Source organism: Alkalilacustris brevis (assembly GCF_003350345.1).
Taxonomy (GTDB): domain Bacteria; phylum Pseudomonadota; class Alphaproteobacteria; order Rhodobacterales; family Rhodobacteraceae; genus Alkalilacustris; species Alkalilacustris brevis.
In genome coordinates this window covers 1-55,289 of sequence record NZ_QNVJ01000103.1, presented here as the reverse complement: position 1 = coordinate 55,289, position 55,289 = coordinate 1, and the positions used below count along the sequence as shown (strand labels likewise).

At 67.1% G+C, this 55,289-nt stretch carries 48 protein-coding genes and 1 riboswitch; of the genes, 24 read left to right on the top strand and 24 right to left on the bottom strand.

What is annotated here, in order from left to right:
- The first annotated feature begins 343 nt into the window (after window positions 1-343).
- From DQ229_RS16200 to DQ229_RS16180, 5 genes are all read left to right on the top strand, one after another.
- Window positions 344-712, top strand: a complete 369-nt coding sequence (locus DQ229_RS16200; protein WP_114967314.1) for a response regulator transcription factor — start codon at window positions 344-346, stop codon at window positions 710-712.
- Entirely contained in the window at window positions 709-1,050 is a 342-nt protein-coding gene (locus tag DQ229_RS16195) for a hypothetical protein (protein WP_114967313.1), read from the top strand. Before DQ229_RS16200 ends, DQ229_RS16195 begins: the two co-directional genes overlap by 4 nt.
- Window positions 1,050-3,797, top strand: coding sequence for an ATP-binding protein (locus DQ229_RS16190; protein ID WP_114967312.1), 2,748 nt, complete (start codon window positions 1,050-1,052; stop codon window positions 3,795-3,797). Before DQ229_RS16195 ends, DQ229_RS16190 begins: the two co-directional genes overlap by 1 nt.
- Window positions 3,798-3,939: 142 nt before the next feature.
- Window positions 3,940-5,166 carry a FliM/FliN family flagellar motor switch protein gene (locus tag DQ229_RS16185; RefSeq protein ID WP_114967311.1) on the top strand — a complete coding sequence of 409 codons (1,227 nt, stop codon included), beginning with the start codon at window positions 3,940-3,942 and terminating at the stop codon, window positions 5,164-5,166.
- A 224-nt stretch (window positions 5,167-5,390) separates the two neighbouring features.
- Complete coding sequence (locus DQ229_RS16180) at window positions 5,391-6,761, top strand: class II 3-deoxy-7-phosphoheptulonate synthase (RefSeq protein ID WP_114967310.1); 1,371 nt, start codon at window positions 5,391-5,393, stop codon at window positions 6,759-6,761.
- 494 nt (window positions 6,762-7,255) lie between these two features.
- Here the strand turns inward: DQ229_RS16180 and DQ229_RS16175 are convergent, their stop codons facing one another.
- The 3 genes from DQ229_RS16175 to DQ229_RS16165 form a co-directional block, all read right to left on the bottom strand.
- A complete protein-coding gene (locus DQ229_RS16175) occupies window positions 7,256-8,542 on the bottom strand; it encodes an MFS transporter (RefSeq protein WP_114967309.1) in 1,287 nt (428 codons plus the stop codon).
- A 45-nt stretch (window positions 8,543-8,587) separates the two neighbouring features.
- The gene (gene queA / locus DQ229_RS16170; protein WP_114967308.1) at window positions 8,588-9,673 is read right to left on the bottom strand and encodes a tRNA preQ1(34) S-adenosylmethionine ribosyltransferase-isomerase QueA; all 1,086 of its coding nucleotides are present in this window, start codon (window positions 9,671-9,673) and stop codon (window positions 8,588-8,590) included.
- Between the two features lie 152 nt (window positions 9,674-9,825).
- On the bottom strand, window positions 9,826-11,265 hold the full coding sequence (locus DQ229_RS16165; protein WP_114967307.1) for a mannose-1-phosphate guanylyltransferase/mannose-6-phosphate isomerase: 1,440 nt from the start codon (window positions 11,263-11,265) through the stop codon (window positions 9,826-9,828).
- A 298-nt stretch (window positions 11,266-11,563) separates the two neighbouring features.
- Between DQ229_RS16165 and DQ229_RS16160 the strand changes: the two genes are divergently transcribed.
- The gene (locus DQ229_RS16160) at window positions 11,564-12,307 is read left to right on the top strand and encodes a heparin lyase I family protein (RefSeq protein ID WP_162300902.1); all 744 of its coding nucleotides are present in this window, start codon (window positions 11,564-11,566) and stop codon (window positions 12,305-12,307) included.
- A gap of 76 nt (window positions 12,308-12,383) precedes the next feature.
- Here DQ229_RS16160 and DQ229_RS16155 read toward each other — a convergent pair whose 3' ends face one another.
- From DQ229_RS16155 to mnmA, 4 genes are all read right to left on the bottom strand, one after another.
- Window positions 12,384-12,647 carry a ribbon-helix-helix domain-containing protein gene (locus tag DQ229_RS16155; protein WP_114967305.1) on the bottom strand — a complete coding sequence of 88 codons (264 nt, stop codon included), beginning with the start codon at window positions 12,645-12,647 and terminating at the stop codon, window positions 12,384-12,386.
- Window positions 12,644-12,826 carry a DUF4169 family protein gene (locus DQ229_RS16150; protein WP_114967304.1) on the bottom strand — a complete coding sequence of 61 codons (183 nt, stop codon included), beginning with the start codon at window positions 12,824-12,826 and terminating at the stop codon, window positions 12,644-12,646. The genes DQ229_RS16155 and DQ229_RS16150 overlap by 4 nt, the downstream gene beginning before the upstream one ends.
- 4 nt (window positions 12,827-12,830) lie before the next feature.
- A complete protein-coding gene (fumC, locus tag DQ229_RS16145) occupies window positions 12,831-14,225 on the bottom strand; it encodes a class II fumarate hydratase (protein ID WP_114967303.1) in 1,395 nt (464 codons plus the stop codon).
- A 164-nt stretch (window positions 14,226-14,389) separates the two neighbouring features.
- Window positions 14,390-15,523: a tRNA 2-thiouridine(34) synthase MnmA gene (gene mnmA / locus DQ229_RS16140; protein WP_114967302.1), complete on the bottom strand. Its 1,134-nt coding sequence runs from the start codon at window positions 15,521-15,523 to the stop codon at window positions 14,390-14,392.
- Window positions 15,524-15,715: 192 nt separating this feature from the next.
- Between mnmA and sciP the strand changes: the two genes are divergently transcribed.
- From sciP to DQ229_RS16105, 7 genes are all read left to right on the top strand, one after another.
- Complete coding sequence (sciP, locus tag DQ229_RS16135; RefSeq protein ID WP_114967301.1) at window positions 15,716-15,985, top strand: CtrA inhibitor SciP; 270 nt, start codon at window positions 15,716-15,718, stop codon at window positions 15,983-15,985.
- A gap of 102 nt (window positions 15,986-16,087) precedes the next feature.
- The gene (gene ctrA, locus DQ229_RS16130; RefSeq protein WP_114967300.1) at window positions 16,088-16,801 is read left to right on the top strand and encodes a response regulator transcription factor CtrA; all 714 of its coding nucleotides are present in this window, start codon (window positions 16,088-16,090) and stop codon (window positions 16,799-16,801) included.
- Window positions 16,802-17,092: 291 nt separating this feature from the next.
- Window positions 17,093-19,555, top strand: a complete 2,463-nt coding sequence (locus tag DQ229_RS16125; RefSeq protein ID WP_114967299.1) for a Lon protease family protein — start codon at window positions 17,093-17,095, stop codon at window positions 19,553-19,555.
- Window positions 19,552-20,379, top strand: a complete 828-nt coding sequence (locus DQ229_RS16120) for a response regulator (RefSeq protein ID WP_114967298.1) — start codon at window positions 19,552-19,554, stop codon at window positions 20,377-20,379. The genes DQ229_RS16125 and DQ229_RS16120 overlap by 4 nt, the downstream gene beginning before the upstream one ends.
- A gap of 329 nt (window positions 20,380-20,708) precedes the next feature.
- Window positions 20,709-21,470 carry an RNA methyltransferase gene (locus DQ229_RS16115; protein ID WP_114967297.1) on the top strand — a complete coding sequence of 254 codons (762 nt, stop codon included), beginning with the start codon at window positions 20,709-20,711 and terminating at the stop codon, window positions 21,468-21,470.
- A 220-nt stretch (window positions 21,471-21,690) separates the two neighbouring features.
- Window positions 21,691-22,878 carry a heme A synthase gene (ctaA, locus tag DQ229_RS16110; RefSeq protein WP_114967296.1) on the top strand — a complete coding sequence of 396 codons (1,188 nt, stop codon included), beginning with the start codon at window positions 21,691-21,693 and terminating at the stop codon, window positions 22,876-22,878.
- The gene (locus tag DQ229_RS16105; RefSeq protein WP_114967295.1) at window positions 22,875-24,347 is read left to right on the top strand and encodes a carboxypeptidase M32; all 1,473 of its coding nucleotides are present in this window, start codon (window positions 22,875-22,877) and stop codon (window positions 24,345-24,347) included. Before ctaA ends, DQ229_RS16105 begins: the two co-directional genes overlap by 4 nt.
- Before the next feature lie 186 nt (window positions 24,348-24,533).
- On the opposite strand, the gene DQ229_RS16100 is transcribed toward DQ229_RS16105, so the two are convergent.
- From DQ229_RS16100 to DQ229_RS16080, 5 genes are all read right to left on the bottom strand, one after another.
- The gene (locus tag DQ229_RS16100) at window positions 24,534-25,841 is read right to left on the bottom strand and encodes an NAD(P)/FAD-dependent oxidoreductase (RefSeq protein ID WP_114967294.1); all 1,308 of its coding nucleotides are present in this window, start codon (window positions 25,839-25,841) and stop codon (window positions 24,534-24,536) included.
- Window positions 25,838-27,193, bottom strand: coding sequence for a glutamine synthetase family protein (locus tag DQ229_RS16095; protein WP_114967293.1), 1,356 nt, complete (start codon window positions 27,191-27,193; stop codon window positions 25,838-25,840). The genes DQ229_RS16100 and DQ229_RS16095 overlap by 4 nt, the downstream gene beginning before the upstream one ends.
- Before the next feature lie 29 nt (window positions 27,194-27,222).
- Window positions 27,223-27,909 carry a type 1 glutamine amidotransferase gene (locus tag DQ229_RS16090; RefSeq protein WP_114967292.1) on the bottom strand — a complete coding sequence of 229 codons (687 nt, stop codon included), beginning with the start codon at window positions 27,907-27,909 and terminating at the stop codon, window positions 27,223-27,225.
- A gap of 447 nt (window positions 27,910-28,356) precedes the next feature.
- On the bottom strand, window positions 28,357-29,661 hold the full coding sequence (gene preA, locus DQ229_RS16085; protein ID WP_114967291.1) for an NAD-dependent dihydropyrimidine dehydrogenase subunit PreA: 1,305 nt from the start codon (window positions 29,659-29,661) through the stop codon (window positions 28,357-28,359).
- A gap of 554 nt (window positions 29,662-30,215) precedes the next feature.
- Complete coding sequence (locus DQ229_RS16080) at window positions 30,216-31,547, bottom strand: NAD(P)-dependent oxidoreductase (protein ID WP_114967290.1); 1,332 nt, start codon at window positions 31,545-31,547, stop codon at window positions 30,216-30,218.
- A 323-nt stretch (window positions 31,548-31,870) separates the two neighbouring features.
- Here DQ229_RS16080 and DQ229_RS16075 point away from each other — a divergent pair, with 323 nt between their 5' ends.
- Window positions 31,871-32,950, top strand: a complete 1,080-nt coding sequence (locus tag DQ229_RS16075) for a site-2 protease family protein (RefSeq protein WP_114967315.1) — start codon at window positions 31,871-31,873, stop codon at window positions 32,948-32,950.
- Between the two features lie 323 nt (window positions 32,951-33,273).
- On the opposite strand, the gene DQ229_RS16070 is transcribed toward DQ229_RS16075, so the two are convergent.
- From DQ229_RS16070 to DQ229_RS16060, 3 genes are read right to left on the bottom strand one after another with little or no spacing between them, the layout of a single operon-like run.
- Entirely contained in the window at window positions 33,274-34,329 is a 1,056-nt protein-coding gene (locus tag DQ229_RS16070) for a 2-oxoacid:ferredoxin oxidoreductase subunit beta (RefSeq protein ID WP_114967289.1), read from the bottom strand.
- Entirely contained in the window at window positions 34,326-36,170 is a 1,845-nt protein-coding gene (locus DQ229_RS16065; protein WP_114967288.1) for a 2-oxoacid:acceptor oxidoreductase subunit alpha, read from the bottom strand. Before DQ229_RS16065 ends, DQ229_RS16070 begins: the two co-directional genes overlap by 4 nt.
- On the bottom strand, window positions 36,155-37,969 hold the full coding sequence (locus tag DQ229_RS16060) for an FAD-dependent oxidoreductase (protein ID WP_114967287.1): 1,815 nt from the start codon (window positions 37,967-37,969) through the stop codon (window positions 36,155-36,157). The genes DQ229_RS16065 and DQ229_RS16060 overlap by 16 nt, the downstream gene beginning before the upstream one ends.
- A 282-nt stretch (window positions 37,970-38,251) precedes the next feature.
- Window positions 38,252-38,353, top strand: a riboswitch (TPP riboswitch).
- Window positions 38,354-38,413: 60 nt separating this feature from the next.
- Between DQ229_RS16060 and thiD the strand changes: the two genes are divergently transcribed.
- From thiD to DQ229_RS16010, 10 genes are all read left to right on the top strand, one after another.
- Window positions 38,414-39,223 carry a bifunctional hydroxymethylpyrimidine kinase/phosphomethylpyrimidine kinase gene (thiD, locus tag DQ229_RS16055; protein WP_114967286.1) on the top strand — a complete coding sequence of 270 codons (810 nt, stop codon included), beginning with the start codon at window positions 38,414-38,416 and terminating at the stop codon, window positions 39,221-39,223.
- Entirely contained in the window at window positions 39,216-40,187 is a 972-nt protein-coding gene (locus tag DQ229_RS16050) for an FAD-dependent oxidoreductase (RefSeq protein WP_114967285.1), read from the top strand. Before thiD ends, DQ229_RS16050 begins: the two co-directional genes overlap by 8 nt.
- Window positions 40,177-40,374 (top strand): sulfur carrier protein ThiS, encoded by a 198-nt coding sequence (gene thiS, locus DQ229_RS16045; protein ID WP_114967284.1) that lies wholly within the window; start codon window positions 40,177-40,179, stop codon window positions 40,372-40,374. Before DQ229_RS16050 ends, thiS begins: the two co-directional genes overlap by 11 nt.
- A gap of 100 nt (window positions 40,375-40,474) precedes the next feature.
- Window positions 40,475-41,236 (top strand): thiazole synthase, encoded by a 762-nt coding sequence (locus tag DQ229_RS16040; RefSeq protein ID WP_114967283.1) that lies wholly within the window; start codon window positions 40,475-40,477, stop codon window positions 41,234-41,236.
- Window positions 41,233-41,829, top strand: coding sequence for a thiamine phosphate synthase (locus DQ229_RS16035; protein WP_114967282.1), 597 nt, complete (start codon window positions 41,233-41,235; stop codon window positions 41,827-41,829). The genes DQ229_RS16040 and DQ229_RS16035 overlap by 4 nt, the downstream gene beginning before the upstream one ends.
- Window positions 41,826-42,827, top strand: a complete 1,002-nt coding sequence (locus DQ229_RS16030; protein WP_202909598.1) for a HesA/MoeB/ThiF family protein — start codon at window positions 41,826-41,828, stop codon at window positions 42,825-42,827. Before DQ229_RS16035 ends, DQ229_RS16030 begins: the two co-directional genes overlap by 4 nt.
- Window positions 42,827-43,792, top strand: a complete 966-nt coding sequence (locus tag DQ229_RS16025; RefSeq protein WP_114967280.1) for an ABC transporter substrate-binding protein — start codon at window positions 42,827-42,829, stop codon at window positions 43,790-43,792. Before DQ229_RS16030 ends, DQ229_RS16025 begins: the two co-directional genes overlap by 1 nt.
- Window positions 43,789-44,478: a thiaminase II gene (gene tenA, locus DQ229_RS16020; protein ID WP_114967279.1), complete on the top strand. Its 690-nt coding sequence runs from the start codon at window positions 43,789-43,791 to the stop codon at window positions 44,476-44,478. The genes DQ229_RS16025 and tenA overlap by 4 nt, the downstream gene beginning before the upstream one ends.
- Window positions 44,475-45,209, top strand: a complete 735-nt coding sequence (locus DQ229_RS16015) for an ABC transporter ATP-binding protein (protein WP_114967278.1) — start codon at window positions 44,475-44,477, stop codon at window positions 45,207-45,209. Before tenA ends, DQ229_RS16015 begins: the two co-directional genes overlap by 4 nt.
- Window positions 45,206-45,970: an ABC transporter permease gene (locus DQ229_RS16010; RefSeq protein ID WP_114967277.1), complete on the top strand. Its 765-nt coding sequence runs from the start codon at window positions 45,206-45,208 to the stop codon at window positions 45,968-45,970. Before DQ229_RS16015 ends, DQ229_RS16010 begins: the two co-directional genes overlap by 4 nt.
- A gap of 145 nt (window positions 45,971-46,115) precedes the next feature.
- Here the strand turns inward: DQ229_RS16010 and DQ229_RS16005 are convergent, their stop codons facing one another.
- The 9 genes from DQ229_RS16005 to DQ229_RS15965 form a co-directional block, all read right to left on the bottom strand.
- Window positions 46,116-47,420, bottom strand: coding sequence for a branched-chain amino acid ABC transporter permease (locus DQ229_RS16005; protein WP_114967276.1), 1,305 nt, complete (start codon window positions 47,418-47,420; stop codon window positions 46,116-46,118).
- Window positions 47,417-48,427 (bottom strand): branched-chain amino acid ABC transporter permease, encoded by a 1,011-nt coding sequence (locus DQ229_RS16000; protein ID WP_114967275.1) that lies wholly within the window; start codon window positions 48,425-48,427, stop codon window positions 47,417-47,419. The genes DQ229_RS16005 and DQ229_RS16000 overlap by 4 nt, the downstream gene beginning before the upstream one ends.
- Before the next feature lie 108 nt (window positions 48,428-48,535).
- Window positions 48,536-49,234, bottom strand: a complete 699-nt coding sequence (locus DQ229_RS15995; protein ID WP_238381167.1) for an ABC transporter ATP-binding protein — start codon at window positions 49,232-49,234, stop codon at window positions 48,536-48,538.
- Window positions 49,235-49,299: 65 nt separating this feature from the next.
- The gene (locus tag DQ229_RS15990) at window positions 49,300-50,091 is read right to left on the bottom strand and encodes an ABC transporter ATP-binding protein (RefSeq protein ID WP_114967273.1); all 792 of its coding nucleotides are present in this window, start codon (window positions 50,089-50,091) and stop codon (window positions 49,300-49,302) included.
- A gap of 92 nt (window positions 50,092-50,183) precedes the next feature.
- Window positions 50,184-51,371, bottom strand: a complete 1,188-nt coding sequence (locus tag DQ229_RS15985) for an ABC transporter substrate-binding protein (protein WP_114967272.1) — start codon at window positions 51,369-51,371, stop codon at window positions 50,184-50,186.
- A 161-nt stretch (window positions 51,372-51,532) separates the two neighbouring features.
- On the bottom strand, window positions 51,533-52,537 hold the full coding sequence (locus tag DQ229_RS15980) for a GlxA family transcriptional regulator (protein WP_114967271.1): 1,005 nt from the start codon (window positions 52,535-52,537) through the stop codon (window positions 51,533-51,535).
- A gap of 80 nt (window positions 52,538-52,617) precedes the next feature.
- On the bottom strand, window positions 52,618-53,559 hold the full coding sequence (locus DQ229_RS15975) for an AEC family transporter (protein ID WP_114967270.1): 942 nt from the start codon (window positions 53,557-53,559) through the stop codon (window positions 52,618-52,620).
- Window positions 53,552-54,352: an MBL fold metallo-hydrolase gene (locus DQ229_RS15970; protein WP_114967269.1), complete on the bottom strand. Its 801-nt coding sequence runs from the start codon at window positions 54,350-54,352 to the stop codon at window positions 53,552-53,554. The genes DQ229_RS15975 and DQ229_RS15970 overlap by 8 nt, the downstream gene beginning before the upstream one ends.
- Window positions 54,352-55,161 carry a TatD family hydrolase gene (locus DQ229_RS15965; RefSeq protein WP_114967268.1) on the bottom strand — a complete coding sequence of 270 codons (810 nt, stop codon included), beginning with the start codon at window positions 55,159-55,161 and terminating at the stop codon, window positions 54,352-54,354. The genes DQ229_RS15970 and DQ229_RS15965 overlap by 1 nt, the downstream gene beginning before the upstream one ends.
- Window positions 55,162-55,289: the final 128 nt, after the last annotated feature.

The following is a 55,289-nucleotide window of genomic DNA, read 5'->3' as shown; positions in this document are numbered from 1 at the left end:
AAACCGGGCAGTTCTCGGCGAGGAAACTGTTCCTGTCCCACCATCCGAACGGGGCGAAGAGGGCCGGGCGCGGCCCGGGCTGGTCACCCGGGCGGAACCTGTGGCGGGCGTGGTGTGGAACAGTTTCCCGGTGCCGAGTTTGGAAATGGTTTGGCGCGACACTTTTTCAGCAGCCTGATAGGCGCGACCCGCCGCGGGCCCGCGGCTTGCTGTGGCCTGTGCCTGTGGCTCTTGATCGTGGCCTTGGCCGCGGGTTTTGACCGTGTGTTTTGACACGGCGGCAGAAAGCCGCGATAGTCAGCCCAACAACAAGAGGCGCACACCGCGTGGGGGAGGCCGGCGGATGGGCAAGCGTGTCCTGGTCATCGAGGATGAACCTAACATCGTCGAGGCGATCAGCTTCATCCTGTCGCGCGACGGCTGGGAGGTGGCAAGCCATTCCGACGGGGCCGACGCGCTGGCGGTGATCGGCGCGGCCAAGCCCGATCTGCTGATCCTCGACGTGATGCTGCCCGGCAGGAGCGGCTTCGATATCCTGCGCGCCCTGCGCGCGTCGGGCGAGAATGCCGATCTTCCGGTGCTGTTGCTGACCGCCAAGGGCCAGACGCGCGATCGCGAACTGGCTGCGCAGTTCGGCGCAAACCGCTTCATGACCAAACCATTTTCGAATCGCGAGGTTCTGGAAACCGTTCGCGAACTGGCAGGGCCGTGAAGGCCCCGCGGCAGGCTGTTTTCGTGGGGCGGGGCACCTATCGCCGCCGGCGGCTGATCGATTTTGCCAAGCTGTTGCCGTTTCTCGGGGTGGCGCTGATCGCCATGCCGGTGGTCTGGGGCCCCGAGCCGCTTGCCACGGTTGCGCCCGACCTGCCTGCCGCACCCACCTCTGACAGTCCGCCGCAAAGCGGGGGCGAGGTGGTGCGCGACAGCGTTTTTCTGTTCGCCGTGTGGTTCGGGCTGGTAGCTGCGGCCTTTCTGGTCGCGCTGAACCTGCGCGATGCGCCCGAGGGCGAGGCAGGCGCCCCCAGCCCGCAGGAGGACGAGGCGCCCTGATGCTGACCTTCAACATCCTTCTGGTGGCCTGCGTCGCCTATGCGGCCTTTCTGTTCCTCGTGGCCTTCGCGGTCGAGAAGCGCGCCGAACGCGGGCGCATCGGCTGGCTGCGCTCGCCGGTGGTCTACACGCTGTCGCTTTCGGTCTACTGCACCGCCTGGACCTTTTACGGCGCGGTCGGTTACGCCGCGCGCTCGGGTCTGGAATTCATGACCATCTATCTGGGCCCGACGCTGGTTTTTGTGGGCTGGTGGTGGATCCTGCGCAAGCTGGTGCGCATCGGACGCGCGCAGCGCATCACCTCGATCGCCGATCTGATTTCATCGCGCTATGGCAAGTCGAACCTGCTGGCGGTGATCGTGACGCTTCTGGCGGTGTTCGGCACAACCCCCTATATCGCGCTGCAGTTGCAGTCGATCTCGCTCTCGTTCGCGGTGTTTGCCGCCGATACCCGCAACGGCTGGGAAATGCCTGACCTGGCGGAAACCGCGCTTTGGGTCGCGGCGGGGCTGACGCTGTTCACCATTCTTTTCGGCACCCGCAACCTGGATGCCAACGAGCGCCATAACGGCGTGGTCATGGCCATTGCCGTCGAGGCGGTGGTCAAGCTGGTGGCGCTGATGGCGGTGGGGGCCTTTGTCGTCTGGGGGGTGGCCGGGGGCGTTGGCGACGTGCTCGAACGCATCAGCGCGCAGGCCCGCCCGGAATGGACCATCCAGCCGGGCCGCTGGGCGGGGCTGACCTTCCTGGCTGCCGTGGCGATTCTGGTGCTGCCCCGGATGTTCCAGGTGACGGTGGTCGAGAATGTCGATGAACGCCACCTTGTCACGGCCTCCTGGGCGTTTCCGCTCTATCTCTTTCTGATGAGCCTTTTCGTGCTGCCCATCGCGGCCATCGGCCTTGAAATTCTGCCGCCGGGGCTGAACCCTGACCTGTTCATGCTGACGCTGCCGCTCAGTCTGGGGCAGGAGGGGCTGGCGATGCTGGCTTTCCTGGGCGGGTTCTCGGCGGCCACCTCTATGGTGATCGTGGCGGCGATCGCGCTTTCGACGATGGTGTCGAACCATATCGTCGTGCCCTTGTGGCTGGCGCAACGCGGAGGCGCCGCGGGGGATGTGCGCTCGCTGGTGCTGAATGCGCGGCGGGTGTCGATCGCGGCGGTGCTGGCGCTGGGGTATGTCTATTACCGCGTCACCGGCGGCTCGGCGGCGCTGGCGTCGATCGGGCTGATCGCCTTTGTCGGCATGGCGCAGGTGCTGCCGGCGATGCTGGGTGGGTTGTTCTGGCGCGGGGCCACGCGGGTGGGCGCGGCGGCGGGCCTGAGCCTGGGCTTCGCGATCTGGCTTTATGCGCTGTTCCTGCCCAGTTTCGGCGCCGGGGTCATCATGCCCACCTCGCTGATCGAGGCAGGTCCGTTCGGCATCGGCTGGCTGCGCCCGCAGGCGATGTTCGGCGTCACCGGCATGGACCCGCTGCTGCACGCGCTGTTCTGGTCGCTTGCGTTGAACGCGCTGGCGTTCTGCGCGGGCTCGCTGCTGAGTTTCCCCGGCCCACTGGAGCGGGTGCAGAGCGCGCAGTTCGTCAATGTGTTCGACCTGCCCTCGGGCGCGCGAAGCTGGAGCCAGGGCACCGCCGAGGCCGAGGATTTGCTGGTCATGGCGCAGCGCATCCTTGGCGCAAGCGAGGCGCAGGCCTTCTTCCACGAGGCCGCGCGCGCCCAGGGCAAGGCAGGCTATCTGCCTGACGTGACCCCTGATTTCATGGAGAAACTGGAGCGGCGACTGGGCGGCTCGGTCGGGGCGGCGACGGCCCATGCAATGATCGCGCAGATCGTGGGGGGCAGTTTCGTTTCGGTCGAGGAACTTCTGGCGGTGGCCAATGAGACCGCGCAGATCGTCGAGTATTCGAACCAGCTGGAGGCTAAATCCGAGGAACTGGAACGCACCGCGCGCAAACTGCGCGAGGCCAATGACATGCTGACCAAGCTGAGCGTGCAGAAGGATGCCTTCCTCAGCCAGATCAGCCACGAGCTGCGCACGCCGATGACCTCGATCCGGGCGTTCTCGGAAATCCTCAAGGAAGGCGCCGATCTCAGCCCCGAGGAGTTGCACAAATACGCCGGCATCATCCAGGACGAGGCCATCCGCCTGACCCGGCTGCTCGATGATCTGCTCGACCTGAGCGTGCTCGAGAACGGGCAGGTGCAGCTGCATGTGCAGGACGGCAACCTGCGCACCCTGATCGACCAGGCGGTGGTGTCGTCGAACTCGATCGCGCCTGAGCGCCGTTTCGTGATCGACCGCGACCATGCCGCCGAGAATATCGACCTGCACACCGATACCGGGCGGCTTTCGCAGGTGTTCATCAACATCCTGTCCAATGCGCGCAAATACTGTGATGCCAAGGCCCCGCGCATGGATATCCGCGTCACCGACCGGGGCGAGACGGTGCAGGTCGATTTCACCGACAACGGATCGGGCATACCAGGCAAGAGCCAGGCGCTGATCTTCGAGAAATTCGCCCGCCTGACCGATCAGATGCAGGCCGGCGGCGCCGGGCTGGGGCTGGCGATCTGCCGCGAGATCATGAACAACCTCGGCGGCGAGATCAGCTATGTGCCGGGGCAGGGCGGGGCCGCCTTCCGGGTGACGTTCCCCAAGGTGCTGCCGGCAGCGGGCCTGCCTGCGCAATCGGATGGTGACGCGCAGGAGCCAGCGCAGGCCGGGCGCGGCGGGGCATCGGCGTGAGGGCCCGCTGAACGAGCCTCGGGGCAGGGCTCACGCTCTTGCGGGTGCCTGATGGTGCTTTCCTGCAACCTGATAAAGAGATTGGCAACGCCTGCCGGGATAGCCTGCCGCAAATGACGGGCCAGGCGGGAGGCTGCAGACAATGGCACAGATGGCGCGCACCGATAGCGTCTTGCGGCGCAAGGCCGGGCGTCGGGAGCAGGGGGAAGCGGAGGCGCAGGCATCCCTTGCACAGGGGGCGCATACCGTGCCGCGCGCCCTGCGCCGTGCCCTTGCCCGCGCCGGGCAGAACGAGATCGGCCTGCTGCTCACGGTCGATGACATCACCGAACATGCCGAACTTTCGCTGGCCGAACTGCTCGATCTGCCCGAGGCCGGTGCGCTGCTTGCGGTGCTTGAGGGTCCGGGCGATGACCTGGGGCTGATGGCCTGGTCGCCGCAGCTGGTCGAGGGGGTGGTGCAACAGCAGACCACCGGCGCGGTGCACCCGGTTCTGGCTCAGCCCCGCCGCCCGACACGCACCGATGCGGCCATGTCGGCGGGCCTGGTCGACCGGTCCATGCGCGAGTTCGAGCGCCTGCTGTCGCGGGGCGAGGAACTCGGTTGGGCGGGCGGGTATCGGTATGCCTCGTTCCTGGAAGAGCCGCGCACGCTCGGGCTGTTGCTGGAAGACATCGCCTATCGCAGCTTCGTGATCGAGGTCACGCTGGGCGAGGGGCAGCGCAGCGGCAAGGTGCTGCTTGCGCTGCCGCGCTCGCGCCAGGGCGCTGCCGGCCGCCCCGCCGCCATTGGCGACAGCGGCCACCCGGCCGCGGGGGCAGGCGCGGGCGATGCTCCGGGCGACCCGGCGCGGGACTGGCAAGCGGCAATGGAACAGGTGGTGATGGCCAGCCCGGCGCGGCTTTGTGCGGTGCTGGCCCGGCCCCGTGTGGCCCTGTCACGGGTGATAAACTGGCGCCCCGGCGATGTGTTCGCCCTGCCGCTGGCCCGGATCGACCGTGTGTCGCTGCACGCGGCGGGCGGGCGGCAGGTGGCCCTGGGCCGCCTTGGCCAGAGCCGGGGATTTCGCGCCCTCCGGCTGGGCGATCTCGCGCAGGGCGGCGAGGGGGGGCTGCCGGGCGGCGGGGCCAGGGAGGTTGCGCCTGCGCAGGTGGCAGCAGAACCGGGGGCAATGTCGGGCTCTTGCGCCACGCACGTCGCCGATCCGCTCGGAGTGCCTGCTCAGGCGCCGTTGCCTGCGGGGGGCATTGCGGCGGGCATCGCACCGGCGGACACGGCAGCCGCGCCCTCGGCGGCCGTGCCCTCCGGTGGCGACGGGCCGGCAGCCTCCGTTCCGCGCCTGGCCCCCCTTCCGGCTGGCGAGGGCTGAACCACGCCCGGCGGCAACGCCGGGCAGCGCCTGCCTGCCCCCCCCGGCAGGCGCTGCCCTCGGGCCACTACTTCTCAGGCCGTGTTCTGCAAAGGTCTTCATGATCTTCACATTGCGCCCGCCCTGCCGGGGCAATCGCGATTTGCAAGCCCGCCCCCGCTTGCCTATAAGCGACGCGATGCCGCCTATGGCGCGGCTGAGGATCGCCAACCCGGAGAAGCAAGATGACCCAAGGCTGGAGCAAGTCGGACTGGAGAGCCAAGCCCAGGATCCAGATGCCCGATTATCCCGACGCCGCGGCGCTGGCCGCTGTCGAGGCACAGCTTGCGAAGTATCCGCCGCTGGTCTTTGCCGGCGAGGTGCGACGCCTCAAGCGCCAGCTGGGCGCCGCCGCGCGGGGCGAGGCGTTCCTGCTGCAGGGCGGCGACTGCGCCGAAAGTTTCGGCGAATTCAGCGCCGACAACATCCGCGACACGTTCCGCCTGCTGCTGCAGATGGCGGTGGTGCTGACCTTCGGCGCCAAGGTGCCGGTGGTCAAGGTCGGCCGGATCGCCGGGCAGTTTGCCAAGCCGCGCTCGGCCCCGACCGAGAAGGTGGGCGATGTGGAACTGCCCAGCTACAAGGGCGACATCATCAACGGGTTCGAGTTCACGCCCGAGGCGCGCACGCCCGACCCGGCGCGCATGTTGCAGGCCTATACCCAGGCGGCGGCCTCGCTGAACCTGCTGCGGGCGTTCTCTACCGGCGGGTTTGCCGATATCCACCGCGTGCACGCCTGGACGCTGGGCTTTGCCGAGGGTGACAAGGCCGAGCGCTACCGCGCGCTGACAGACCGGATCTCGGACGCGCTGGCCTTCATGGAGGCCGCCGGCGTGACCGGCCAGACCGCGCCCGAGCTTTCCTCGGTGGAGTTCTACACCAGCCACGAGGCGCTGTTGCTGGAATACGAAGAGGCGCTGTGCCGCGTCGATTCCACCACCGGGCTGCCGGTGGCGGGCACCGGGCACATGATCTGGATCGGCGACCGCACCCGCCAGCCAGATGGCGCGCATGTCGAATTCTGCCGCGGCGTGCAGAACCCGATCGGCCTGAAATGCGGCCCTTCGATCGACACTGACGATCTCAAGCGGCTGATGGCCACGCTCAACCCCGAGAACGAGCCGGGGCGGCTGACCCTGGTCGCGCGGTTCGGGGCAGGCAACGCGGGCGACCACCTGCCGCGCCTGATCAACACCGTGCGCGAGGAAGGGGCCGAGGTGCTCTGGGTCTGCGACCCGATGCACGGCAACACGGTCAAGTCGCCCTCGGGCTTCAAGACCCGGCCTTTCGATGCGGTGCTGCGCGAGGTGCGCGAATTCTTCGCCGTCCACAAGGCCGAGGGCACGATCCCCGGCGGCGTGCATTTCGAGATGACGGGCCAGGATGTCACCGAATGCACCGGCGGCGTGAGGGCTGTTACCGACGAGGACCTGTCCGACCGCTACCACACCGCCTGCGACCCGCGCCTGAATGCCAGCCAGTCGCTGGAGCTGGCCTTTCTCGTGGCGGAGGAACTGTCGGACCGGCGCACGGCCCTGGCGGCGCAGACCGGCTGAGCCTCGGGTCAACCGGAAGAAAATGAGAGGGGCGGCGCGCGATGCGCCGCCTTTTTCAATTGGGTGATGCGGCGCGGGTATGAGAACGGCAATCCGGCCAACGGATCATGCCCCCGCCGCAGGCGCCATCCTTCCGACTTTGAGGGTCGCTTTGCGGATGGAGCCGGCCTTTGGCAGACCGAACGTAGCCACGCAGCGTCGGGCCGCGGTGCGGCGATGCAACGGATAAGGAGCCGCACTTTATGCCTGCCAAGTCCGCGCAAGGTCAGTGTGTTGCGCCTGTGTCGGCCAAATCGCCGTGCCGAGGGGCGGCCCGGCGATGCGCGGCGGGCTGACGCCCTTGATTCCGCGCAAGACATGACGGCAACGGAGCTCCAGGTTGACGTCGATCAGAATGGCGCAGCCCCCAACTGCAATGTTCTTTTGCAAACGACCGGATGCGCCCCCATCAAAACGGGTAGGATTGCCATGTAACCCCGCGGCCCCTCAGCCCCTCAGCCCTGTCCGCCTTCGCGTCCGTCTGCCGGCTGGTCGGGGTCCGCGGTGGACTCGCCCTCCTGCGCGGCCTCATAGGCGGCTTCCATCGCCAGCGCCGAGGCCGCGGGGGTAAAGACCGTGTAGGCCCCGGTGTCCGCCGTGCTGGGGGCGGCTCGCCGCGTCATGCGATAAAACGCATAGGCCGAAACCAGCACCGTCAGAAACGTGATATAGAGGAAAAAGCCCGAAGGCCCGACGATGCCCATGATCCAGCCGGTGATCAGCGGCCCGGCGATCGCGCCCAGCCCGTTGATGAACAAAAGCCCCCCCGAGGCCGAGGCCATGTCTTCGCGGTCAAGGTAGTCGCTGGTATAGGCCAGCAGCAGCGAATAGAGCGGATTGGCAATCCCGCCGATCAGCAGCCCGGCCACCAGCAGGGCATAGAACCCCAGCGGGAACACCGTTGCCACAAGCGCGACGGCGCCGCAGATCCCGGCCGAAATGGCGATCAGCTTGCGCCGGTCCATCCGATCCGAGATCCAGCCGATCGGATACTGGAACACCAGCCCGCCGGTAAAGATCATCGCGATGAACATCGATATCTCGAACACCAACAGCCCCGCCATCGTGCCCCAGACCGCCGCCATGCCAAAGAGCGCGGCATAGACCCCGCCCATCAGGAACATGCCTATGCAGCCCAGCGGCGAGACCTCGAAAAGCTTGCGAAAGCTCATCGGCTTGGTGGTGTCGAACACCGGCGCGGGCGAGATCGACAGAAGGATCGGCGTGAAGGCCAGCGACACCAGCACCGAGGGGATGATGAACAGCGTGAACCCTGCCGGGTCGGCCACGTTCATCAGCCCCTGCGCGGTGATGATGCCCAGCATCTGCACGATCATGTAAAGCGAAAGCGTCTTGCCGCGGGTCTCATTCGTGGCGGCATTGTTGAGCCAGCTTTCTGCAGTGACATAGACCCCGGAAAAGCAAAAGCCGATCAGTATGCGCATCAGCGTCCAGGCGACCCAGTCGGGCACCGCCGCATAAAGCACCAGCAGCGCCGAGATCAGCGAGCCCAGCGCGGCGAACACCCGCACATGCCCCACCCGCCGAATCAGTTCCGGCGCCAGCCGCGAGCCGCCCAGGAACCCCACGAAATAGGCCGACATGATCACCGAGAGCTGAAAGGTGGTGAACCCCTCGATCGAGCCGCGAATACCCAGCAGCGTGCCCTGCACACCATTGCCCACCATCAGCAGGCCAATCCCCAGCAGAAGCGCCCAGGAGGTTCCCAGTACCTGTAACATCAAATCACCTGTAGCCCGTGTGCGCGCAAAGCCTGTTCCGGAAGGTTAGGCACTGTCGCGGCTGTTTGCGACCCCTGCGGTCCGGTCCGGCACCAGCAGCGACGAATCCCCGTAGGAAAAGAAGCGATAGCCCTGCGCAATGGCATGGCGATAGATCGCCATGATCCGGTTGCGCCCCATCAGCGCCGAGACCAGCATCAGCAGTGTCGAGCGCGGCAGGTGAAAATTCGTCATCAGCGCGTCGGTCACGCGGAAGCGGTAGCCGGGGTAGATGAAGATGTCGGTCTCGCCCTGCCAGGGGGCGACATGGCCGGTTTCCGGATCGGCCGCGCTTTCGATCAGGCGCAGGGCGGTGGTGCCCACCGGGATGACCCGCCCGCCGGCTGCGCGGGTGGCGTTGATCTCGGCGGCGGCCTGCGTGCTGACCTCGCCCCATTCGGCGTGCATCCGGTGGGTGGTCACATCCTCGACCTTGACGGGCAGAAAGGTGCCCGCGCCGACATGCAGCGTCACCTCGGTGAGGGCGATGCCGCGCGCGGTCATCTCCTGCAGCAGCGCCTCGTCGAAATGCAACGAGGCCGTGGGCGCGGCCACCGCGCCGGGTAAGCGGGCGAACACCGTCTGGTAATCCTCGCGGTCGCGTTCGTCGGCGGGGCGGCGCGCGGCGATATAGGGGGGCAGGGGCATCGCGCCGGCCTGCGCCAGCGCGGCATCGAAATCCCCGCCCGCAAGGTTGAAGCGCAGCGTCGCCCGATCGGCACCACGGGCGACCACCTCGGCGCTCAGCCCGGCGGCAAACTCCAGCCGGTCGCCGGGGCGCAGCTTCTTCAGCGGCCGCGCCAGCGCCGCCCAGGTGCCGCCCTCGGGTTCGGGTTCGGTAAGGGTAAGTTCGACCTGCGCGCCGGTCGCGCCAGGGCGCTTCCGCACCCCGCTCAGCCGCGCGGGGATCACGCGGGTGTTGTTGAGCACCAGCCGGTCGCCTGGGCGCAGGATCGCGGGCAGATCGCGCACATGGGCATCGCGGATCGCATCGCCTTCGGCCACCAGCAGCCGCGCCGCGGGCCGGGGCCGCACCGGGCGGGTGGCGATCAGCCGCTCAGGCAGGTCGAAATCGAAATCATCGAGCTTCATGTCGGCGCGCCTGTCTTGCCGGAGGGTCTGTCATGCCGGGGCGGGTTCTGCGGCCCCGCTGCATGGATGGCCGCCCATTGGGTGATTGCGCCGCCCGCGTCAAGGGGCGTCAAGGGGGCGATGCCTGCCCTGTGCGCCGACGAGGCGGGCTGTCACGATGTGTTGCGCGCATAGGCGTCATCATAGCGGATGATGTCGTCTTCACCCAGGTAGCTGCCGGTCTGCACCTCGATCAGCACCATGTCGATCTTGCCGGGATTTTCCAGCCGGTGCCGCGCGCCAAGCGGCACATAGATCGAGTCGTTCTCGCCGAGCAGATGCACCTTCTCGTCGATGGTGACGCGGGCGGTGCCGGTCACGACGACCCAGTGCTCGGCCCGGTGGTGATGGCTTTGCAGGCTGAGCGCGGCGCCGGGGTGCACCACGATGCGCTTAACCTGAAAGTGGTTGCCGCTGGCGATGGCCTCGAACCAGCCCCAGGGCCGGTGATCGACGGGCAGTTGCGTGGCCTGTGGGCGGCCCCTGGCCGCCAGCGTGGCGACGGCGGCCTTGACCTCCTGGCTGCGGCGGCGGTCGGCCACCAGCACGGCATCGGGCATGGCGATGGCGATGATGTGGTCCAGCCCGATGCCCACCAGCTCCTGTTCGGGGGATTCGGCGCGCAAGAGGCTTTCGCGACACTCCAGCGCGGTGACCGGCCCGGCCTGCGCCACGCCGTCCGCATCGGGCGGTGTTTCGCGCCAGACGGCCTGCCAGTCGCCCAGGTCGGACCAGCCGCCCTGGAACGGCACGACCGAAAGGTTGCCCGCGCGTTCCATCACCGCGTAATCGATTGAAATGTTCTCGACCTCTGCCCAGGGGCCGGGCGCGAGGCGCAGAAAGCCCAGATCGGGCCGCGCCTCTTCCACCGCGCGCCGCACGGGGGTGATCAGCGCGGGCGCATGGGCCTCGAACGCCGCGATGATGGCGCGGGCGGAAAACAGGAAGATGCCCGCGTTCCACAGGAAATGCCCGGCGGCAAGCATCGCTTCGGCGCGCGCGGCATCGGGCTTTTCGATGAACCGGGCCAGCGGGCGCGCGGCCCATGGCGCGGCGCCGTTCTCCTCAGGCTCAAGATAGCCATAGCCGGTCTCGGGCCGGTCGGGCCGAATGCCGAAGGTGACAAGTCGGCCCGCGCGCGCCGCATCGGCCCCGGTGGCGACGGCCTCGCGAAAACCGGCGGCGTCCGGCACCACATGATCCGACGGCATGACCAGCATCAGCGCATCCGGCTCCTGCGCCGAAAGCCACAGCGCGGCGGCCAGCACTGCGGGGGCGGTGTTGCGGCCCTCGGGTTCGATCAGCACGGCGCCTGGGTCGATGCCCAGGGTGGTAAGCTGCTCGGTCACGATGAAGCGGAAATCGGAATTGGTGAGGACCAGCGGCGGCGCAAAGCCCGCGCCCGCGACACGCTGCGCGCTGGCCTGAAAGAGCGTCGTCTCGCCGATGAGCGGCATGAACTGCTTGGGGTAGCTGCGCCGCGAAAGAGGCCAGAGCCGCGTGCCTGATCCACCGCAAAGAATGACCGGATGAATCACGGGCACATTGGGCATCGGAAACCTCTTTTCTGGACCAGACCGCGCCGCCCCGAGAAAGACCGGCAGGACCTACCTAATGCAACTCGGGAAGGAGGTGGTAGGCATTTTCAGAACAGAACCGGCAAAACCGAAATCGACATCATTTCATGAACCTCCGCATCGCTCCGCCTGAGAAGTGCCTGAGACGCGGCGCCTGCCAGAGGCCGCCGGCACCGCACCCTTCGGGCAGATGCCAACGCTCGTTCTGCTTGGGGCGTGCAATGGCCCATGGTATCTTGTTACCTTTCGGGACGGGCTTGCGGGAGGTGAAATCATGCGAGCGATCTTTCTGGCAGTGGCGTTCGCGCTCGTGGCGCCGCTGCCCTCACAGGCGCAGGAGGGGCTGGGCGGCCTCGACTTTACGGGCAAGCGCGAACACAGGCCCGTCGTGCAGCAGCAATTTCGGCATCCGAGCGGCGCCGAGGTGACCTGTTTCTCGCTGCCGGGCAATTCCTGCAACCGTGACGACTGCCGCTTTGACCGCGAGCGCGCGCAGCTTCTCCAGAGAACCCAGGACAATCGCGAGGGCGAGACCTACCGCTACACCGTGTCGTTCTTCCTGCCCTCGGATTTCGCCGATGTCAGCCCCGCGAACCTCATCCTGTGGGAGGTCAAGCCAAGCGGCGATGGAAAGCCCTCGGTCTCGTTCGGGGTTATCGACGGGCACTTGCAGTTCGACCTGTCGAACCCCGCGATGGTGCAGGGCGACAAGATGGCGCCGGAGCGGCCGCTGATCATGCAACGGCTCGGGGCCATTCCCCGGGGGCGATGGACGGATATGGTGATCGATGTCAGGTGGTCGCGCGGGGCGGATGGCATTTTGCGCGCCTATCACAACGGGCGGCTGGTGGTCGATCACCGCGGGCCGAACATCGATTCAAACAGCGCCCGCCAGCAGGTGATGTACGGTGTCTACCGCAGCTTCATCAGCCGCTATCTTGCCGCGACGGACCGGGCGCAAACGCCACTTCAGCAGGCCTGTTTCGCCAATGTGACACGCCAGCGCATCAGTTTGTGACCGCGTGGTGCACCGGGCAGCGGCCCTTTTGCCAGCCTGCCCAGCGATTCGCGCCCCGTGGCTCAGACCCTGTGAGTCACGATTGCCCGGAAGCATTCTGATCAGGGGCGTCCCCGCCCTGCGGCCCATCGCGATAGTGACGCAGGACATGGATACGGATTGCCGAGGCCAGCCCGACATCCAGCCCGCGCGCGGCGTCGATCTCGGCGGCCAGCGCGTTGATGGGCATGTCGCGCGCCGCTGCAATCTCGCGAAAGGCGCGCCAGAATTCCTCTTCCAACGAAACGCTGGTGCGGTGGCCCCGCAAGGTGAGTGATCGCTTGAGGGGCCGGCCGCTCATGAGTCGTCGTCCAGCTTGTGATCGTCGAGATGGCGCGCGAGCTTTGCGGCCTCTTGCGCGCTGGTCTCTCGGCTGGCGCGGCTTTGCCCGTGCCGGGCTGCGTTGGCATCGGCCTGCGCGCGCCGGTCGAGGCGCGCGCGTTGTTTTCGGGCCTGCCGCAGGTTGACCGGCTTGCCCATCGCCTCAGCCCTTCGGGCCGATCATCTGTTCGGGGCGGACCACGCGGTCGAAGGTTTCCTCATCGACAAAGCCCAGCTTGACCGCCTCTTCGCGCAGGGTGGTGCCGTTCTTGTGGGCGGTCTTGGCCACGGTGGTGGCGTTGTCATAGCCGATGGTGGGCGCAAGCGCCGTGACCAGCATCAGCGACTCGCGCATCAGCTTTTCGATCCGGGTGGTGTTGGCCTCGATGCCGCTTACACAATTATCGGTAAAGGCCACCGCCGCGTCGCCCAGAAGCTGCATGGATTGCAGCACGTTATAGGCCATCATCGGCTTGTAGACGTTGAGTTCGAAATGCCCCTGGCTGCCGGCAAAGCCCACCGCCGCGTCATTGCCCATCACATGGGCGCAGACCTGGGTGAGTGCCTCGCATTGCGTCGGGTTCACCTTGCCCGGCATGATGCTCGATCCGGGTTCGTTTTCCGGCAGGATCAACTCGCCCAGGCCCGAGCGCGGCCCCGAGCCCAGAAGCCGGATGTCATTGGCGATCTTGAACAGCGATGCGGCCACCGTGCGCAGCGCGCCCGACATCTCGACCATGGCATCATGGGCGGCCAGCGCCTCGAACTTGTTGGGCGCGGTCACGAAAGGCAGCCCGGTGATCGCGGCCATCTTTGCCGCCACCGCCTCGCCCCAGCCCTTGGTGGTGTTCAGGCCGGTGCCCACGGCGGTGCCGCCTTGCGCAAGCTCATGGATCGCGGGCAACGCGGCCTTGACGCGCCGGATGCCCATGGCGACCTGATGCGCATAGCCTGAAAACTCCTGCCCCAGCGTCAGTGGCGTGGCGTCTTGCGTATGTGTGCGGCCGATCTTGATGATGTCAGCGAAGGCCTGCGATTTCGCCTCGAGCGCGGCGTGCAGCTTCTGTAGCCCGGGCAGCACCACGTCGCGTGCGGTCATGGCGGTGGCAATATGCATGGCAGTGGGGAAGGTGTCGTTCGACGACTGGCCCATGTTGCAGTGATCGTTCGGATGCACCGGATCCTTGGAGCCGATCACGCCGCCCAGCATCTCGATGGCGCGGTTGGCGATCACCTCGTTGGCGTTCATGTTCGATTGCGTGCCCGAGCCGGTCTGCCAGACCACCAGCGGAAAGTGATCGTCAAGCTTGCCTTCCAGCACCTCCTGCGCGGCCGCGGCGATCGCGTTGCCGCGCTTGTCGTCCAGCGCGCCGCTTTCCATGTTGGCCTCGGCGCAGGCCTTCTTGATGACGCCGAGCGCGCGCACGATGGCGACGGGCTGGCGCTCCCAGCCGATGGGAAAGTTCAGGATCGACCGCTGGGTCTGGGCGCCCCAGTAACGATCTGCGGGAACCTCTAGCGGCCCGAAACTGTCGGATTCGGTGCGGGTTTCGGTCATGTTCGCTCTCCTCGTGACGTTGCCCGCCGCTATATTGCGCAGCGATGAAAATGGCAATCGGCCTGCACATGCGGCGGGCATCGGGGTAAAGCGGAAACATCCGGTCGAGAGGTGTGCGGCCGCGTCGCGCGCGCAGCCTGCACCTGTGGCGCGGGCCGCGCCGATCAGCGGTGAATCCAGCCGCCGCCGAACACCCGGCTGCCCCCGGTTTCATAGAACACGCAGGCCTGGCCGGGGCTTACGCCTTCTTCGGGGCTCAGCAACTCGACCTCGGCTGTGTCGGGGCCGGTGGGGCGCAGCACCGCCTCGCGCGGCGGCCGGGTCGAGCGCACCTTGACCGAAATCTGCCACTGGGCCCGCGATTGCAGCGGCGCATCGCCCAGCCAGTTGATCTCGCGCACCGGCACGGTCCGGGTGGCCAGCGCCGTTTTCGGGCCGACAACCACCTGCCGCGCGTCAGGGTCGAGGCGGACCACATAAAGCGGATCGCTCAAGCCGCCAATGCCCAGGCCGCGGCGCTGGCCGATCGTGTAGTGAATCACGCCGCGGTGGCTGCCCAGCACCCGGCCTTCCATATCGACGATCTCGCCGGGGTCGGCCGCACCGGGGCGCAGCTTTTCGATCACGGCGGCATAATTGCCGTTTGGCACGAAGCAGATGTCCTGGCTGTCGGGCTTGTCGGCCACGCTCAGCCCGTGGCGGGCGGCCAGCGCGCGGGTCTCGGCCTTGGTCGCCAGATGCCCAAGCGGAAAGCGCAGGTAGTCGAGCTGCTCGGCCGTGGTCGAGAACAGGAAATACGACTGGTCGCGCACCGGATCGGCGGCCATGTGCAATTCAGGCCCCTGCGCCCCGGCCTTGCGCTGGATGTAATGGCCCGTGGCCATGCAGTCGGCGTCGAGATCGCGCGCGGTTTCCAGCAGGTCGCGAAACTTCACCCGCTCGTTGCAGCGGATGCAGGGCACCGGGGTGGCGCCTGCCAGATAGGCATCGGCGAACTCGTCGATCACCGCCTCGCGAAAGGTGTTCTCGTAATCCAGCACGTAATGCGGAAAGCCCATTTCCTCGGCCACGCGGCGCGCGTCGTGAATGTCGCGCCCCGCGCAGCACGCGCCTTTCTTGGCCAGCGCCGCGCCGTGATCGTAAAGCTGCAAGGTCACGCCGACCACGTCATAGCCTTCACGCGCCAGCTCGGCCGCGACGACCGAACTGTCTACGCCGCCCGACATGGCCACCACCACGCGGGTTTCCGCGGGCGGCTTGGCAAAGCCCAGAGAATTGATCGGATAGTCGCGGGCCATGTCTGCCTCATATGGGGTGCCGGATCGGGGCGGGTGAAGGGGCCGCGGCAAAGTGCATCCTGTGCCCTGGCCGCAGCTTGCCGGATTTGCGCGGAATATAGGAAAATCCGCCATACTCTCAAGGGCGCGATCTTACCACTCGTTAAACCTGCCACGAAAGACTGCCTCGCGAAAGGTTGCGGGGTGAGTGCGATGTATCTCAAGCGAATTGACGGGAAGCGGGCGGTCACATTGCCCGATGGCAGCGTGATGACGCGGGCGGACCTGCCGCCGCCCGATACGCGGCGCTGGGTGGCCAGCCGCAAGGCCAGGGTGGTGCGCGCCGTGCATTACGGGCTGATCGGCACCGAGGAGGCGTTACAGCGCTACAGCCTCTCCGCCGAGGAATTCGCAAGCTGGATCAAACAGATGGCACGGCATGGCGAGGCCGGGCTGAAGGTCACGAAACGGCGCAGGGCCTGACAACTCGGGGTTGATTTCCTGTTCCGTTCTGCAACAGTAACCCGCGGTTAACCATTGTTCCCCAGTTTTGTGTGAAACCTGACCTGAACCCGGGAGTAACGGATGCGCATCTTGCTGGTGGAGGATGACCCGACAACATCGCGCAGCATCGAACTGATGCTGACCCATGCCAATCTCAATGTCTATTGCACCGACATGGGGGAAGAGGGCGTGGATCTGGCCAAGCTCTATGATTACGACCTGATCCTGCTCGACCTGCATCTGCCCGACATGGGCGGGATGGATGTGCTGCGCCAGCTGCGCCTTGCCCGGGTGGAAACGCCGGTGCTGATCCTCACCGGCGAGGATGACACCGACGCCAAGATCCGCTCCTTCGGGTTCGGCGCCGACGACTATCTGACCAAACCCTTCCACCGCGAAGAACTGGTGGCGCGCATTCACGCCATCATCCGCCGCAGCCAGGGCCATGCGCAATCCATGATTCGCACCGGCAAGGTGACGGTGAACCTTGATGCCAAGACGGTCGATGTGGGCGGCAAGGCCGTGCACCTGACCGGTAAGGAATACCAGATGCTCGAACTGCTGAGCCTGCGCAAGGGCACGACCCTGACCAAGGAAATGTTCCTCAATCACCTGTATGGCGGCATGGATGAGCCGGAACTCAAGATCATCGATGTGTTCATCTGCAAGCTGCGCAAGAAACTGGCCGAGGCCACGGGCGGCGAGAACTATATCGAAACCGTCTGGGGGCGCGGCTATGTGCTGCGCGATCCGATTCCGGCCAGCGATCAGCCCGTTGTCGCCCTGGGGGCCTGACCGCGGTCGCGCGCCGCCGCGCCAAATTCCCGGGCGAGGCCGCGAAACCCGACAGGGCGCTCGGTACGGGCACCGGCCCATTTCGGTGCGGCTGCGCCGCACCGAAGCCTCCGGCGGGGATATTTTGCCACAGTGATTTTGCGGGCGCGCGGCCATCCCTTCACTGTGAAAAAAATATCCCCGCCGGAGGCATCCGGCCCCACCGGGGCCGGACCTGACGCACGGGCTTTCCTGTCGCGCGATGCGTGATAACCTGCGCTGCGGCAGCAGTCGAACAAGCGGAGGCATATCATGGCGCAAAGCGGAACATCCGGGCAGGCGACCGAATTGCCCGCCGACGCGTTGCGCGCGGTCTGCGATCCGGGCATTTTCGATTTCGCCACCACCGCCACGCTCGATCCGCTGCCCGCGCTGATCGGACAGGAGCGCGCGACCGAGGCCATCGCCCTTGCCGCCGGGATGCGGCACAAGCGGTTCAACCTGTTCGTTGCCGGGCCGCAGGGCACCGGCCGGCATTCAGCCGTGCTGCGGATGCTCGAGGAAGAGGCCGCGACCCGCCCGGCGCCCGGCGACTGGGTGCATGTCTACAATTTCGAGAATGCCGACCGCCCCCGCGCCATGGCGCTGCCGCGCGGCACCGCACTGGGCCTGCGCGATGCGATGCAGGTGCTGGTCGATGACCTGGCCAACGACATTCCCGCGCTGTTCGACTCCGAGGAATACCAGAACCGCCGCACCGCCATCGAGCAGGAGTTCGGCGGCCATCACGAGGTGGCCTTCTCCGAGCTCAACGAAAAGGCCCGCAGGCGCGGCGTGGCGATCCTGCGCACGCCGATGGGGTTCGCCATCGCCGCGGTCAAGGATGGCGAGGTGATCAAGCCCGACGCCTTCTCGAAACTGCCCGAGGACGAGCGCAAGCAGATCGAGGCGCGCGTCGCCGAAACCCAGGGCGAGCTTGAGGAATTTCTCAAGTCGGTGCCGCAGATGGAAAAGTCCCATCGCCGCGCCGTGGGCAAGCTCAATGCCGAGATGGCCGAACAGGCCGTCGATGCCGCGCTGACCGAGGTGTTGCGCAAGTTCGGCCGGATTGACGCGGTGCGCGACTATCTGGCCGAGCTGCGCGCCGATCTGATCAGCAACGCCACGCTGTTTCTCAAGGCCGGCCGCCAGGAAGATGACGGCCCTTTCCCGGTGCCCGCCGCCAAGGTCCATGACGACCCTGCCTTTCACCGTTATGCGGTCAATGTCATGGTCGGCCACGCCCCCGACGAGGAGGGCGGCGCCCCCGTCGTGACCGAGGCGTTGCCAACGCTCGGCAACCTGACCGGCCGGGTCGAGCATATGTCGAGCATGGGCGCATTGGTGACCGATTTCACCCTGATCCGTCCCGGCGCGCTGCACCGCGCCAATGGCGGGTTTCTGGTGCTTGACGCCGAACGGGTGCTGACCGAGCCCTTCGCCTGGGAGGCGCTCAAGCGCTGCCTGGAAACTGGCGAGATCAAGATCATCTCGCCCGCGCAGCGCTACAGCCTGCTGTCGACCACCACGCTCGAACCCGACCCGATCCCGCTCGATGCCCGCGTGGTGCTGGTGGGCGACCGCCGGCTGCACATGCTGCTTTCCACGCTTGATCCCGAATTCGGTGAGCTGTTCAAGATTACCGCCGATTTCGACGATGACATGGCACGCGATGATGAGGCGCTGACGCTCTTCGCGCGCATGGTCGCCACCGTGGCCGGGCGCGAGGGGCTCTTGCCCGCAACGCCTGAGGGGGTGGCCGCGCTGGTCGATTTCTCCACGCGCGAGGCCGATGACCAGCAGAAGCTTTCGCTGCGCATCAGCGCGATCTGGGACATCCTGCGCGAGGCCGATCACCTGGCCCGCCGCGCCGAGGCCAAGGCGATCGAGGCCGAACAGGTCGCCGCCGCCATCCGCGCGGCCCGGCGCCGCGCCAGCCGGGTGCGCGACCGCATCCAGGAGATGATCGCCCGCGACACGATCATGATCTCGACCCGCGGCGCCGAGCTGGGGCAGGTCAACGGGCTGACCGTGACCGGCATGCGCGAACACCGCTTCGGCGCGCCGGTGCGGATCACCGCGCGGGTGCGCATGGGCGCCGGCAAGGTCGTCGATATCGAACGCGAGGTGAAGCTTGGCGGGCCGATCCATTCCAAGGGGGTGCTGATCCTCTCGGGCTACCTGTCCACGCATTACGCGCCCGAGATGCCGCTGTCGCTCTGGGCCAGCCTGGTGTTCGAGCAAAGCTATGGTGGCGTGGATGGCGACAGCGCCTCGGTGGCCGAGCTTTGCGCGCTCCTTTCGGCGCTGGCAGGCGTGCCGCTGTCGCAATCGCTGGCGGTGACCGGATCGGTCAACCAGCAGGGCGAGGTGCAGCCCGTCGGCGGCGTCAACGAAAAGATCGAGGGTTTCTTCGATGTCTGCAAGGCGCAGGGGCTGACCGGGCGGCAGGGCGTGCTGCTGCCGCGCCGCAATGCCGCCAACCTGATGCTGCGCGAGGATGTGGTCGAGGCCGTGCGCGCGGGCAAGTTCGCCATCCACGCCATTTCCAGCGTCGATCAGGCAATCGAGCTGCTCACCGGGCTGCCCGCGGGGCGGCGCGCGGCCAATGGCCAGTTTCCCGATGGCAGCGTCAACGCCAATGTCGAGGCCCGGCTCGAGGATTTCGCGCTGGCCCGACGCGATTTCGCCGGGTCCGGGCGGGATGGCGACGGCAATGGGAATGCCACGGAATGAGCGAGCTTCTGCGCATCCGCAATGTGCTGATCGTCGCCGGCTGCTACGCCGATGCCGAAGCCGCGATCCCGCTTGCGGTTCAGCTTGCCCGGCTCGCGCAGGCCGAGATCACCGGCGTTCTGGCCGAAGATCCGGCGGCGCATGACCTGCCGGGCGGGGCTTTCCTGCTGGCGCCGCGGGGCACGGGGGCGGGCGCAGCCTTCCCCGCCAGCCGGATGCGCGCCGCCTTCCAGGCCGACGCCCGCGCCTTCGAGGCCCGGCTGCGGCGCGCGGCGGTGCAGGAGGCGCTGGGCTGGCGTTTCCGGCGCGAGGCCGGCGCGCTGCCCGAGGTGCTGGCAAGACTGGCCACCCGCGAGGATGTGGCATTGCTGGGCTATCGCCGCACGATGCGGCTGCGCGGCCCGGTGGTGGCGCTGGGCAACTCCGACGCGGCGGGCACTGGCAGCGGGGCTGCGGCCGACCCGGCGTTTTCGCTGGCGTCGGCGCTCGCCCGTGCGATGAACCTGCCGCTGATGGTGATCGACCCGTCCGGGGCGCCTGAACATGCCGGCGCCCATGATTTGCCGCCATTGCCGGGGCGCGGGGCCGGGCCGGTGCCTGCGCGCCTTTCAGTGCCCGACTCTGCGGCGGCGCTGCGCGCGCTCGACCGGCTTGCGCCAACCCTGGTTGTGCTGGACTCCCGGCTCGCCGGGTTCCACCGCGGCGCCGAGTTGCGTGCCCTGATCGAGACCGCGCGCTGCCCGATCCTGCTGATTTCGCCCAGGGGCGACAGCCTGGATACCCAGCCTGGCCGTGGTGCACCCGCCCACCCCGCGCGGGGCTGAGGGCAACCGCGGCCCAAGGCGCGCGCGTGCCCTTCACTGTGGTGAAAATATCCTCGCCGAAGGCATCCGCCAGTGGATGCGGGCGATGCCATCCGGTTCGGTGCGATGCGCTTTGCGGCATCGGGCGGCCCCGGTCCATCTGTCGCGCTGCGCTGTGTGCAATTGCGGTGGCGCCGCCGGGTTGCCCGCGCTAACTAGTGCCTGCCGTGACCGGTCGGAGTCGCCGCCCCGCCGCATGTCGGGCGAGGGTCAGAACCGGACTGATCCGGCACGACATCGGCGGGTGACGCGGCCGCGTCGACCCGCGCCCGGAGAATGACGGAGCCGCAATGCACGCAGACGATGACGCAGCCGCCGGGGCCGAGGGTCCGGCCTTCATCCTGGTCGAGCCCCAGATGGGCGAGAATATCGGCGCCGCCGCCCGCGCGATGTGGAATTTCGGCCTCGACCGGCTGCGCGTTGTTGCCCCGCGCGATGGTTGGCCCAACCCGCGTGCCGTGGCGATGGCCAGCGGCGCGGGGCGGTTGCTCGACCATGCCGGCCCGTTCGCCGATCTGCCCGCCGCAATTGCCGATTGCCATGTGGTCTATGCCACCACTGCGCGCGGGCGCGGCATGACCAAGCCCGTGCTCACCCCCGAGGAGGCGATGGCCCAGGCGCGCGCCCATACGGCTGCCGGACGCCGGGTGGGTGTCCTTTTCGGCCCCGAGCGCGCGGGGCTGGCGAGCGCCGATGTGGCGCGCGCCGATGCCATCGTCTCGGTGCCGGTGAACCCGGAGTTTCCCTCGCTCAACCTGGCGCAATGCGTATTGCTGACCGCCTATGAGTGGCGCCGCCAGGACAAGGCCGCCGCCCCAGTCGCCCGCACCCCCGAGGCCGACCCCGCCACCGCCGCCGAGATCGGCCATCTGGGCGACCGCTTTGAGGCTACGCTCGACGCCGCTTGCTTCTTCTTTCCGCCCGAGAAGGCCGGGCATATGCGGCTGAACTTGCGCAACATGCTGGGCCGGTTGCCGCTGACGCGGGCGGATGTGCAGCTTCTGCACGGCGCGTTGCGCCAGCTTGCCCGCCCGCCGCGCGGGGATGTCTGACGTGGGCCTTGTAAGCCGTCGCCACCATTGCGACCCGGTAGGGGGCTGCCCTATAGCGTGTTGCGTTGAATTGGACTCATTCAGCTCCGACCAGGCTGCATGCGGCCGCCCGGGCGGGCGGGCGCATGCCCGGGCGGCCGCATGCGGCCCGGGCGGGGAGAAACCGATCAGGCGCAACACGCCCCAAATTTTTCGTCCGTCGGGATGGGAGTGACGCGAGATGTCAGGCAATACAGACAAATCAGGCAAGCGCAGCATCTTTGAAGAGGTTGATCCGGGCAAGGCCGGCCAGCCCCCTCAGCCCCGCCAGACCGGTCTGATCGAAGGCCGCCGCCAGGGCGCGCGCGGGGCGATCCGGCTGTGGCTGATCGTGCTTTTCGCGCTGGTCATGGTGATGATCGCGGTGGGCGGGCTGACCCGGCTGACCGATTCGGGCCTGTCGATCACCGAATGGCGCCCGATCACCGGCGCCATCCCCCCCATGGGCGAGGCCGCCTGGTTGGCTGAGTTCGAGAAATACCGCCAGATCCCACAGTATGAGCTGATGAATTTCGGCATGTCGCTGGAAGAGTTCAAGGTCATCTACTGGTGGGAATGGGGACACCGGCAGCTTGGCCGGCTGATCGGGCTGGTCTGGGGCGTGGGCTTTCTGTGGTTCTGGCTCTCGGGCCGCATCCCGGCGGGCTGGACGGGGCGGCTGTTGCTCCTGGGCGGCCTAGGCGGGCTGCAGGGCGCGATCGGCTGGTGGATGGTGGCCTCGGGCCTGACCGAGGGGATGATCGCCGTGGCCTCCTACCGGCTGGCGGTGCATCTGGGGCTGGCCTTCGTGATCCTGGGGCTGATCGCGTGGCACGTGTTCGAACTGGGCCGCAGCGCAGGCGATCTGTTGCAGGCGCGGCGCGCGCGCGAAGGCCGGCTCTTTTCCGGCGCCACGGGGCTGATGCATTTCGCCATGCTCCAGATCCTGCTGGGCGCATTGGTCGCCGGGATCGACGCGGGCCGGGGCTATACCGACTGGCCGCTGATGCATGGCGTATTCTTCCCGCCCGAAAGCTTCGATATCGCGCCGCTCTGGCGCAACTTCTTCGAAAACCCCGCGCTGGTGCAGTTCATGCACCGCATGGCCGGGTATTTCCTGCTGCTTTTCGCCGTGGTGGTCTGGCTGCGCGGACGCCGCAGCGCCCATGGCGCCACGCGCCGGGCGTTTCACTGGATGATGGCGGCAATGACAGGCCAGATCGTGCTGGGCATCGTCACGGTGATGCATGGCGCGCCCTGGGAACTGGCGATTTCGCATCAGGTGCTGGCGGTGGTGCTTTGGGTGCTGATCATCCGCGCGCGTTTCCTTGCGCAGTATCCGCGGGCTGAATCGTTGCGGGGTTCGGTAGCGAATAGGGGGCGGGCATGAACGCTTTCAGCGAATTGATGGTGTTCCAGCGCGAGACCTGCGCGCTGGAACAGGTGATGGGCCGGCTGGGCTGGGACCAGGAGACCATGATGCCGCGCGGCGCGGCGGCCCAGCGCAGCGAGGAAATGGCCGCGATGGCCTCTGTGCTGCACGCGCGCCGCACTGACCCGCGGTTGGGCGACTGGCTGGAAAAGGCCGAGGCCCCCGACGCCGCCGGCGCAGCGGCGCTGCGGCTGATCGCACGCGACTTCGCCCGCGCCACCCGCGTGCCCGCGCGGCTGGCTGGCGAGCTGGCGCGCGTGACCTCGATCAGCCAGGGGCTCTGGGCCGAGGCGCGCGAACGCGACGATCTCGCAAGCTTCCTGCCCACGCTGGCGCAGGTCGTGGCGCTCAAGCGCGAAGAGGCCGCAGCACTCGCAGATGGCGGCGATCCCTACGACGCGCTGCTTGATGAATACGAACCCGGCGCCTCGAGCGCCGAGATCGCGGCGATGTTCGACCGGATGCGCCCCCGCCTGGTGGCACTGCGCGAGGCGGTTCTGGGCCGCGCCCGCACGCCGCCGCCGCTCAAGGGGCTGTTCGACCGCGACGCGCAATTGCGCCTGACCCGCAAGCTGGCGGAAACCTTCGGCTATGATTTCGGCACGGGGCGGCTCGATCTGGCGGTGCATCCGTTCTCGTCTGGTTCGGGCGCGGATGTGCGCATCACCACCCGCATCGCCGAGGATGACCCGTTCAACTGCCTCTATTCCACGATCCACGAGGTCGGCCACGCCGTCTATGAACAACAGATCGACCCGGCCTACCGGCTGACGCCACTGGGGCAGGGGGTGTCGATGGGCGTGCATGAAAGCCAGAGCCGCATTTTCGAGAACCAGCTTGGCCGTTCGCGCGCCTTCTGCGGCTGGTTGCATGGGGTCATGGCGGCGGAGTTCGGCGATATGGGGCTGGACGGGCCGGAAGCCTTTTACGCCACCGTCAACCGCGTGACCGCCGGCTACATCCGAACTGAGGCCGACGAGGTGCATTACAACCTGCACATCATGCTGCGCTTCGACCTGGAGCGCGCGCTGATCGCTGGCGATCTGGCGGTGCCCGATCTGGAAGAGGCTTGGAACACCCGCTTCGCCGCCGATTTCGGCTCGCCGGTGGACCGGTCCGCGCATGGGCTCTTGCAGGATGTGCACTGGCCGGTCGGGCTGTTTGGCTATTTCCCCACCTACACGCTGGGCAATGTCCATGCCGGCTGCCTGCACGCGGCGCTGCGCCGCGACCTGCCCGATCTTGATGCGGGGCTGGCCGAGGGCGATCTGCGGCCGGCGCTGGAATGGCTGCGCGAGAAGGTGCAGCGCCATGGCGGGCTGCACGAGGCGCGCGCGCTGATCGAACAGGCCACTGGCGCGCCCCCGAATGAGGCACCGCTGCTGGAGTATCTGGAGCGGAAATTCGGCGCGCTTTACGGGGTTTGAGGCCTCTGGGGCAGGCCGCGCGCCCCTGGCCTGCGGGGGCCTCCGGCGGGGATATTTTTCTCACAGTGAAGGGCCGGGCGTGGCGGGGCGCGCGGTGTGCCTGCAACTGCCGGGGGGCGGAAACTGGCCTTGCGTGGCGCGCGCGCCCGTGTCCGGGGGGCGCTTCGGCTGGGTGCCGGCAGCGGGTTACAGCCCCAGCCTGTCACGCAGGGCGAACCAGGTCATCGCCAGCGCCAGCAGCGGACTGCGCAGCGCCGGGCCACCCGGAAAGCGGGTGGCGGGCAAATCGGCCAGGATGTCGAACCGCCCCGCCCGGCCCGCGATGGCCTCGGCCATCAGCTTGCCGGCCAGCGTGGCCAGCGCCACCCCATGGCCTGAATAGCCCGAGGCCGAGAGCACATTGGGCGCGGGCCGGGCGAGACAGGGCAGGCGGCTCATGGTGATGGCAAGCGTGCCGCCCCAGGCGTGGGTGATCGGCACATCGGCCAGTTGCGGGAAGACCTGAAGCATCGGCTTGCGCACTGTGGCCCTGATGTCGTGCGGGAAGCGGTAGCCATAGCTTTCGCCGCCGCCGAACAGCAGACGCCCGTCGTCGGAAAGGCGGAAGTAGTTTACGACGAATTTTGAATCGGCCACCGCGACGGGCTGTGTAAGCACCTCGGCCGCGCGGGGGCCGAGCGGTTCGGTGGCGATGATGAAATTGTTGATCGGCATGACGCGTGCGGCGATCGGCGGCGCGATCCCTTCGAGATAGCCGTTGCAGGCCAGCACCAGGTGATCGGCCCGGACCGCGCCTGCGGCGGTGAAGGCCACCGGCTGCGGGCCGGTATCGAGGCGCGTGACATGGCTGCCTTCGCATATCCGCACGCCCGCCCCTGCGGCGGCCCCTGCCAGCCCCAGCGCGAATTGCAGCGGGTGGATATGGCCCGCGCCATGATCGAGGGCGCCGCCCTGATAGGCCTCGCTGCGCACGATGTCGCGCAAGGCGGCGCGGTCGAGCGGCGCGATCTGGTCATAGCCATAGTCGCGGTTGAGTTTCTCGACCATCTCATGGGTGTGGCGCAGATCGCGCGCGGACCAGTCGGCATGGACGATGCCAGGGTGAAAGCGGCAGGGCATGTCGTGGCGGGTGATCAGTGCGCGCACCAGGGCCTTGGCCGCTTCGCCCAGATCCCATAGCTGGCGGGCGCGGGCCGTGCCGAAGCGGGCCTCGAGCGTGCCCTGGTCGATGCGCTGCCCCGAGCCGACCTGCCCGCCATTGCGCCCCGAGGCGCCGAAGCCCACGCGGTGGGCTTCGAGCAGGATCACCGAAAGCCCCTGCTGCGCCAGGTGCAGCGCCGCCGACAGCCCCGTATAGCCGCCGCCGATCACGCAGACATCGGCGCGCGCCTCGCCTTCCAGCGGGGGGAAGGGGGCAAGGGGCGCGGCGGTTTCGGCATACCAGCTTGGCGGGTAGGCGCCGGGCCGATCATTGGCGAAGAGCAGGCTTTTCATACGTTCAGCAGAAGATGCTCGCGCTCCCACGGGCTGATGACCTGGAGGAACTCGGTATATTCCAGCCGTTTCACCGCCTCGTAGATGCGGCAGAATTCCTCGCCCAGCACCTCGCGCACGGCGGCGTTCTCCTCGAACAGGTCGAGCGCGCCGCCCAGGGTTTCGGGCAGGTCGTCATCGCCGCGATAGGCGTCGCCCACGCATTCGGCGCGTGGCTCGCGCTGCTCTTTCAGGCCCAGGTAGCCACAGGCGAGCGAGGCGGCGAGGCCCAGATACGGGTTGCAGTCCATCCCGGCGAGGCGGTTCTCGACCCGGCGCGATTCGGGCAGCGAGATCGGCACCCGCAGCCCGGTGGTGCGGTTGTCATGGCCCCATTCCAGGTTGATCGGCGCGGCAAAGTCGCGGACATAGCGGCGGTAGCTGTTCACATAGGGGGCGAGAATGGCGATCACTGCCGGCATATGGGTCTGCAGCCCGGCGATGAAATGCCCGAATGCCGGGGTGCTGTTGCCATCTGCATCGGAAAAGATGTTCTGCCCGGTTTCGCTGTCGAGCACCGAGTGATGCATGTGCATGGCGCTGCCCGGCTCGCCCTCGATGGGTTTGGCCATGAAGGTGGCGAAGCATTCATGGCGCAGCGCGGCCTCGCGGATCAGGCGCTTGAAATAGAAGATCTCGTCGGCAAGGTTCAGCGGGTGGCCGTGCTGGAGGTTGATCTCGACCTGGCCGGCGCCGCCTTCCTGCGCGATGCCGTCGATCTCGAAGCCCTGCGCCTCGGCGAAATCATAGATGTCGTCGATCACCCGGCCGTATTCGTCGACCGCGCTCATCGAATAGGCCTGTTTGCCCATGGCGCGGCGCCCGGTGCGGCCCATCGGCGGCTGGATCGGTTGCGCCGGGTCGGGGTTGGGCGCGACCAGGAAGAACTCCATCTCGGGTGCGACGATCGGGGTCCAGCCTTCGGCGGCATAAAGCTCCAGCACCCGGCGCAGCACGTTGCGGGGTGCGGTGGGCACCGGCACGCCGGCCTTGTCGGATACATCATGGATGACCTGCAAGGTCACATCGGCCGTCCAGGGCGCGGCGGAGGCGGTCGAGAAATCGGGCGTGAGCAGCATGTCGGGTTCGGTGAAGGTGTCGACAGCATCGGCCGCCCAGTCGCCGGTTATGGTCTGCATGAAGATTGAGTTCGGCAGGTAGATGCGCCCCATCTTGGCGAATTTCGAGGCCGGCATCGCCTTGCCGCGGGCAATCCCGGCCAGGTCGGGGACGATACATTCGACCTCGTCCAGCTTGCGCCCGTCGATATAGTTGCGCGCGGCTTCGGGGATGTGTTCGATCCAGTCCTGCATGGGGTGTCCTTGAAGCTTGTGGCGCGGGGTCAGCCGCTGTGGCGGGGTTTGTGGAAGAAATCCGCGATCTGCCGGGCAAGGGTCGCGGCGTCGGTCGCGCCTTGCAGCCGGGCCTCGGCCTGATCGAGCAGCGGGTCGGGCACGACGCCGCGCCCACGGGTTTCGATCAGCCCGGCGATGAAATCATTATCGAACTCGGGATGCGGCTGCACCGACCAGATATTGCCTCCATATCGCAGCCCGGCGATCGGGCAGAACGCGTTGCTGGCGATCACCTCGGCGCCTTCGGGGGCGTGCGTGACCTGATCCTGGTGCCAGGCGTTCAGCCGCAGGTTGGTGCCGCCGAAATCGTAATCCTGCGGCCCCACCGCCCAGCCGCCGGGGTGTTTGTCGACCTTGCCGCCAAGCGCCTGCGCGATGATCTGGTGGCCGAAGCATATCCCCACCAGCGGCTTGCCCGAGGCGTGTATCCGGCGGATGAAATCCTCGAGCGGGGCGATGAAGGGCAGATCGTCATAGGCGCCGTGGCGCGAGCCGGTGATCAGCCAGCCATCGGCCGCGTCGGGCGTGTCGGGAAATTCCATTTCGACCACGCTCCAGGTGCGAAAGTCAAACCCGAAGCCTGCAAGCAGACGCTGGAAGAGTTCAGGGTAGGAGCCTGCGCGCGCGCGCAGTTCGGCAGGCGCGTGGCCGGTTTCGAGAATGCCGATAAGCATGGGTAACCCGGTGTTGTTTGATCAAATGCTACGCCGAGAGACCCGGCCCCGCAAGGGGGCAGGTGGAACCAGCCAAGGCTATCGCCTCTGGAATCTGAGCACCTCGAAAGGAGATCGAAGGCTTCTGGATGACACGGCACCTTGCCAGACGGCTGCCCGCCCGGCGGCAACGCCGGGCAGCGCCTGCCATTCCGGGGGCCTACGCCGCCCCACCGGGGCGACGGTCCCCCTCCATCCCGGCAGGCGCGTCAGACGCTTCACATCTTGGAACGTAGACAGTTTCTTGAGCGCCGCGCCGATGGCGCCGTCAGGCAATGGCGCCTACCCAGGCAGGCGTTGCCCACAGGCCTTTTCGCGGGCCGTGTTCTGCAGAGGTCTCTCAAATGCGATTCCCTGTGCGACCGAAACAATCGGGATGGGGCCAGCCGGCTCGCGGCGCGGGCGTTCTTATTCCGCCGCCCGCGCCATCGGGTTGTTGGGGTGGGTCGTCCAATTGCCGTATTCGTCGGGCACTTTCTGGCCGGTGCGTTCGTCGACCGTGCCTGGGGCGAGGCGCTCCATGGTGATGCAGTCCTCGACCGGGCAGACATTGACGCACAGGTTACAGGCCACGCATTCGGCATCGATCACGTCAAATGTGCGGTCCTCCGACATGCTGATCGCCTGGTGCGAGGTGTCCTCGCAAGCGGCGTAGCAGCGCCCGCACTTGATGCACAGGTCCTGATCGATCCGGGCCTTGGTGATGTAGTTCAGGTTCAGGTGCTGCCAGTCGGTCACATTGGGCACGGCGCGCCCGACCAGCTGATCGATCGAGGCGAAGCCCTTCTCGTCCATGTAATGGCTCAGGCCGGCGGTCAGCTCCTTGATGATGCCGAAGCCGTAGGTCATGGCCGCAGTGCAGACCTGCACGTTGCCTGCGCCAAGCGCCAGGAACTCGGCCGCGTCGCGCCAGGTGCTCACCCCGCCTATGCCGGAAATCGGCAGGTTCGCGGTTTCGGGGGTGCGCGCGATCTCGGCCACCATGTTCAGCGCAATGGGCTTGACCGCCGGGCCGCAAAGCCCGCCATGCGCGCCCTTGCCATCGATGGTGGGCTGGGGCGCGAAATTGTCCAGATCGACCCCGGTGATCGAATTGACGGTGTTGATCAGGCTCACCGCATCGGCGCCGCCGCGCATGGCGGCCTCGGCCGGTTTGCGGATATCGGCGACATTGGGCGTCAGCTTGACGATGCAGGGCATGCGGCTGTGTTTCTTGACCCAGCGCGTGACCATCTCGATGTATTCGGGAACCTGGCCCACGGCGGCGCCCATGCCGCGCTCGCTCATGCCGTGGGGGCAGCCGAAATTCAGCTCCACGCCATCGGCGCCGGTATCCTCGACATGGGCGAGGATCGCGCGCCAGCTTTCCTCGTCGCAGGGCACCATCAGCGACACGATCATCGCGCGGTCGGGCCAGTCGCGCTTGACCTGCTTGATCTCGCGCAGGTTCACCTCGAGCGGGCGGTCGGTGATCAGCTCGATATTGTTGAGCGCCAGCAGCCGCCGGTCGGCGCCCCAGATCGCGCCGTATCGGGGGCCATTGACGTTGACGATGGGCGGGCCTTCGCTGCCCAGCGTCTTCCAGACCACGCCGCCCCAGCCTGCCTTGAAGGCGCGGGTGACGTTGTATTCCTTGTCGGTCGGCGGCGCCGAAGCCAGCCAGAACGGGTTGGGCGATTTGATGCCCAGGAAATCGGATGCGAGATTGGCCATTATTCCTCGCCTTTCTTGATTAACGAATGCAATCGTTTGGCTGCGGAGCGTTTTCAAGTCGACGTGCAGTGCGGATAATACCATCATCATCCAACAGTTGGAGCTCGCCGGTTGCTACGACCAACCGATATCTGTCACCTGAGGGGCTGCCGACTACCCTGAAAACTCTATCTTCATTTTCAGATAGTTGCTGCTCCAGTTCGGAGCCGTCGAAGAACTCTGATCGTGAGATTAACGTGCCATTCGCTTCAACCTCGATTGTGATGACTCGATTCATAGAATTTGAGCCGGGTATCATCTGATCACACCATCTTCCAACTGTGGTTTCAGCGGCAGCGACGCTCGCTATGCAGATGGCGGAACAGGTGAGGATGGTAGATGGAAGTCTCGAACCTCTAATCATCTTGCTGTCTCCCTGTTGGAATGGCCGCGCGATTTCGCCTCGGGCGCGGCTCTTGTTCGGGGCGGGTGCCTGGCCGGGCCGCGGGCCTCCTGCCGGAGGAGAGAAGAAAGCAGGAGGCCCGCGGCCCGGATCCGCCGGCACCGCGCGGGGCTCAGCCGGTCAGCCGGGCGTGGATGTCTTCGGCCGCATCGCGGCCCTGCGCGACGGCGGTCACGGTCAGGTCTTCGCCGCCGCCGGTGCAATCCCCGCCGGCCCAGACCCCGGCTAGCGCGGTGGCGCCACGGGCCGATGCGGCGATCTTGCCGCGGGCGGCGTCCAGCCCCTCGGGCAGCGCGTCGAGACGCTGACCGATGGCGCGGAACACCTGGTCGGCGGGCAGGCGGAAGGTCTCGCCTGTGGTCTCAAGCCCGTTCGCGCCCTCGCTTGTATAGGCGAATTCGACCTCGCGCAGCGCACCATTGCCATACACGGCCACGGGCTGGGCATTGGTGATGATGCGGACCCCGGCGGTGGCGGCGTGCTCGATCTCATGCGCGCTGGCGCTCAGGCTTTCAGGGCCGCGGCGGTAAACCATCGCCACATGCTCGGCGCCGAGGTGGCGCGATTGCACGGCAGCGTCAACGGCGGTCATGCCGCCGCCAATCACCACCACATGCCGCCCGATGGGCAGGTTCGACAGGTCATCGCTCTGGCGCAGCTCGGCGATGAAATCGACCGCGTCGCGCAGGCCCTCATGGGCGCCCCCCGGCACATCGAGCGCGTTCACCCCGCCCAGACCGATCCCGAGAAACACCGCGTCATAGTCGCTGCGCAACTGCTCGAGCGTCATGTCGCGGCCCAGTTTCTTGCCGTGTTCGATACGGATGCCACCAATGCGCAACAGCCAGTCGACCTCGGCCTGGGCGAAATCATCGGCGGCCTTGTAGGCGGCGATGCCGTATTCGTTGAGCCCGCCGGGTTTTGGCCGTGCCTCGAAGATCACCACCTCATGGCCATGCATCGCCAGCCGGTGCGCGCAGGCCAGTCCGGCCGGCCCGGCACCCACCACCGCGACGCGCTTGCCGGTGGCGGCGGCGCGCTCGTAGGGGTGTTCGTTGCGCGCCATGACCGCATCGGTGGCGTAGCGCTGGAGGCGCCCGATCTCGACCGGTTTGCCCTCGGCGGTCTCGCGCACGCAGGCGCCTTCGCACAGGGTCTCGGTCGGGCAGACGCGGGCACACATGCCGCCCAGGATGTTCTGGTCGAAGATCGTTCTGCCGGCGGCTTCGGGCTGGCCGGCCTGGATCTGGCGGATGAAGAGGGGAATGTCGATCGCGGTCGGGCAGGCCGTGACGCAGGGCGCGTCATGGCAGAAATAGCAGCGATCGGCTGCCACCAAGGCCTGATGCGGGTCGAAATTCGGGTGGATGTCCGAGAAGTTCTTGGCGATGGTCTCCTGCGGCAGACGCCCTGCCGCAATTCCCGGTGTTGTCGGGCTTGTCACGTGCAACCTCCCCGGTTGGCTGATCGTTATGACGGATGCCTTTGCGGCTGATTACGGAATCAGCGTGCCATGAGTCGAGTTTTTTATCAATTGGTAAAATATGAGTGGCTCGAAAACCTGCGCGCAGCTTGCCGGGCTTGCGCCGACTGCCGCCGGCGGAGGCCTTCGGCGAGGATATTTTCGCCACAGTGAAGGGGCAGGGCGGCGCCATCTGCCCGAGGGGGGCGCGCGGCGGCGCCGGGGCGGACCAATCCGGTTGCGCCGGGGGGCTGGGTGCCTATCTTGGCTGCACTGGCCCCTTGGCAAATTGCGGAGTCGATTTCATGACCTGGTCTTTTCCCATCGGCACGCTGCTTGGGTCCGAGTTGCGCGTCCACGCCACTTTCTTCCTGCTGCTGGCCTGGATCGGGGCGGCGGCCTGGCTGGCGGGCGGGCCGGTGGCGGCGGCGATGAACATTCTGTTCATCCTGGTGCTGTTTGCCTGTGTCGTGGCGCATGAGTTCGGCCATGCGCTGATGGCGCGCCGCTACGGGATCAGGACGCCCGACATCACGCTTCTGCCGATCGGGGGCATGGCGCGGCTGGAGCGGATGCCGGAAAAGCCCGCGCAGGAGATTGCCGTGGCGCTGGCCGGTCCGGCGGTGAATGTGGTGATCTGGGCTGTGCTGGTCTTCGTGATCGGTGTGGACACTTCGGTCGAGGCGCTGCTGGCGATCGAGGACCCGCGCGAGGGGTTCTGGGCCCGCGTGGCGGTGGTGAACCTGTTTCTGGTGCTGTTCAACATGCTGCCAGCCTTTCCGATGGATGGCGGCCGGGTGCTGCGGGCGCTGCTGGCCATGCGGATGCCGCGCGAGAAGGCCACGTTGATCGCGGCGCGGGGCGGGCAGGCGATGGCTTTCGTTTTCGGCTTTCTGGGGCTGATGACGGGCAATCCGCTGCTGATCCTGATCGCGGTGTTCGTGTTCATCGCGGGCATGGCGGAAAGCAGCCATGTGGCGATGCAGGAATTCGGCCGCCACCAGGGGGTGCGCGACGCGATGATCACTTCGTTCGAGTGGCTGCGCGAGGACAGCACCCTGCACGAGGCGGCCAACACGCTGATCCGCACCACCCAGCACGAGTTTCCGGTGCTTGACGCGGGAGGCCGTCCGGTTGGCTTTCTGACGCGGCGCGATCTTTATGCCGCGCTTGCCGAGGATGTCCCGCGCATGCGCGAGATCCGCGGAGTCATCGACCGCGAGGTGCCGATGGTGCATGTGGGCGCGCCGCTCAACGAGGCGATCGAGGCGATGCAGCGCACAGGCAGCACTGCGGTCGGGGTGGTGGGGCCTTCGGGCGCGCTGATCGGCTATATCACCCATGAGAATATCGGCGAGTTGATGGTGGTCAGCGGGCGCGGGTGAGGCGCGGCGCATCGGCGGTGCGCGATCGCGTGGCGGCGGAAGTTTCCGGCAAGGTGTGTGGGCTGGCGGGGCTGGGGCGCTGAACCCGCAGGCCGCGCACCCCTTGGCCCGCGGGGGCCTGCGGCGCGGATATTTTTGCCAAGAAGATGTTGCCGGGTGTGCGCCCCTGGGAGCGGATGAAGGCGGGGCAGAAGCCGGCGCGCGGCCGGGCTGTGCCGTTCTCCGGGGGCCTTGCCTCCCGCGCCGCGCATTCGGTCGGCGTGAGGGGCGGCGGAGCCGGAGGCGGGCGCGAGCCCCTGTTTCCGACCCTGCGCGCCGGTTGTTCAGCGCAGGCCCTTGTTGATCGCCTCCAGCGCCGCACTGCCGGGGCAGAGATCAGCCTCGCCCAGTCGGTTGAGCGGGGTTTCTACCGTGTCGAGATTGGCGTGCAGATCCTGGCGCCCCGAGGCCAGATAGAGAAGGCCGGTGGCAATTTCGCCGACGTTGTCCTGTTCCTGGATATGGGCGAGCGCGGCGGCCTTGTCGGAAGGGTCGTAATCGGCCGAGATCTTGCGCAGGCGCAGGGTCGTGCCGTTGGGCTGCTCGACCTCGACCATGGCTCCGGGCTCGTATTCGGCGGTGATCGGGGCGCTGCCGGTGATCACGTCGAGGCGGTTCAGTGCCTCGTTATGGTGGCGCACGTAGTCGTAGCTGCGCGTCGAGCCCTTGTGGTTGTTGAAGGCCACGCAGGGCGAGATCACATCGAGGATGGCGGCGCCAGGGTGGCTCATCGCGGCCTTGATAAGCGGCACGAGCTGTGCCTTGTCGCCCGAGAACGAGCGCGCGACGAAACTGGCGCCCATCAGGATCGCCATCGAGGCAAGGTCGATCCCCGCGTCATTGTTGACGGCGCCCTTCTTGGCGACCGAGCCCTTGTCGGCGGTGGCCGAGAACTGCCCCTTGGTCAGCCCGTAGACGCCGTTGTTCATCACGATATAGACCATGTTGACACCGCGACGCATGACATGGGCGAATTGCCCCAGCCCGATCGAGGCACTGTCGCCATCGCCCGAGACGCCCATGTAGATCAGCTCGCGGTTGGCCAGATGCGCGCCGGTCAGAACGCTGGGCATCCGCCCGTGCACGGTGTTGAACCCGTGGCTTGCGCCCAGGAAATAGGTCGGTGTCTTCGACGAGCAGCCGATGCCCGAGAGCTTGGCCACGCGGTGTGGCTCGATCGCCATCTCGTAGCAGGATTGCACGATGGAAGCGCTGATCGAATCGTGCCCGCAGCCCGCGCAAAGCGTCGAGACCTGCCCCTCGTAGTCGCGCCGTGTGAAGCCCACGGCGTTACGCTTGAGGCTGGGGTGATGCAGTTTCGGCTTGGTGATATACGTCATGAGACGGCCCTCTCAAGCGGCACGACCTGATATTGCGCGAGGCGGTCGCGGATCGCGCCGTGGATGAAGCGTGCGGTGATCGGCGTGCCATCGTAATGCAGCACCGGCACCAGCCGGGCCGGGTCGATCTCCAGCTCGTTGCACAGGAGCATTCGCATCTGCCCGTCGCGGTTCTGCTCGACCAGGAAGACCCGGTCATGGGCGGCGATGAACTCGGCCACAGAATCGGGGAAGGGAAAGGCACGCAGCCGCATGGCGTTCACATGCAGCCCCTCGTTGCCCAGCCGGTCGAGCGCCTCGTCCATCGACGGCGCGGTGGAGCCGAAATAGAGTACCCCGTATCGGGTGTCTGCTTCGGCGCGGCGCAGCACCGGCTGCGGCACCTGGGATTTGGCCGTGTCGAACTTGCGCACAAGGCGCTCCATGTTCTCGATATAGTCGGCGCCTTCCTCGGAATAGCGCGCATAGCGGTTCTTGGTGGTGCCACGCGTGAAGAACGCCCCGCGCGACGGGTGCGTGCCCGGCAGCGTACGATAGGGGATGCCGTCGCCATCCACATCGAGGTAGCGGCCGAATTCGCGCCCGGCCTCAAGCTCGTCGGCGGTCATCACCTTGCCGCGGTCCAGCTTGCGGCTGTCGTCCCATTCCAGCGGCGCGCACAGCCGGCGGTTCATGCCGATGTCGAGATCGCTCATCACGAACACGGGCGTTTGCAGCCGATCGGCCAGGTCGAGCGCGGCGGCGGAGTGGTCGAAGCACTCGCGCGGGTCTTCGGGAAACAGCAGCACATGCTTGGTGTCGCCGTTCGAGGCATAGGCGCAGGACAGGATGTCGGCCTGCTGGGTGCGCGTGGGCATCCCGGTCGAGGGGCCGCCGCGCTGCACGTTCACGATCACCGCGGGGATTTCGGCGAAATAGGCCAGCCCGATGAACTCGGTCATCAGGCTCACGCCAGGGCCCGAGGTCGAGGTGAAGGCGCGCGCGCCGTTCCAGCCCGCCCCGATCACCATGCCGATCGAGGCAAGCTCGTCCTCGGACTGGATGACGGCGTATTTCGACTTGCCGCTTTCCGGTTCCTTGCGGAACTTGCGGCAATAGCTTTCAAAGGCTTCCGCCACCGAAGACGAGGGCGTGATCGGATACCAGGCGCAGACTGTCGCGCCGCCATAGACGCAGCCCAGCGCCGAGGCTGCGTTGCCCTCCATGAAGATCCGGTCGCCCACCGCATCGGCCGGGGCCACCTTGAGCTTGCAGATGTCGGGGTCGAGGTTTTTCTGCACCCAGTCGCGGCCCAGGTTGAGCGCGGCGACGTTCTTGTCGATCAGCGCCTCCTTGCCCTTGAACTGTTCGGAAAACAGCGCCTCGATCACCGCCGGGTCGATATCCATCAGCGCCGAGAGCGCGCCGACATAGATGATGTTCTTGAATAGCTGGCGCTGGCGCGGGTCGGAATATGTGGCGTTGCAGATTTCGGTCAGCGGCACCCCGATACTGGTCAGGTCGTCGCGAAACATCTCGGGCGGCAGAGGGCGCGTCGAATCGTAGAACAGGTAACCACCGGGCGCGACCTCGGCGAGATCGCGTTGCCAGGTTTCGGGGTTCATCGCCACGATCATGTCGAGCCCGCCGCGCCGGCCCAGATAGCCTGCCTCACTGACGCGCACCTCGTACCATGTGGGCAAGCCCTGAATGTTCGAGGGGAAGATGTTGCGCGGGCTGACCGGCACTCCCATCCGCAGGATCGCACGCGCGAAAAGTTCGTTCGCACTGGCCGAGCCTGAACCGTTCACATTGGCGAACTTGATGACGAAATCGTTGGTGGCTGTCAGTTGCTGTGCCATGCCGGTCCTGCCTGGGCTGTATTGATCAGATATTTGCGCATGTCCCACGCGCCGGTGGGGCAGCGTTCGGCGCAAAGCCCGCAATGCAGGCAGACGTCCTCGTCCTTGACCATGACGCGCCCGGTTTCAAGCCCGTCGGCCACATAGAGCGGCTGGTCGGTGTTCGTTGCCGGGGCGCTCAGTCGGGCGCGAAGATCATCTTCCTCGCCGTCCTGGGTGAAGGTGATGCAGTCCATCGGGCAGATATCGGTGCAGGCGTCGCATTCGATGCACAGCGAGGCCGAGAACACCGTCTGCACATCGCAGTTGAGGCAGCGTTGCGCCTCTTTCCACGCCAGTTCCGGATCGAAGCCCAGTTCGACCTCGGCACCGATATCGCTGAGCGCGCGCTCCTTCACCAGATGCGGCACCGGCACGCGAGTATCCAGCGCGATATCGTTGTCATAGCTCCATTCGTGGATGCCCATCTTCTGGCTGACGATGTTGACTGTGGGCGCGGGACGATCGCGCACATCCGCGTCTTGCAGGAACCGGTCGATCGAGATCGCCGCCTGGTGGCCATGTGCCACCGCCCAGATGATGTTCTTGGGTCCGAAGGCTGCGTCGCCACCGAAGAACACGTTGGGCAAGCTTGCCTGCATGGTCGTCTCATCGACCTTGGGCATGTCCCAGCGGGGGTCGAACTCGATGCCGATGTCGCGCTCGATCCAGGGGAAGGCGTTTTCCTGACCCACGGCCACCAGCACATCGTCGCACTCGAAAAATGCGTCCGGCTCGCCCGTGGGCACCAGCTTGCGGCGGCCATTGTCGTCATACTCGGCGCGCACGATCTCGAATTTCATGCCGACCAGCTTGCCGCCCTCGGTGACGAAGGCCTTGGGCACATGCCAGTTGATGATCGGGATGTCCTCGGCGATGGCGTCTTCCTTCTCCCAGGGCGAGGCCTTCATTTCCTCGAACCCCGAGCGGACGATCACCTTCACGTCCTCGCCGCCCAGCCGCCGCGCGGTGCGGCAGCAATCCATCGCGGTGTTGCCCCCGCCCAGCACGAGCACGCGCTTGCCGATTTCCTTGATATGCTCGAACGACACCGAGGATAGCCAGTCGATCCCGACATGTATATTGGCCGCGCCCTCCTGGCGGCCGGGAATGTCCAGATCACGCCCGCGCGGCGCGCCAGAGCCCACGAACACGGCATCCCAGCCCTCATCCAGCAGGCCCTTGAGGCTGTCGACGCTGCGGTTGTCGAAATGCACGTTGCCGATGCCGGTGATATAGGCGACTTCTTCGTCGATCACCTGTTCAGGCAGGCGAAAGCGCGGGATCTGGGTGCGGATCAGCCCGCCCATCTTGGGGTTGTGGTCGATCAGCGTGATGTCATAGCCCAGCACCGCCAGGTCGCGCGCCACCGTCAGCGAGGCCGGCCCCGCCCCCACACAGGCGATGCGCTTGCCGTTCAGCTTGGCGGGCGCCGCGGGCATGTGTTCGGCCACGTCGTCCTTGTAATCGGCCGCCACGCGCTTGAGCCGGCAGATCGCCACAGGCGCGGTGTCGCCGCCCACGGTGTCGGGGTCTTCGACCCGGCCGCGCCGGCAGGCAGGCTCGCAGGGGCGGTCGCAGGTGCGCCCGAGGATGCCGGGGAAGACATTTGAAACCCAGTTAATCATGTAGGCTTCGGAATACTTTCCATGCGCAATCTTGCGGATGTATTCCGGAACCGGCGTGTGGGCCGGGCAGGCCCATTGACAATCAACCACCTTGAGAAAGTAGTTCGGATCGTCGATATCCGTCTTGTGCAACGGTATTCTCCCCTTGCATCATGGCGGCGCGGTTCGGGGTGGCCCGGTGATGATGCGAGTGCATCCCGAAACTGCGCAGTGTTCCTCCAGTCCCGTGCAAGATCAGGGATTCTCCTGTCACTTGCAAGCCTTAGCGGCGATATTCCGACAATCTTCGAATGAATTTCGACATCGTCGGAGTTATGTCCCGCACCGCGGTGCGTGGCTGGCGTTGCCGACCGCTCATGGGGGTGGTCCCGGCAGATTGCCTCTTGCCGGGGCGGGCAGTTGTGCATAGGTTGAAGGTCACCGTTGGGGTGCCCTGCAAGGGCTGAGAGGCATAAGCGCCAACCCATCGAACCTGATCCGGCTCGCACCGGCGGAGGGAACGGTTTGGCACAGCGCCCCGCGCAAGCCCGTTTTCCCCTTTCGTCAGCCGGACACGCGGAAAGAAGGGGAAGGCACGTGGCCCATATCGCGCTTACCATTGCAGGCTCGGACAGCGGCGGCGGCGCCGGGATTCAGGCTGATCTCAAGGCCTTTTCGGCGCTGGGGGTCTATGGCGCAAGCGTCATCACCGCGCTCACCGCGCAGAACACCCGCGCGGTCACGATGGTCGAGCCGGCCAGCCCCGCGATGATCGCAGCGCAAATTGACGCGGTTTTCGACGATCTGAAAATCCAGGCGGTGAAACTGGGCATGCTGGGCGGACCGGAGGCGATCGTCGCGGTCGCGCGCGGACTTGAGCGTCATGCCGCGGGTGTGCCGGTGGTGCTCGACCCGGTGATGGTCGCGAAATCGGGTGACGCGCTCCTGCCCGATGCGGCCGTGGGGGCGCTGGCCTCGTGGCTGTTGCCTGCGGCCACACTGCTGACCCCGAACCTGCCCGAAGCCGCGCGCCTGCTGGGCACGGCGCCCGCCGGCAGCGAGGCCGAGATGGCCGAACAGGGGCAGGCGCTGCGCGGCATGGGGCCGGGCGCGGTGCTGATGAAGGGCGGGCATGGCGGCGGCAGCGAATGCGTCGATCTTCTGGTCGAGGAAAGCGGCATCACCCGCCTGAGCGCGCCGCGCCTTGCCACCCGCAACACCCATGGCACCGGTTGCACCCTGTCGGCGGCAATCGCTGCGGGGCTGGCGCAGGAGCTGGCGCTGCGCGATGCGGTGCGGCGCGCGCATGGCTACCTGCAGGGCGCGATTGCCGCGGCCGACCGGCTTGCGGTGGGCACCGGACACGGCCCGGTGCATCATTTTCACGAGGTCTGGAACCATGACTGAACAGGTGACGATCATCGGCGCGGGCGTTGCCGGGCTGTGGGCGGCCTACATGCTGTCGGAGGCGGGCCTGACCCCGCGCGTGATCGACCGCAATGGCCCGCCGGGGGCGCATGGCTGTTCGTGGTGGGCCGGCGGTATGCTCGCCCCCTTTTGCGAAGGGGCGGTGGCCGAGCCCGAAATCACCGCCCACGGGCAGCAGGCCGCGCGGGCCTGGGCCAGGGTCACGCCGGTGACGCGGCGCGGCTCGCTCGTCGTGGCGCTTGAGCGCGACCGGGGTGAACTGGCCCGCTTCGCCCGCCGCACCACCGGGCACGAGACGGTCAGCGACGGGCTGCACCAGCTCGAGCCGGACCTGCGCGAAGTCAAACAGGCGCTTTTTTTCGCCGAGGAGGCGCATCTCGATCCGCGCGCGGCGCTTTCGGATCTGGTCGAGGTGCTGGCTGCGCGCGGCATCGAGGTCGAGACCGGCGAGGCCACGCCCGATGAAATCAAGGGCACGGTGATCGACGCGCGCGGCATGGCGGCCGATCTGCCGGGGCTGCGCGGCGTGCGCGGCGAGATGGTCGTGTTGCGCGCGCCCGAGATCGCGCTGACCCGACCCGTCCGCTTGCTGCATCCGCGCCACCCGCTTTACATCGTGCCGCGGGGCGACGGGCTCTACATGCTGGGGGCCACCCAGATCGAAAGCGCCGACTGGCGCGCGATTTCGGCGCGGTCGCTGCTGGAGTTGCTGAGCGCGGCCTATGCCCTTGACCCGCGCTTTGCCGAGGCCGAGGTCGTGGAAACCGGCGCCGATCTGCGCCCCGCCTTTTCCGACAACGTGCCGCGCGTGGTTCGGCGCGGGCGGGTGCTGCACCTGAACGGCCTGTTCCGCCATGGCTATCTGATGGCCCCGGCGCTGGCGCAGCAGGCCGCCGATTACCTGACCCGGGGCACCAAGGGGGATCTGTTCCATGAAGATTGAAGTGAATGGCGAAACCCGCGAGATCACCGCCACCACCGTGGCCGGCGCGCTGCAGGAACTGGGCTGGGGCGAGGCCCGTGTGGCCACCGCGCTGAACGGCAGCTTCCTGCCCGCCGCCGCCCGCGCTGGCCAGAAGCTGCGCGACGGCGACCGACTGGAAGTGCTGGCGCCCATGCAGGGGGGCTGAGCGATGACCGACAATGCAGCGCCGCCGGGACAACGCAGGAGGTTTCTTCCCTGTCCCGGTGCCAGAGCCCCCCTTTCCCTGACGACCGAAAGGCAGCCCCATGCGTGATTTCTATGGCGTCACACTGGCCAGCCCGCTGATGCTGGGCACGGCGCAATACCCCTCTCCGGCGGTGATGGAACGTGCGTTCCGCGCCTCTGGCGCCTCGGTGGCCACGGTTTCGCTGCGGCGCGAGGCCGGGCAGGGCCAGTCATTCGGAGAGATCATCCGCGGGCTCGGCGTGCATGTGCTGCCCAACACCGCCGGCTGCCACAGCGCGCGCGAGGCGATCACCACCGCGCAGATGGCGCGCGAGATGTTCGAAACCAACTGGATCAAGCTCGAGGTGATCGGCCATGCCGATACCCTTCAACCCGATCCTTTCGGCCTGGTCGAGGCGGCCGAGGCGCTGATCGCCGACGGGTTCGAGGTATTCCCCTACACCACCGAGGATCAGGTGCTGGCGCAGCGGCTGGTCGATGCGGGCTGCCGGGTGCTCATGCCCTGGGGCGCGCCGATCGGCTCGGGGCTGGGGCTGAACAACCGCTATGGGCTCAAGACCCTGCGCGCGGCCTTCCCCGATATTCCGCTGGTGGTGGATGCGGGCCTCGGCCTGCCCAGCCATGCCGCCGAGGCGATGGAGATGGGCTATGACGCGGTTCTGCTGAACACGGCCGTGGCGCAGGCCGGCGATCCGGCGGCGATGGCCGAGGCCTTTGGCCTTGCCGTGCGGGCAGGGGCGCTTGCCCGTCGCGCCGACCCGATGGAGCCGCGCGACATGGCCGCCCCCTCAACCCCCGTCATCGGAAAGGCATGGCTATGAACTTGCCGCGTTTCTACCCGATCTTCGACAGTGTCGACTGGCTGCCCCGCGCCCTGCCGCTGGGCGTGAAATTCGTGCAACTGCGCATCAAGGACCGCGCCGAAGATGCCCTGCGGCAGGAGATTCGCGCAGGGGTGGCGCTGGCGCGCAAACACGGTGCGGCGCTGGTGGTGAACGACTACTGGAAAATCGCCATCGATGAGGGCGCCGAGTGGCTGCACCTGGGCCAGGAAGACCTGGACGAAGCCGACCTGCCGGCCATCCGCCGCGCCGGGCTGAAGCTGGGCATCTCGACCCATGACCGTGCCGAACTGGACCGCGCCCTGGCCTGCGCCCCCGATTACGTGGCGCTGGGGCCGGTTTACCCGACCATCCTCAAGCAGATGAAATGGCACGAGCAGGGGCTTGATCGCGTGGCCGAGTGGAAAAGCCTGGTCGGCGATATCCCGCTTTGCGCCATCGGCGGCATGAGCGTGGCGCGCGCGCCGGGGGTGTTCGACGCGGGCGCCGACCTGATCTCGGTGGTGACCGACATCACACTCAACTCCGACCCCGAGGCGCGCATCAACGAATGGCTGGAGGTCTGTGCATGAGCCGCTACGCCCGCCAGATCGCCCTGCCCGAGATCGGGCACGAGGGCCAGGCCCGGATCGAGGGCGCGCGCGTGCTGGTGGTGGGCGCGGGTGGGCTGGGCGTGCCGGTCCTGCAATATCTGGCCGGGGCGGGGGTGGGCCGCATCACGCTGGTCGATCCCGACGTGGTCGAGGAAACAAACCTGCACCGCCAGCCGCTTTACCGCATGGGCGATATCGGCCTGCCCAAGGTGCAAGCGGCGGCGGCGGCGCTGGGCGCGCTCAACCCTGCGGTGGCGGTGGCCACCCATGTCACCGCGCTCGATCCCGCCAATGCGCCCGCGCTGCTGGAGCGCTGCGACGTCGCGCTCGATTGCGCCGACAGTTTCGCGGTGAGTTACGCGCTCTCCGACGCCTGCATGGCGGCTGGCGTGCCGCTGATCTCGGCCTCGGCGCTGGGGCGGGCGGGCTATGCGGGCGGGTTCTGCGGCCCCGCGCCCAGCCTGCGTGCGGTCTTCCCCGACCTGCCCGAGCGTGCCGCCACCTGCGCCACGGCGGGGGTGATGGGCTCGCTCGTGGGCATGATCGGCGCGCTTCAGGCGCAGATGGCGCTGTCTGTCCTGCTGGGGCATGACCCCGCGCCGCTGGGCCAGCTTGTCACTATCGATGCCGCCACATGGCGCATGGGGGGCTTCCGCTTTGACGGCGCGCCCGAACCCGATGCCGCCGAGAGCCTGCCTTTCGTCGCACAAAGCCAGCTTGCCCCCGGCGATCTGGTGATCGACCTGCGCGACGAGGACGAAGCTCCCACACCCGCCGCACCGCACGCCCGCCGGCTGCAAGTCGAAGAAGCCGACACCTTGCGCCCCGCACCGGGCCAGCGGGTGGTGTTCTGCTGTCGCACTGGCCTGCGGGCCTTTCGTGCAGCCCGCGCGCTGCAAACCCATTGGCAGGGGCCGGTCGCGCTGGCCGCGATCACCCCGCCCGAAATCTCTTATCCCACACCGGAGGAAACCTGATGAAGAAACCCCTCGCCGCTGCGGCGCTGACTGCGACGCTTGCCTTGCCCGCCCAGGCGCAAGACAGCCTGACGCTCGTGCTTGACTGGTTCGTGAACCCCGACCACGCGCCCATCGTGCTGGCCGAGGAACTGGGTTATTTCGCGCAAGCCGGGCTTGAGGTGACGACCGTTACACCGTCCGACCCGAACGAGCCCCCGCGCATGGTGGCGGCGGGCCGTGCCGATCTGGCGGTCTCGTATCAGCCGCAACTGCACCTGAACCTGCATGCCGGCCTGCCGTTGGTGCGGGTTGGCACGCTGGTTTCAACCCCGCTGACCTGCCTTGTGGTGCTGGCCGACGGGCCGGTGCAGGAAATGGCCGATCTGGAAGGGCGCAAGGTGGGCTTTGCCGTGGCCGGGGTGCAGGAGGTGATGCTGGATGCGATGCTGGCCCATCACGGGATGGCGCCGGACGATGTGGAGCAGATCAATATCGGCTGGTCGATCTCGCCCGCGCTGATGTCGGGGCAGGTGGACGGCGTGATCGGGGCGTTTCGCAATTTCGAGCTGAACCAGCTTGAGATCGAAGGCACCGCCGGGCGCTGCTTCTACCCCGAGGCCGAGGGCATCCCCTCCTATGACGAATTGATCTATGTCGCCAACCCAGACCGCATGGACCCGGCCGTGATCGCACGGTTTCTGGACGCCACCGAACGTGCCACGCAGTTCATCCTCAACCAGCCCGAAGCGGCCTGGGAGATCTTCTCGGGCACCGCGCGCGAGTTGCAGACCGAACTGAACATCCGCGCCTGGGATGACACCTGGCCGCGCTTTGCCACCCGACCGGCGGCGATGGACGCGGGCCGCTATGCCCGGTTCGAGGCGTTTCTGACCGAGCGCGGCGCGACCCCCGGTGGCCTGCCGGTCAGTGACATCACCGTCGACGTGACCGCGCTTGCGCTGGAGGCGGAGGCCGGGCAATGAGCGCGCCCGACTATGGCGAGGCCTTCGCGCTTTGGCGGGCGGGCGCGGGGCGGGCATGGCAGGATTATACCTGCCATGCCTTCGTGCAGGGGCTGGGCGATGGCACGCTGCCCCGCGCGGCCTTCCTGCATTACCTGCGGCAGGATTACGTGTTCCTGATCCATTTCTCGCGCGCCTGGGCGCTGGCCGCGGCCAAGTCGGAAACGGTGGAGGAGTTGCGCGCGGCCTCCGAGGCAGTGCATGCGCTGGCCACCGTCGAGATGCCGCTTCACCTGCGCATCTGCGCCGAGGTCGGGCTCGATGCCGCCACCATCGAGGCGACCGAGGAAGCCGCCGAAAACCTCGCCTATACGCGCTATGTGCTGGAGGCCGGATATTCGGGCGGTTTTCTTGACCTGATGGCGGCGCTGGCGCCCTGCGTGCTGGGCTATGGTGAGATCGGCGCCCGGCTGGGTGCTGCGCCGGGGCACGAACGTGGCCCCTATGCCGACTGGATCGCCACCTATGCCGGCGAGGAATATCAGGCGCTCTGCCGCGATGTGGGCGCGCTGATCGACGCATCGCTTGCGCGCCGTCTGGGTGATGCCTGGGCCGACAACCCGCGCTTTGCCACGCTGGCCGCGCGCTTTGCCACGGCCACGCGGCTTGAAGTGGGCTTTTGGGACATGGGCCTGCGCCCGGCATGAGTGCTGCGCCCGGCATAACGCTTGAGGGGCGCGCGCTGATCGCGGGCGCGCCGCTGTTCGGGCCGCTGCGGCTGGAGATGACCGCCGGGCGCTGGACCTGCCTGCTGGGGGCCTCGGGCGCGGGCAAGACGACGCTCTTGCGACTGCTTGCCGGGCTGGAGTGCGCCGCGGTGCTGGAGGGGCAGATCACCACCAGCGACGGTGCGGCGCTGGCCGGACGCGTTGGCTATATGGGCCAGAGCGATCTGTTGCTGCCCTGGGCCGATGTGCTGGGCAATGTGACGCTGGGTGCGCGGCTGCGCGGCCAGCGCCCCGACCGCGACCGCGCGCGCGCCCTGATCGCACGGGTGGGGCTGGAGGGGCATATCCACCAGCGCCCGGCGCAGCTGTCAGGCGGGCAACGCCAGCGTGCCGCACTGGCGCGCACCCTGATGGAGGATCGCCCGGTGGTGCTGCTGGACGAGGCGTTTTCGGCGCTGGACACGCGCACCCGCGTCGAGATGCAGGCGCTCGCAGCCGAAACCCTTCAAGGGCGCACAGTGCTGATGGTCACCCATGACCCGCTCGAGGCCGCGCGCATGGCCGATGCCGCCTGGCTGCTGACCGATGCGGGCACGCTTGAGGCCCTGCCGTTGCCCGAAAGCGCCGCGCCCCGCGCGCTGGACGATGCGGCCACGCTGACCGCCCAGGCACAACTGTTCGCGCGGCTGCGCCGGGCGGCGGTGGCATGAGCGCGGGCCTGGGCAGACGGGCGGCCCTGCGGCTGGGGCGGGTGGCGCTGGCGGTGGGCTTTGGGCTGGCGCTGTGGCAAGCCTTGGTCTGGGTCACAGGGCTGCCGCATTTCATCCTGCCCGGCCCTGGCCGGGTAGCGCAAAGCCTGGTCGATAACGTGGCTATGATTGCCGTGAACGCCCGCTTCACCATTCAGGCGTTGCTGACCGGGTTGGCGGCCGGCGTGGCGTTGGGGGTGTTGACGGCGGTGCAACTGGCGCTGTCGCCGGGCGCGCGGCTGATGGTGCGGCCGCTGCTGATCTTTGCCCAGGCGATCCCGATATTCGCGCTCGCGCCGGTGATCACGCTCTGGCTGGGCTATGGGGCGGGCTCCAAGATTGTCATCGTGATGCTGGTCACATATTTCCCCGTCACCTCGGCGTTTTTCGACGGGCTGATGCGGATGCCGCCGGGCATGGCCGATCTGTCGCGCGTGATGGGGGCGGGGCCGCTGCGCGAGCTGTGGCACTTGCGCCTGCCGCAGGCGCTGCCGGCGCTTGGCTCGGGGCTGCGGCTGGGGGCGGTCTATGCGCCTTTTGGCGTGGTGATCGGCGAATGGGTCGGATCGTCGCGCGGGCTGGGGTATCTGATGCTGCTGGCCAATGGCCGCGCCCAGACCGACCTGATGTTCGCCGCGCTGATAACGCTGGCCGCCTTCAACCTGGTGGTCTTTCTGCTGATCGACCGGCTGGCGCGCGGGCTCGAGGCGCGGTTCGGCTGAGCCGCATCACGGCTGGAGCCGGGGGGCTGTCTGCCCCCCGGACCCCCCGAGGATATTTTTCTCACAGTGAAGGGGGAGGGGGGCAGGGGCGGCGTTGATTGACGGGCCGTGCCGGGCTCAGCGTTCGGGGCTCAGCGTTCGGGGCTCAGCGTTCAGGGATCAGCCCGTGCGGGCGGAACCGCAGCATCAGAAGCAGCGCGATGCCCATGGTCAGCAGGCGCGTATGCGCCGCGTTGGCCATCAGATGCGCGCGCAGGTCGCTGTCGGGGCCAAGACCGCTGGTGAGCATGTCGATCAGCCAGCGGCCCGCCGGCTCCACCTGCACCCAGAGAAACCACACCACCATGCCGCCCAGCACCGCGCCCCAGTTGTTGCCCGAGCCGCCCACGATCACCATCACCCAGATCAGGAAGGTGAAGCGCAGCGGCTCGTAGGTGCCGGGGTTGAGCTGCCCGTCCAGCGTGACCATCATTGCCCCCGCCAGCCCGCAGACGGCCGAGCCGAGGATGAAGATGTTGAGATGCCGCCGGGTGACATCCTTGCCCATGGCACGCGCGGCGGTCTCGTTGTCGCGGATGGCACGCATCATCCGGCCCCAGGGCGAATTGAGCGCTTTCTCCGACAGCCAGATGAGGACCGCGAGCACGGCGGCGAAGAGCAGCGCATAGCTGCCCTGAACGAGGATCGAACTCATGGTGGTGGCCTGCAGCCCGAGCTGCTCGGCCAGGGTGAGGACCCACTGATGTTCGCGCATCTCGACAGGGGTGGCGACCGGGCGGGGCAGGTTGGTGACGTTGCGCACGCCGCGGCTGAGCCAGCCTTCGTTCTTGAGGATGGCGATGATGATCTCGGAAATGCCGAGCGTGGCGATCGCCAGGTAATCCGAGCGCAGCCCCAGCGCGACCTTGCCGACGATCCAGGCCGCGCCCGCGGCCAGCACCCCGCCCACCGGCCAGGACAGAAGCACCGGCAGCCCAAGCCCGCCCAGATAGCCTGTTGTGGCGGGGTTGATCGATTCGATGGCGTCAACGGCAGGGACGAAGAAATAGCGGTTGAGGATGAAACCGACCAGCAACGTGCCAACCAGCGCCGCCACCCGCAGGCGCCCCGGTTCCATGCGTTTCCACACGATTATGGCGGCAAAGATCGTGGCGGCCCCGATCATCAGCCCGAGCAGCGTGCCGAACAGGCCCGCCGACCAGGCCTCGGTCACCGGGGGCATCGACACGATCACCACCGCAAGCCCGCCGATCGCCGTGAAGCCCATCACGCCCACGTTGAACAGGCCCGCATAGCCCCATTGCATGTTGACCCCCAGCGCCATGATCGCCGAGATCAGCCCCATGTTGAGGATGGTCAGCGCCAGCGGCCAGCTCTGGAACATGCCCACCATGGCGAGCGCGGCGAAGAAGGCGGCGTAAAGCCCGATATTGCGCCAGTTCACACTCATACCGATTTCCCCCGGAAGACGCCCGTGGGCCGGAAGATCAGCACCAGCACCAGCAGCGCGAAGGAGACCGCGAACTTGTAATCCACCGACAGGACCTGGATCAGCCCGTCGGGCAGCCATTCTTCGGGCAGGATATGGCCCAGCACCCGGCGCCAGGCATAGGTGATTGTCATCTCGGCGAAGGCGATGATGTAGCCCCCCGCGATCGCGCCCAGCGGATTGCCCAGCCCGCCGACGATGGCCGAGGCGAAGATCGGCAGCAGCAGCTGGAAATAGGTGAAGGGCTGAAACCCCTTGTCCAGCCCGTAAAGCACCCCGGCAATCGTGGCCAGCGTGGCGGTCAGCACCCAGGTCACGCGCACCACGCGATCGGGGTTGATCCCCGAGAGAAGCGCGAGGTCCTCGTTGTCGGAGAAGGCCCGCATCGACTTGCCGGTGCGGGTGCGGTTGAGAAACCAGAACAGCGCGATCATCACCGCAAGCGCGATGACCATCGTCAGGAACTGCGTGGTGCGCAGCGCCAGCCCCTCGGCCAGGCCCGACCATTCGCGAAACTCGCGCACCGAGAAGATGAAGCGCCCGCCATCGTCAAAGCTCTGGCGGCCGGGGCCGATGATCAGCCTCACGATGCCGTTGGTGATGAACATCACCCCGATCGAAACCATGACCAGCACCACGGGTTTGACCCGTTGTCGCCGGTAGAAACTGAACACGAACTTGTCGGCGGCCAGCATGTAGAGGATCGTTGCGACAATGCCGACCGGCAGCGCCAGCAGCGCCGTGGGCAGAACCCCGAAACCGATGCCCGCTGCCTGCAACAGCCAGGTGGTCAGGATCACCCACATGGTGCCGAAGGCCATCACGTCGCCATGGCTGAAATTCGAGAACCGCAAGATGCCGTAGATCAGCGTCACCCCCAGCGCGCCGAGCGCAAGCTGGCTGCCATAGGCCAGCGCGGGGATCACCACGAAATTCGTCAGCGCGACGAGAGCGTTGAGAAAATCCATCAGGTCTCCATCGGTGTGAAGATGTCGGGGCCGTGGCCGGCACGCGACACCGCAAGCGGCAGGGCAGCGAAGGCGACGGAAGGGGCAGGGGGCAGGCGCATGTCTTCCTCAGCCCCCCAAAAAGCTGCGGCGCACCTCGGGGTCGGCCAAAAGGGCCTGCCCGCTATCGGTGAAACGGTTGCGCCCCTGCACCAGCACATAGCCCATATCGGCGATCGCGAGCGCCTGGCGCGCGTTCTGTTCGACCATAAGGATCGAGATGCCGGTGCGCGCCACCTCGATGATCCTGTCGAAAAGTTCATCCATGACAATAGGCGACACGCCGGCGGTGGGCTCGTCCAGCATCAGCACGCTGGGCTTGGTCATCAGCGCGCGGCCCACGGCCACCTGCTGGCGCTGCCCGCCCGAAAGCTCGCCCGCCGCCTGCGAGCGCTTGTCGCGCAGGATCGGGAAAAGCTCGTAAACCTGTTCCATCGTCTCGCCGATGTCATCGCGGCGCAGGAAGGCGCCCATCTCCAGGTTTTCCTCGACCGTCATCGACGGGAAGATGTTGCTGGTCTGCGGGACGAATGCCATGCCCTCGGCCACGCGGGCCTGCGGGGTAAGCGTGGTGATGTCGCGCCCCTTCAGCCGCACGTGCCCCTCGCGCAGCTTGAGCATTCCGAACACGGCCTTCATCGCGGTGGACTTTCCCGCGCCGTTGGGGCCGACGATCACTGCGATCTGGCCCTTTTCCACGGCGATCGTGCAACTGTGCAGGATGTCGGCGCCGCCATAGCCGCCGGTCATGTGCTCGCCGATCAGCATCGGGTCGCTCCCGGATGCCGTGGCCGCGTTTCCGGCGGATGGTTTCGCCCCGGTGGCGGCCCGGCTCATGTGGCGGCCTCCTCTTTCATGATCTTGTTCTTGAGGCCGGTGCCCAGATAGGCCTCGATCACGCGCTCGTCGTTCTTGATTTCCTCGATCGTGCCCTCGGCCAGCACCTTGCCCTCGGCCATGCAGATCACGGGGCCGCAGATGCGGGCGATGAAATCCATGTCGTGCTCGATCACCACAAAGGTGTAGTTGCGTTCGCGATTGAGGCGCAGGATTGCGTCGCCGATGGTGTTGAGCAGGGTGCGATTGACGCCTGCGCCGACCTCGTCAAGAAACACGACCTTCGCATCGGTCATCATCGTGCGGCCCAGTTCCAGCAGCTTCTTCTGCCCGCCCGAAAGGTTGCCGGCCCGCTCGTCGGCAAGGTGGTCGATGGTCAGGAATTCCATTACATCCTCGGCGCGGGCGCGGATGCCACGCTCTTCCTCTGCAACACGGCCGCGATGAAACCAGGCCGACCACAGGTTTTCGCCCGACTGGCCGGGCGGCACCATCATCAGGTTTTCGCGCACCGTCATCGAATGAAATTCATGCGCGATCTGGAAGGTGCGCAACAGCCCCTTGGCGAACAGCACATGCGGCGGCAGGCCGGTGATGTCCTCGCCTTCCATGAAGACGCGGCCCGAGGTGGGCGGCAGGACACCGGCAATGACGTTGAAAAGGGTTGTCTTGCCGGCGCCGTTCGGCCCGATCAGCCCGGTGATGGACCCCGCGTCGATACTGAGTGACGCGCCGTCGACAGCATGAAACCCGCCAAAATGCTTGTGCAGGTTCTCGACACGGATCATGTGGCCCCCGGGGTTTGTCTGTCTTGTCTTGGGAAAGGCCCGGGAAGCTGCGCCCCCGGGCCCGTCCTGACCAGTTTAGCGTGAACCGGGGCTCAGCGGAACTGAACCGTGGTGAACGCGCCGCCCTGCACTTCGTACTCGCGATACGAGCCGGCCGCTTCGCCCGGCTCGATCAACTCGTCGGTCGAGGCGCCGATATAGTCGATCTCGCCGCCGTCGGCCAGAATCTGCAGGCCGCGCGCCAGTTCGCCGGGCATGATGGGCTCGCCCGGGGCGTTGGCGACATTCATGATGTTGGCCGCAATGCCCGCAGGGGTCGCTTCACCGGCAGCCTGGGCGGCCAGCAGCAGCAGCGCCGCCGCGTCATAGCTTTCGCGGGTGTAGGAGCCGGACGGATCAATGCCGGCCTCAAGCGCAAAGGCTTCGAACAGGTCGGAAGCCTCGCCCTCGGCCCAGGGCACCGAGCCGAAAGTGCCTTCCAGATCGGCACCGATGGCGTCGATAAGGCTGGTGCCATACATGCCGTCACCCAGCACGAAGGTGTCAAAGGCACCGGTCTCGACTGAGGTCTGGATGATCCCCATGCCGCCAAGATCGACATAGCCGAACACTGCCAGGACTTCGCCGCCCGCGGCGGCCAGCGCGCCGACTTCGGCCGAATAGTCGCCCTTGCCGTCTTCGTGCGGGGCGCTGACGGTTACGTTGCCGCCCGCGGCCTCGAAGCTGGCGATGAAGCTGTCCGCCAGGCCCAGGCCATAATCGTTGTTGGTGTAGGTGACCGCGACGCTGGAGACGCCACGATCGGCCAGGATCTCGGCCAGCACCTGGCCCTGACGCGCATCCGACGGCGAGGTGCGGTAGAACAGCCCGTTCGATTCGGTGGTGGTGAAGGCCGGCGAGGTCGCCGAGGGTGAAATCATCGGGATGCCATTCGGGATGGCGACATTCTGCAGCACGCCCATCGTCACGCCCGAGCAGTCGGCGCCCATGATGGCAACGACGCCATCGGCACTGACCAGCCGTTCGGCACTGGCCACGGCGGCCGAGCTGTCAAGACAGGTCGAATCGGCGCGCACCGGGGTGATCGTGGTGCCACCAAGAAACAGGCCGCTTTCGCTGGCTTCGCGGAAGGCCAGCTCGGCAGCGTCGGCCATCAGCGGGGTGATCGATTCAAGCGGGCCGGTGAAACCGAGCAGAACACCCATCTTGATCTCGTCGGCCTGGGCGGCAGTGCCTGCCAGCAGGGCCGTTGCAGCCGTTGCGAGTATGGTTTTTTTCATCTTGTTCTCCCTGATTGGATAGGCATACGCGCCAAGCCTAGACGCGGATTCACCAAAAGGAAAGATTCGTCAACGTCAAGATACCCGCCACGCAACTTGCCGTAACGGCATCCGGGCGACTGACGCAACTTGCGGCAAGGCGGGCGGGCAGGGCCGGCATGTCAGCCCCGTTCGCGGCTGCCCTGCGCGCCACGCTCGCGGTAGGGGGTGGTGTCGTAATGCGCGCGGTAGCACTTGGAAAAATGCGACGGGCTGGTGAAGCCGCAGGCCAGCGCCACGTTGATCACGCTCATGTCGGTCTGCATCAGGAGGTTGCGCGCCTTGTTGAGCCGGATTTCCATGTAATACCGCTTAGGGCTGCGGCTCAGATATCGGCGGAACAGGCGTTCGAGCTGGCGGGTCGACATGCCCACGGTGCGCGCAAGTTCGGCGGGGCTGATCGGTTCCTCGATATTCTGTTCCATGATCTGGATCACCTGCGCCAGCTTCGGGTGGCGCACCCCGATCCGCGTGGGGATGGAAAGGCGCTGGGTGTCCTGATCGGTGCGAATGGTCGAGTATATCAGCTGGTCGGCCACGGTATTGGCAAGGTCTTCGCCGTGATCGTCGGCGATCAGCCGCAGCATCAGGTCGATCGAGGCCGTGCCGCCGGCAGTGGAAAGCCGGTTGCCATCGATCACGAAGACCGATTTCGCCAGATCGACCATCTCGAATTCTTCAAGAAAACTGTCGTGGTTTTCCCAATGGATGGTGGCGCGGCGCCCGTCCAGAAGCCCTGCGCGCGCCAGCGTGTGGCTGCCGGTGCACATGCCGCCGATCGTGACCCCGTGGCGGGCGATGCGGCGCAGCCAGTTGATCACGGCGCGTGTGCTGGCTTCCTGTACGTCGACGCCGCCGCAGACCAGAACGGTATCCTCGCGTTCGATCTCGTCCAGCCCCATGTCCAGGTGAAACACCGCGCCGTTCGAACAGGTCGCGGTCTCGCCGCCCTCGCCGGCAAGCACCCAGTCATAGGCGCGCCAGCCCAGCAACCTGTTGGCCAGCCGAAGCGGCTCGATCGCCGAGGCGAAACACAACATCGAGAACCGGTCGAGCAGCAGGAACACGAAGCGGCGCGGCGCCTGCGCACCGGCCCTGCCATCGTATTTTCGTGCCCTGTGAATCATGGTGGCTCCGGCGCCCCTGTTGGCCCGGCAGGGAAACAGGAAAGCCCGGTGCGATCAAGCGAAAGCGGACGGCGGCTGCCTCAGGGCAGGATCTGAAGCCACAGCCAGATCGTGACGATCGACCCGGCGGTGGCCAGCAGCACCGAAGAGGCCGCGACCCGCCGCGCGCGCCCGTACATGTTGGCGAAAAGATAGGCGTTGACCCCTGGCGCCACGCTCGCGGCCAGCACGGCCCCCTGCAATTGCGCCAGTTCGAGCCGCAGCAGCGTGGCAAAGCCCAGCGTCAGCGCCGGCTGCACAAAAAGCGAAAGCAGTGCGATATAGCCGATCAGCCGCAGATCACCCTCGGGCCGGTAGCGATAGAGAATGCCGCCCAGGGCGAAAAGCGCGGCCGGCAGGGCCGCCTGCGCCAGCAGATCGACCGCCTGGTCAAGCGCGTCGGGCAGCAGTAGCCCCGTCAGATTGGCGAAGAACCCAGCATAAATGCCCAGCATGATGGGATTGCGCAGCATTCCCAGCGCGACCTGTCCGACGGTGCGCAGCACGCCCCGGCCGCTGTTGCGCACCACTTCCATCACCAGGATGCCCAGCAGATAGCAAAGCGGCGCATGAAGCGCGAGAATGGCATAGACGGAATCGAGCGCCACGCCGCCATAGGCGCGTTCGGTGATCGGCAGGCCGACCAGCATCACGTTGCCGTAGAGCGTGCAAAAACCGATGGCGACGGCGTCCTCCCAATCACGCGCGAAAAGAAACCGCGCCCCCAGCATCCCCGCCACGAAACCCAGCGAGGCCGCTCCGTAAAAGGTGCCCAGCATCGCAATGCCGAAACTGGCACTGATATCGATGGTCGAGATCGCCCCGAACAGCAGGCAGGGGATGGCGAAGTTCGTGGCGAACTTCATCAACTGGTCGAAGCCGGTCTCGGTGATCAGCCGCGAGATCGCCGCCAGATAGCCAATGCCGACCACCACAAAGACCGGCAGGATGACCGAGGCCAGCGTTTCCAGGGGGCTAGACATCGTAGCTGAGCGTCAGGCCGTCATGGGCGGGCGTGACATGCGCGGGGGTTTCACGCGCGACGGTGTGGTAATCGAGATCGTTGTGCATGTTGGTCAACACCGCATGGCGCGGCGCGGCGCGGGCGATCCAGGACAGCGTAAGCGCAAGATGCGCATGTGTCGGGTGTGGCCTGCGCCGCAGCGCATCGACGATCCAGCACTCCAGCCCCTCGAGCAGCGGCCAGGCGTTGTCGGGCAGGCTGACGGCATCGGGCAGATAGGCGACATCTCCAATGCGGAACCCCAGCGCATCCATCGTGCCGTGATCGGCGCGAAACGGGATCAGCCCGATCGCGCCGCCCGCGCCCGAGATCTGGAAAGGCCCGGAGATCGTGTGCATGTCGAGGATCGGCGGATAGGGCGAGCCTTCGGGCTGCATGAAGGCGTAGCCGAAGCGCGAGTAAAGCGCCTCCTGCGTCGGCCCGTCGGCCCAGACGGGCAGGCGGCGGCCGATGTTGAACACCACCTGCCGCAGATCGTCGATACCATGCACATGATCGGCGTGGCTGTGGGTGTAGACCACCGCGTCCAGTTCGCCCACGCCGGCGCCGAGAAGCTGCTCGCGCATGTCGGGCGAGCTGTCGATCAACACGCGGGTCTTGCCGCGCCCGGCTTCCTCGCGCGTGATAAGCAGCGAACAGCGGCGGCGGCGGTTCTTCGGCTCGAACGGGTCGCAATCGCCCCATTGATCGCCCAGCCGCGGCACCCCGCCGGAGGAGCCGCAGCCAAGAATGGTGAAGCTGATCCGCGCCATCAGGCCGCCTTGCGCCAGGCCGCCGCGCGGGCGAACAGCCGGTCGAAATTCTGCGTCGTCTGGCGGGCGAAATCGGCGTAGTCCATCCCGAAAACCTCCGCCCCCACGCGGGCGGTGTGGGCGGTATAGGCCGGCTCGTTACGCTTGCCGCGATGGGGCGGAGGGGCGAGATAGGGCGCGTCGGTTTCGACCAGGACGCGCTCCACCGGGGCGGTGGCGAAGATGTCGCGCAGTTCCTGCGATTTCGGAAAGGCGGCGATGCCCGACATCGACAGGTAGAACCCCAGATCAAGCGCCGCCTCGGCCAGCCCACGCCCCGAGGAAAAGCAGTGCATCACGCAATCATAGGGGCCGGCGCGGTGCTCTTCGCTAAGGATGCGCGTCATGTCGTCATCGGCATCGCGGGCGTGGATGATCAGCGGCAGGCGGGTCTGGCGCGCGGCCTCGATATGGATGCGCAGGCTTTCCTGCTGCCGCGCCGCGCTTTCGGCGGTGTAGTGGTAATCCAGCCCGGATTCGCCAATGCCCACGAACTTGGGGTGCCGCGCCAGCGCGACCAGGTCCTCGACACTGGCCAGCGGCTCGTCGGCGGCGCTCATCGGGTGGGTGCCGGCGGCATAGAAGACCGGCGCATGCGCCTCGGCGATGGCGCGCACGCGCGGCTCCTGCCGAAGCCGAGTGCAGATCGTGACCATGCGCATCACGCCTGCCTCGCGCGCGCGGGCGATGATCGCTGCATGCTCGCCATCGAAATCGGGGAAATCCAGGTGACAATGGCTATCGACGATTTCGGGCGGCTGGGTGCTCATGCGGGCCTTCGGGGCTTGGTCGGGCGGCTCAGGCAGGGTGCGGGGCCGCCGCGGTTTCGATCTTCAGCACCATATCAAGCACCAGCGCGGCAGGGTCAAGGTTGACCGCCCGGCCGCGCCGTGCGCGC

Excerpts from the sequence above, each read along its gene's own strand:
- DQ229_RS16030 (WP_202909598.1), top strand. The coding sequence starts at position 41,826 with ATGAGCCGCTACGCCCGCCAGATCGCCCTGCCCGAGATCGGGCACGAG.
- DQ229_RS16160 (WP_162300902.1), top strand. The coding sequence starts at position 11,564 with ATGCGAGCGATCTTTCTGGCAGTGGCGTTCGCGCTCGTGGCGCCGCTG.
- DQ229_RS16090 (WP_114967292.1), bottom strand. The coding sequence starts at position 27,909 with ATGCTTATCGGCATTCTCGAAACCGGCCACGCGCCTGCCGAACTGCGC.
- DQ229_RS15970 (WP_114967269.1), bottom strand. The coding sequence starts at position 54,352 with ATGGCGCGGATCAGCTTCACCATTCTTGGCTGCGGCTCCTCCGGCGGG.
- DQ229_RS16065 (WP_114967288.1), bottom strand. The coding sequence starts at position 36,170 with ATGGCACAGCAACTGACAGCCACCAACGATTTCGTCATCAAGTTCGCC.
- DQ229_RS16180 (WP_114967310.1), top strand. The coding sequence starts at position 5,391 with ATGACCCAAGGCTGGAGCAAGTCGGACTGGAGAGCCAAGCCCAGGATC.
- fumC (WP_114967303.1), bottom strand. The coding sequence starts at position 14,225 with ATGACCGAAACCCGCACCGAATCCGACAGTTTCGGGCCGCTAGAGGTT.
- DQ229_RS16150 (WP_114967304.1), bottom strand. The coding sequence starts at position 12,826 with ATGGGCAAGCCGGTCAACCTGCGGCAGGCCCGAAAACAACGCGCGCGC.
- DQ229_RS16015 (WP_114967278.1), top strand. The coding sequence starts at position 44,475 with ATGAGTGCTGCGCCCGGCATAACGCTTGAGGGGCGCGCGCTGATCGCG.
- DQ229_RS16115 (WP_114967297.1), top strand. The coding sequence starts at position 20,709 with ATGCACGCAGACGATGACGCAGCCGCCGGGGCCGAGGGTCCGGCCTTC.
- DQ229_RS16070 (WP_114967289.1), bottom strand. The coding sequence starts at position 34,329 with ATGACGTATATCACCAAGCCGAAACTGCATCACCCCAGCCTCAAGCGT.
- DQ229_RS15985 (WP_114967272.1), bottom strand. The coding sequence starts at position 51,371 with ATGAAAAAAACCATACTCGCAACGGCTGCAACGGCCCTGCTGGCAGGC.
- thiS (WP_114967284.1), top strand. The coding sequence starts at position 40,177 with ATGAAGATTGAAGTGAATGGCGAAACCCGCGAGATCACCGCCACCACC.
- DQ229_RS16000 (WP_114967275.1), bottom strand. The coding sequence starts at position 48,427 with ATGGATTTTCTCAACGCTCTCGTCGCGCTGACGAATTTCGTGGTGATC.
- DQ229_RS16010 (WP_114967277.1), top strand. The coding sequence starts at position 45,206 with ATGAGCGCGGGCCTGGGCAGACGGGCGGCCCTGCGGCTGGGGCGGGTG.
- DQ229_RS16100 (WP_114967294.1), bottom strand. The coding sequence starts at position 25,841 with ATGAAAAGCCTGCTCTTCGCCAATGATCGGCCCGGCGCCTACCCGCCA.
- DQ229_RS16120 (WP_114967298.1), top strand. The coding sequence starts at position 19,552 with ATGAGCGAGCTTCTGCGCATCCGCAATGTGCTGATCGTCGCCGGCTGC.
- DQ229_RS16185 (WP_114967311.1), top strand. The coding sequence starts at position 3,940 with ATGGCACAGATGGCGCGCACCGATAGCGTCTTGCGGCGCAAGGCCGGG.
- DQ229_RS16005 (WP_114967276.1), bottom strand. The coding sequence starts at position 47,420 with ATGAGTGTGAACTGGCGCAATATCGGGCTTTACGCCGCCTTCTTCGCC.
- sciP (WP_114967301.1), top strand. The coding sequence starts at position 15,716 with ATGTATCTCAAGCGAATTGACGGGAAGCGGGCGGTCACATTGCCCGAT.
- DQ229_RS16095 (WP_114967293.1), bottom strand. The coding sequence starts at position 27,193 with ATGCAGGACTGGATCGAACACATCCCCGAAGCCGCGCGCAACTATATC.
- DQ229_RS16200 (WP_114967314.1), top strand. The coding sequence starts at position 344 with ATGGGCAAGCGTGTCCTGGTCATCGAGGATGAACCTAACATCGTCGAG.
- DQ229_RS16050 (WP_114967285.1), top strand. The coding sequence starts at position 39,216 with ATGACTGAACAGGTGACGATCATCGGCGCGGGCGTTGCCGGGCTGTGG.
- queA (WP_114967308.1), bottom strand. The coding sequence starts at position 9,673 with ATGAAGCTCGATGATTTCGATTTCGACCTGCCTGAGCGGCTGATCGCC.
- DQ229_RS16105 (WP_114967295.1), top strand. The coding sequence starts at position 22,875 with ATGAACGCTTTCAGCGAATTGATGGTGTTCCAGCGCGAGACCTGCGCG.
- DQ229_RS16165 (WP_114967307.1), bottom strand. The coding sequence starts at position 11,265 with ATGCCCAATGTGCCCGTGATTCATCCGGTCATTCTTTGCGGTGGATCA.
- DQ229_RS16025 (WP_114967280.1), top strand. The coding sequence starts at position 42,827 with ATGAAGAAACCCCTCGCCGCTGCGGCGCTGACTGCGACGCTTGCCTTG.
- DQ229_RS15975 (WP_114967270.1), bottom strand. The coding sequence starts at position 53,559 with ATGTCTAGCCCCCTGGAAACGCTGGCCTCGGTCATCCTGCCGGTCTTT.
- tenA (WP_114967279.1), top strand. The coding sequence starts at position 43,789 with ATGAGCGCGCCCGACTATGGCGAGGCCTTCGCGCTTTGGCGGGCGGGC.
- DQ229_RS16155 (WP_114967305.1), bottom strand. The coding sequence starts at position 12,647 with ATGAGCGGCCGGCCCCTCAAGCGATCACTCACCTTGCGGGGCCACCGC.
- mnmA (WP_114967302.1), bottom strand. The coding sequence starts at position 15,523 with ATGGCCCGCGACTATCCGATCAATTCTCTGGGCTTTGCCAAGCCGCCC.
- DQ229_RS16175 (WP_114967309.1), bottom strand. The coding sequence starts at position 8,542 with ATGTTACAGGTACTGGGAACCTCCTGGGCGCTTCTGCTGGGGATTGGC.
- ctaA (WP_114967296.1), top strand. The coding sequence starts at position 21,691 with ATGTCAGGCAATACAGACAAATCAGGCAAGCGCAGCATCTTTGAAGAG.
- DQ229_RS16125 (WP_114967299.1), top strand. The coding sequence starts at position 17,093 with ATGGCGCAAAGCGGAACATCCGGGCAGGCGACCGAATTGCCCGCCGAC.
- DQ229_RS15990 (WP_114967273.1), bottom strand. The coding sequence starts at position 50,091 with ATGATCCGTGTCGAGAACCTGCACAAGCATTTTGGCGGGTTTCATGCT.
- DQ229_RS16035 (WP_114967282.1), top strand. The coding sequence starts at position 41,233 with ATGAACTTGCCGCGTTTCTACCCGATCTTCGACAGTGTCGACTGGCTG.
- DQ229_RS15980 (WP_114967271.1), bottom strand. The coding sequence starts at position 52,537 with ATGATTCACAGGGCACGAAAATACGATGGCAGGGCCGGTGCGCAGGCG.
- ctrA (WP_114967300.1), top strand. The coding sequence starts at position 16,088 with ATGCGCATCTTGCTGGTGGAGGATGACCCGACAACATCGCGCAGCATC.
- DQ229_RS16190 (WP_114967312.1), top strand. The coding sequence starts at position 1,050 with ATGCTGACCTTCAACATCCTTCTGGTGGCCTGCGTCGCCTATGCGGCC.
- DQ229_RS15995 (WP_238381167.1), bottom strand. The coding sequence starts at position 49,234 with ATGCTGATCGGCGAGCACATGACCGGCGGCTATGGCGGCGCCGACATC.
- DQ229_RS15965 (WP_114967268.1), bottom strand. The coding sequence starts at position 55,161 with ATGAGCACCCAGCCGCCCGAAATCGTCGATAGCCATTGTCACCTGGAT.
- preA (WP_114967291.1), bottom strand. The coding sequence starts at position 29,661 with ATGGCCAATCTCGCATCCGATTTCCTGGGCATCAAATCGCCCAACCCG.
- DQ229_RS16075 (WP_114967315.1), top strand. The coding sequence starts at position 31,871 with ATGACCTGGTCTTTTCCCATCGGCACGCTGCTTGGGTCCGAGTTGCGC.
- DQ229_RS16040 (WP_114967283.1), top strand. The coding sequence starts at position 40,475 with ATGCGTGATTTCTATGGCGTCACACTGGCCAGCCCGCTGATGCTGGGC.